Genomic DNA, 57,671 nt, shown 5'->3' on the forward strand with positions numbered 1-57,671 from the left:
GGTCAGGTACTGCCAGCGTTCACTGTGCGGACTGTCCCAGGCGTGTTGCGCCGACAGCGCCAGACCATTGGCCAGCAATACTGTATTGGCCGGCTGATTGAGCCAGCGGCGCAGGGTCGGGTCGTCATCGAGGCGATTTTGCTGGCGCAATGGGTGATCGCTGTCACGGGCGATGCGCAGGACCTGGACCAATTCGCGCTGCTCGCTCATCAACAGTCGATAACCCTGCTGCACCCAGATCGGCAGGCGCCAGATATCGGCCAGGGCCTGGCAGATGTCCAGCAGGCGTACACCGAACAACTGCTTTTCAACCTTGCGCGCGGATTCGCCTCTGTGGATCACCCGCAGTTCCCATTCCTGGAGCAGTTGCGGATGAGTCAACGCCATCGGCCAAAGTGGCGAGAGGAACAACAGGCTGCCCCAGTGGATGTCCTGCCACAGTCGCGCCAGGCGATGGGCAAAAAAACCGTTGGCCTGTTGTGTGGCGTGCTGGCTGATCATTTGCAGCTGGCGCAAGGCGACGGGAATTTCCGACAACGGGAGCGCGGGCAGGCGAGCGAGCAGTTCTTCGGTACGCTTCAAACCGAGGCGATTGATCGCCACCTCAAGGTTCTCCGCCGGTTCACTCAAACCGCCGTGCAGTTGCCGGTTGGCTTCGCGAATCACACTCAAGGCCAGGGCCGGACTGCCCTGCATCAATTCGGCAATGTCGCGCAACGAACTGCGGTTGTTGCGAATCGCGCTGCAAACGCGGTCATGACTGGCTTGCGGAACCGGCAGGCGAACGCCGTCGAGAAGCTTGATCCAGCCTTCGAGCGTGGAGGGTGTTGGTGTTGGAACGTTCGTTTCGTTAGCCATGGTTGGACGCAATCATCGTCTGCATTACCTACGCCCTGAATGGGTCAAAGTGGCTTTTCGCCTGAACGGCCTATAGTCTGGCGCAGTTTTGCCGATAAGTAGAAGAAGAGATTTTTTAACTTCCGAATATGACCTTGAACCCGACTCAGTAAGTGCTCTCCTACCTATGGCTAAAATAATCGGCATCATCGTCGTATTCGCGAGCGTGCTCGGCGGATACGTACTTTCCCACGGCAAAATTGCCGCCCTGATCCAGCCTTTCGAGGTATTGATCATTGGCGGTGCGGCCCTCGGCGCATTCCTGCAGGCCAACCCCGGCTATATGACCATGCACGTGCTCAAGAAATCCTTGAGCATGTTCGGGTCGCGCTTCACTCACGCCTTCTATCTCGAAGTGCTGGGCCTGATCTACGAGATCCTCAACAAGAGCCGCCGCGAAGGCATGATGGCGATTGAAGGTGACATCGAAGATGCCGCCGCGAGCCCGATTTTTGCCAAGTACCCGACGGTGCTCAAAGACGAGCGCATGACCGCTTTCATCTGCGACTACCTGCGCATCATGTCCTCCGGCAACATGGCACCCCACGAGCTGGAGGGTCTGTTCGATATGGAGCTCTACAGCCTCAAGGAAGACCTTGAGCATCCCTCCCATGCGGTCAACGGGATTGCCGACGCCATGCCCGGTTTCGGTATCGTCGCAGCGGTATTGGGGATCGTGGTGACGATGGCGTCCCTGGGCGAGGGAGACCAGAAAGCCATCGGCATGCACGTGGGCGCAGCATTGGTCGGTACCTTCTTCGGTATTCTCGCGGCGTACGGTTTCTTTGGTCCGCTGGCGCATTCCCTGGCTCACGATGCCAAGGAAGAGCTGAACGTCTACGAAGCCATCAAGGCCTCGCTAGTTGCATCCGCATCGGGCATGCCGCCGTCGCTGGCGGTGGAGTTCGGTCGCAAGGTTCTGTACCCGGCGCACCGTCCAAGTTTCTCCGAGTTGGAACAAGCGGTTCGCGGTCGCTAAATCATGGAAAATAACCAGCCGATCATCATAAAGCGCGTCAAGCGCATCGCTGCCGGGCATCATGGGGGCGCCTGGAAAATCGCTTTCGCCGACTTCGCGACGGCGATGATGGCGTTCTTCCTGGTGTTGTGGCTGCTGTCCACTGCGACGCCTGAACAGAAGATTGCCATTGCGGGCTACTTCAAGGACCCGATCGGTTTTTCCGAGAGCGGCACGCCCTACATTATTGATCTGGGTGGCACGCCTACCCTGGCGCCGGAAAACACCCTCAACCCTGAAGTGAAATCCCAGCCGCAGCCGGACAAGGTCACCATCGATACCGAACAAGTCGAAGGCATGGCCGAGCAGGTCGAGAAAGAACGCCTGGAACTGTTGCTGCAGGAACTGCAGAACAAGGTCGACGAAAACCCGCAGTTGCAGAAATTCAAGGATCAGATCCTGTTCGAGATCACGCCGAACGGCTTGCGCATCCAGATCATGGACGCGGAAAACCGGCCGATGTTCGACTCTGGCAGCGCCCGTCTGAAGCCGTACTTTGAAGACATCCTGCTGGCCATGGCCGATACCATCAAAGCGGTACCCAACAAGATCAGCATCAGCGGTCACACCGACGCCACGCCGTACACCGGCACAGGCGAGTTCGGTAACTGGGAACTGTCGACCAATCGTGCCAACGCCGCTCGCCGTGCGCTGGTCGCCGGGAGTTATCCGGAGTCTCAGGTGGCGCGCGTTGTCGGGTATGCCTCTTCGGCGCTGTTCGATCGGGAAAAACCGTTCAATCCGGTCAATCGTCGAATCGACATTGTCGTGCTGACGAAAAAGGCTCAGGCAGCGATTGAAGGCGCACAGGGGGCCGATCCTTCCGGTCAGCTGCCCCAAGGCCAGGGCGCTCCGGATGAAGTGCCGGCCGAACCGGTCGATCCGAATGCCCTGCCGGCTGACAAGCAGCCAGTGCCGGCGCATGAAATTCGAGAACGGTTGAATCTGTTCGAGGACGCCGCACCGAAACCCGGCGAGGCGCCGAAGCAGTAATCTACAAAAAAAGCCGACAGTGAATGTCGGCTTTTTTGTGGGCGCTGGCGCTTGTCTCAGACGCCGCGGCGGATTCGGTTTTTGAGATCAGTGTGGAAGCGGTCAGCATTGGTCTTGTTGTAGCTGCGCGTGGACTCGCTGCCCGTGATCGATTCCAGGGATGCGGAGCGCTTGAGGTTCACTTCGATTTTGTAGGCCTCGATGAAAAAATCGAGGTCCTTTGCACTGCTCAGTTTCGGCCACTTATCCAGGTACAGCGGCAACTCCGTCGGCCCGGTCCTGAAGGAGCAGATGCGGCGATTACTGATCGTCGCTTCGCCAATTTCGAACGGCACCCACCACGACAGTGCGGTTCTCTCCGAGACGACTGCCAGCAAGTGTGTGCATTCGCTGATGTTGCGAGTGATGACCTCGGTGATGTCATCGGTGGTCTGGGATTCCGGATCCAGCACGTCCAGGTAGGTTTTTATATTGGCTTGCATCAGACGACTGTTGATCTGCATCGCATGGGCGCGATCCATGTGGCGGTAGCTGATAAACACTGGCATCAGAAATGTCCCTTGATCGCGAGTTCACGGTAATAGGCGCCAAGCGCGGTGAGGCGGCAGCCAGTGGAGTTGAGCGCGGCGTAGTACATGTGTTCGGCGTCCACCGGTTCAATCAGGCTGTGGCGGTTGCACTTTTGCAACTGGGCGAAGACTTCGCCGTGAGCCGGTTCAAACCGGGCTTCGGTGGGTTCGTAGCTCGGGTCCAGCGCGAATATCGACTCGGCTTCGGCGAACCAGTCAGGCAGCTTGCGTAATATTTCTTTGGGGATTAACGGTGAGACTTCCCGCAACGAAATGAACTGCGAGACGTTGGTCTTGAACACCGGGCGCTGTTCCCAGGCGTCGAGCGCATTGTCGACAAACGAATAGAGGCTGCCGGGAGTGATTTTCCCAAGGATGTTCGCAGCACCACCGTGCAATGCCTGAAGCAGCAGTCCGGTGAAGACGCCATGGTTGGCGCCTTCCATGGCCGGTTCTTCTTTCTTGCAGGCCGTAAGAATGGTCATGCCTTCGCCAACCATGCTGCTTTCGCTACGCAAAGCGCGCACTTCGCCTGCCGAGCCGCCCTGGCAGCAGTCGAGAATGATGATCTTGTTCTTGATTTTTACGGCTTTGGACGCCCAATTAAGGATGTCGCTGATTCGGATCCCGTCCTTGCTGGACTTGTAATCCTGAGGCAACAGCATCCCTTCATCCGTATCCCCGTCGAAAGCGCCGTGGCCTGCGAAGTACAACAGGGCGACATTGCAGTCGCCTGAAAACAGTTCACGAATCTGATCTTCGATTTTTTCGCGGCTCAAATAATCTTCGGCGGAGGTCAGCACGATGTTCTTGAAATTCGGGTCGCCATTGGCATCAGTCTTGAGCACCGAAGCCATGGCCATCGCATCGTTGTTGCAGCCGTTCAGCTGGGAGAGATGGCGGTAGTTATTGATTCCGATAAACAGTCCTCTGCGCATGGTTCAGTCCGCCGCGTGAGTGCGAATGGCACTGATGATGCTGAGGGTGTTCCAGGCGCATTCCGCATGCGCGGCCCGGCGCACCACGGTGGAAATCCGCTCGGCCCCGAACGGTTTGATCGCGATGATGACCTTGCCCATGCGCTTGGCGATCGCGATCTCCTTGTTGATCCACTTGCTGTAGGTGGAATACATCCCGGCCATGATCAGCACGGCGGAACAGGGACGAATCTTGTTTTCGATGGCGATTTCAAGTTGCTGGTCGGTCAGGGCGCCGACAATCGGATTGTGCGGTGGTACTGAAAAGTTCTTGAAGGTGAATGTCGGGTGCGTAGAGAGCATTTCGACCAGCCTGTCGTGTTTGTCGGCGTAGTTCCACGAATGGCTGATGAACAGGTGGTAGGTTTGCATGGGGGTATCCCTCGATATCGCTGGTGCGAAGAGGGCTTGAATGTAGGTAACAGGCGGGCGCTAACAAGTGCCGAAAGGTAAAAGAGAAAAGTCCTACAAGTAGGCGTGCAGAAGCCCTTCAGAAATGTCTGACGTTTAAAAATGTGGATTTTGTTTAGGCAGACAACAGCAGCCCGCGACTCCTCGGGGTCGAGGAGGGCGGGCGCAGCTGTTTAGTAGGTGCTTTCCGGCAAACTGGCGATGATCGAGCGGTAGCTGTTCATCCGTTGCTGTTGCACGCGACCTTCTTCCAGCGCCTTGAGCAGCGCGCAGCCGGGTTCACGGTCATGCTTGCAGTCGCGGAAGCGACAGGTGCCGATCAAGTCATTGAACTCGATGAAGCCCGCTTCGACGTCGGCACGGCTGACATGGCCAAGACCGAATTCGCGGATACCCGGGGAGTCGATCAACTCACCGCCACCGGGGAAGTGGAACAAGCGCGCGGTGGTGGTGGTGTGGGTGCCCTGGCCAGACAGCTCGGAGAGCGGGCCGACGCGGGTTTCGACTTCTGGCAACAAGCTGTTGACCAGCGAGGACTTGCCGACGCCGGATTGGCCGACGAACACGCTGATGCGCCCGTCCAGCTGCTCTTGCAACTGTTCCATGCCATTGCCGTGGTGCGCCGATACTTCCAGCACCGGGTAGCCCAGCGTGCGGTAGACCGCCAGCAAAGCGTTGAGCGCCGGGGCGTTCTGCTCGTCGATCAGGTCGAATTTGTTGAGCAGCAGCAGCGGCCGGATACCGGCGTGCTCGGCGGCAACCAGGTAGCGGTCAATCAGGTTGGCGTGAGGCTCAGGCAGCGGTGCGAAGACAATGACGATCATGTCGACGTTGGCGGCTACAGGCTTGAGCTGGCCACGGCTGTCCGGACGGCAGAGTTCGGTTTTACGTGGCAGTTGCGCCACGATCACACCGATGCCCTGGTTGCCGGCGCGCCAGACGACCTGATCGCCGGTCACCAGCGCAGGCAGGTTGGCGCGCAAATGGCAGCGGAACACCTGGCCGGCCAAATCGCCATCAAGGGCTTCGACTTCGACCTGCACACCAAAGTGAGCAATCACCAGGCCGGTTTGTTCCGGGCCCAGGTCGCCACCTTCGAGGGCCTCGACAGCCGAGGACTCGCGTTTGGCGGCGCGGGCAGCGCGTTCGCCCTGAATCTTTTCGATGCGCCAGTTTTGACGACGATTGAGTTGGCGTTTGGCCATGGGTGTTCCGTATCAAGAATGCAGCGATTAGGTAAAACGGCCGCGAGTTTAGCACGCCCGGCCGCCTCCCTAGGCTAAACTGCGCAGCATTGCCTAGGAGCCGACACATGCAAAACCCGCAGAATCTGATCTGGATCGACCTGGAAATGACCGGTCTGAACCCTGATACCGATGTCATCATCGAAATGGCCACCATCGTCACCGACAGTGATCTGAACACCCTGGCCGAAGGGCCGGTGATCGCGATTCATCACAGCGATGAAATCCTGGCCGGCATGGACGAGTGGAATACCCGTCAACACGGCGGTTCCGGCCTGACCCAACGGGTCCGTGACAGCCGCATCAGCATGGCCGAAGCCGAAGCCGAGACCATCGCCTTCCTGGAAAAATGGGTGCCGAAGGGCAAGTCGCCGATCTGCGGCAACAGCATTTGCCAGGACCGTCGCTTTCTTTATACCCACATGAAATCCCTGGAAAGCTATTTCCACTACCGCAACCTCGACGTGTCGACGCTCAAAGAGCTGGCCGCACGCTGGGCACCGGACGTGCGTGACAGCTTCAAGAAGGGCAGCACGCATCTGGCCCTGGATGACATACGCGAATCCATCGCCGAGCTGCAGCACTACCGCAAGCATTTCATCAAGTTCTGATTACGAGCCTCGATTCCTGTGTAGGAGCTGCCGCAGGCTGCGATCTTTTGATCTTGCTGCTAAAGCAAAATCAAAAGATCGCAGCCTGCGGCAGATCCTACACAGGTGGTCGCGTTGCTCTTGCGCTCTTTTGGTGCCGCAACTAAATGGCTAGACTGCGCGCCTTCTTGCAAGGACCGCCACCATGTTGCTGATGCTCTACCTGATCGCCATCACCGCCGAAGCCATGACCGGTGCCCTTTCTGCTGGCCGGCGTGGCATGGACTGGTTTGGCGTGGTGCTGATCGCTTGCGTGACAGCACTGGGCGGCGGGTCGGTGCGCGACGTCTTGCTCGGGCATTACCCGCTCACATGGGTCAAACATCCGGAATACCTGGTGTTGACGTCCATTGCCGCGATGTTCACCGTTTTCGCGGCACGCTGGATGCGCCACCTGCGCTCACTGTTTCTGGTGCTCGATGCCGTGGGGCTGGTGGCATTCACCCTGATCGGCTGCATGACGGCACTGGAAATGGGGCATGGCATGTTGGTGGCGTCGGTCAGTGGCGTGATCACCGGGGTGTTTGGTGGCATCCTTCGAGACATCTTCTGCAACGACATCCCGCTGATCTTCCGCCGCGAGCTCTATGCCAGCGTGTCATTTGCTGCGGCCTGGTGCTACATGCTCTGCATCTATCTGCAGATGCCAGGCGAACAGGCGATTCTGGTGACGCTGTTCGGCGGGTTCCTGCTGCGCTTGCTGGCTATTCGTTTCCACTGGGAAATGCCCAAGTTCGTTTACAACGACGAAGCGTGATTCCGGCACGACCGGTGTAGCAGCTGCCGAAGGCTGCGTTCGGCTGCAAAGTAGGCGTGGAATTGTTAAGCGAGTCCTGTGGCCTCGAACGCAGCCTTCGGCAGCTGCTACAGGAGTCCATGCTGTTTCAACGCCCACTCGACGTGTTCTTGCACCAACTCGGACGGATAGTCCCGGCGCGCTTTCAACGCCTCCATCACCGGAATGCTCGACGGTGCATTTCCCAAACCTACCGCCAGATTGCGCAGCCAGCGCTCGTAACCTGCGCGACGCAACGGTGAGCCCTCGGTGTTGCTGAGAAACTTCGCCTCATCCCACATGAACAACTCCGCCAGTTCGGCATTGTCCAGATTGTGTCGCGGCTTGAAGTCGCTTTCCCCGGACGGACGGGCGAAGCGATTCCACGGGCAGACCATCTGGCAATCGTCGCAGCCGAACACACGGTTGCCGATCAGCGGTCGCAGCTCTTCCGGAATCGCGCTTTTGAGTTCGATGGTCAGGTAGGAAATGCAGCGCCGAGCGTCCAGAACATAAGGTCCGACGAAGGCGTTGGTGGGGCAGATGTCCAGGCAGGCGGTGCAGCGACCGCAATGCTCGGTCGCGTGGGGCGGATCTTCCGGCAGGGGCAGGTCGACGAACAATTCGCTGAGGAAGAAGTAACTGCCCGCCTTTCGATTCAATACCAGGGTGTTTTTGCCGATCCAGCCGAGGCCGGCTTTTTCGGCGATGGCCTTTTCCAGCACCGGGGCGCTGTCGACGAAGGCGCGATAACCGAACGGGCCGATGACCGCCTGAATTTTTTCTGCCAGTTGTTGCACACGTTTACGGATCAATTTGTGGTAATCGCGGCCCAAGGCATAACGCGAAACGTAAGCTTTTTCCGGTTCGGCCAGGCGTTTGGCCATTTCGGTGTCGCCTGGCAGGTAGTCCATGCGCAGTGAAACCACTCGAAGCGTGCCGGGTACCAGCTCTTCCGGGTGCGAGCGTTTGCTGCCGTGGGCGCCCATGTATTCCATTTCGCCGTGGTAGCCAGCTTCGAGCCAGCGTTCCAGGTGCTGCTCATGCTCAGCCAGGTCCAGACCGCTGATGCCGACTTGCTGGAAGCCCAGCTCGCGGCCCCAGTCCTTGATGGATTGGGCGAGGGCGGGCAGGTCTGTAGTAATAGCGGGCATGAGGCGAGAGAAACCGGAGCTGAGATGCGTATAATTCTGCCAGACATCGGAGCCTGAAGACGCATGCCGCACACTAAAGATGATTTACCCGACGCGCTGTACAGTGCCGCGCAAGTGCGAGGGCTCGATGCGAGCCTGATAGCGGCAGGCACATCGGGCTTCGAATTGATGCACCGGGCGGCGCGCGCGACCTGGCGTGCGCTGGTCCGACAATGGCCGACGGCGGACACGTTAAGCGTGCTGGCCGGGCACGGTAACAATGCGGGCGATGGTTATCTGGTCGCGGTACTTGCCCAGCGCGCCGGCTGGACAGTGCGGGTGTTGGCCGTCGGTGAACCCCAGCGTTTGCAGGGCGATGCAGCGTTGGCTCATGCCGAAGCCGTGTCCGATAACGTGACCATCGACGCTTGGAATCCGCATTTGCCTTTGCGCGGTGTTGTGCTGGATGCCTTGCTGGGCACCGGTCTGACAGGTGACGTGCGCGAACCCTACGCCAGCGCGATTGCCGCGATCAATGCCAGCGGTCTGCCGGTGGCGGCAGTGGATATCCCTTCGGGCCTTTGCGCCGATACCGGGCGCATGCTCGGTGATGCGGTGCGAGCCGACCTTACAGTGACGTTCATCGGTTTGAAACTCGGGTTGTTCACCGGTGACGCGGCGGATTGCGTAGGTGCGTTGGTGTTCAACGATCTGCAGGCTGATTCGCAGTTGATTAACCAGGCGGACGCCAGCGCTCGACGACTGACGACGGGTAATCTCCCGCGTCTGGCGGCCAGGGCGCCCACTTCGCACAAAGGTAAATTCGGTCATGTACTGCTGATCGGCGGTGATCATGGCTTCGGCGGGGCAATCCTGTTGAGCGCGCAAAGTGCGTTACGCAGCGGTGCGGGCATGGTCTCCGTGGCCACTCGCAGCGAGCACGTGCCTGCGGCGCTGGCCCGAATCCCCGAGGCCATGGTGCTGGGGACTTCCTCCGCCAATCAGCTGATGGGGTTGCTGCAGAAGGTTTCCGTGTTGGTCGTCGGGCCTGGTTTAGGGCAGGCTTCCTGGGGGCGCAGTCTTTTGTCAGCGGCCGCCAATGCGCCACTGCCGCAAGTCTGGGACGCTGATGCGCTGAACATGCTGGCTGAAGCACAGGTGAGTTTGCCCAAGGGGTGTGTGATCACGCCGCATCCGGGGGAAGCGGCGCGGTTGCTGGGTATCACGACTGCGCAGGTTCAGGCAGACCGCCCTGCGGCGGCCCATGCGTTGAGCAAAAAATATACAGCGGTAGTGGTGCTCAAGGGGGCCGGCAGCCTGATTGCCAGTCCCGATGGGCGATTGGCGCTGTGTCATCAGGGTCATCCGGCCATGGCCACTGCTGGACTGGGCGACGTGCTGGCGGGGCTGGTTGGCGCATTGCTTGCGCAAGGCATGGACACGTTCGACGCCGCTTGCCTGGGGGTGTGGCTACACGCCAATGCCGGCGCGCGAGAAGGGGAATTTGGCCGTGGGCTGGCGGCCAGTGATCTGATTCCAGCCATTCGTCAGTTGTTGGAGGAGCAAGCACCGTGTCTGAAGTAACCCTGTACCTGGCTGATGAAGAAGCAATGACCGCGTTTGGGGCGCGTATCGCACAAACCACTGAAGGGCATGGTCTGATTTTTCTCGAAGGCGATCTCGGCGCGGGCAAGACCACGCTGTCCCGGGGCATCATTCGGGGGCTGGGGCATGTGGGGGCGGTAAAAAGTCCGACGTTCACTTTGGTCGAGCCCTACGAGATCAGTGACATCCGGGCCTTCCATTTTGACCTGTATAGACTGGTCGATCCCGAAGAACTGGAATACCTCGGCATTCGTGACTACTTCGAAGATGATGCGTTGTGCCTGATTGAATGGCCCCGTAAAGGTGCAGGCTTTTTGCCAAAGCCCGACCTGACCATTACCATTAGCCCGCAAGACAGCGGGCGTTCGCTGCAAATAGTGTCCCAGAGCTCGCGTGGCGAGTTGTGGTGTGCCGCTTTGGCATTGGAATCCAATTAAATGATGGGGTCAGGTATGCGCTTTCGCGCGATGGTAGCTGCCGTAGGATTGTTGCTTTTGGCGGTAACCGTCAACGCTGTGGCCGAATCGAAGGTCAGTAGCGTGCGCCTGTGGCGGGCGCCGGATAACACACGGCTGGTGTTTGACCTGACCGGACCTGTCCAGCACAGCGTCTTCACCCTGACGGCACCTGATCGACTGGTCATTGATATCAATGGCGCATCGCTCGGCGCTCCGCTCAACGTCAATACGTCGAACACACCTATTACCGCCATGCGTTCGGCACAACGCACGCCGACGGACCTGCGGGTGGTCATCGACCTGAAAAAAGCCGTCACACCGAAAAGCTTCACGCTGGCGCCGAATGCCCAGTACGGCAATCGCCTGGTGGTCGACTTGTTTGATGACGCCGCCGACGCCGCGCCAATCCCTGCACCGACCAACGTGGCTACCGTGGCCCCGGTCCCGGTAACGCCGATCGATCCGCCGGTGAAACTGCCGCCTGCGCCTGCGGGCAAGCGCGACATCATTGTGGTGATCGATGCCGGTCACGGTGGCGAAGACCCGGGTGCGTCGGGTTCTCGGGGTCAGCGTGAAAAAGACGTCGTGCTGGCCATCGCACGTGAGCTGCAACGTCAGGTGAATGGCATGAAAGGTTTCCGCGCCGAACTGACCCGTACAGGCGACTACTTCATCCCACTGCGTGGCCGTACCGAGATTGCGCGCAAGAAAGGCGCCGATCTGTTCGTGTCTATCCATGCCGATGCCGCACCTTCTGCAGCGGCCTTCGGCGCCTCGGTGTTTGCCTTGTCTGATCGCGGCGCCACGTCCGAGACAGCGCGCTGGCTGGCCGACAGCGAAAACCGTTCCGACCTGATCGGTGGTGCCGGCAACGTCAGCCTCGACGACAAGGACCGCATGCTGGCGGGCGTATTGCTTGACCTGTCGATGACCGCGTCGCTGACCTCCAGCCTGAACGTCGGCCAAAAGGTCCTGACCAACATTGGCCGCGTCACGCCGTTGCACAAGCAGCGCGTGGAACAAGCCGGGTTCATGGTATTGAAATCCCCGGACATCCCGTCGATCCTCGTGGAAACCGGGTTTATCTCCAACGCCAACGAAGCCTCGAAACTCGCGGCAGCGAACCATCAGCAGGCGCTCGCGCGTTCCATCAGCAGCGGCGTGCGCCAGTTCTTCCAGCAGAATCCACCGCCGGGCACCTATATAGCCTGGCTGCGCGATTCCGGCGGGATTGCCCAAGGTCCTCGGGATCATCGGGTCAACCCTGGCGAGACGCTGGCGATGATTGCAGTGCGTTACCAGGTGTCCCCGGCGACCTTGCGCAGCGCCAACAACCTGAAGAGCGATGACTTGAAAGCGGGTCAGCACCTGACCATTCCTGGCACCGAACTGGCGGCCAAAGAATGAATCAGGTGGTGACGAACGGTGCTCGCATCGAGCTGCTGAGCCCTCGGCTGGCGAACCAGATTGCCGCTGGCGAGGTGGTCGAGCGTCCGGCTTCGGTGATCAAGGAGTTGCTGGAAAACAGTCTCGATTCTGGCGCCAAACGCATCGACGTCGACGTCGAGCTGGGTGGCGTCAAGCTGCTGCGGGTGCGCGACGATGGCAGCGGCATTTCGGCAGATGATCTGCCCTTGGCCCTGGCCCGTCATGCCACCAGCAAGATCCGCAACCTGGAGGATCTCGAGCAGGTCATGAGCCTCGGGTTTCGCGGTGAGGCCCTCGCGTCCATCAGTTCCGTGGCGCGCCTGACACTCACGTCCCGTACCAAAGATGCCGATCAGGCCTGGCAAGTCGAGACCGAAGGCCGGGATATGGCGCCTCGCGTGCAGCCGGCGGCTCACCCGGTGGGAACCTCGGTTGAAGTGCGTGACCTGTTTTTCAACACGCCGGCGCGTCGCAAGTTTCTCAAGACTGAAAAAACCGAATTCGATCATCTCCAAGAAGTGATCAAGCGCTTGGCGCTGGCGCGCTTCGACGTGGCGTTCCATCTGCGCCATAACGGCAAGACCATCCTCAGCCTGCACGAGGCTCACGATGATGCGGCCCGTGCCCGGCGGGTGGCTGCCATCTGCGGTGCGGGTTTCCTTGAGCAGGCACTGCCGATCGAAATCGAGCGCAATGGCCTGCATTTGTGGGGTTGGGTCGGGTTGCCGACGTTCAACCGCAGCCAGGCAGATTTGCAGTATTTCTTTGTGAACGGGCGCGCAGTGCGCGACAAACTGGTGGCGCATGCCGTGCGCCAGGCCTATCGCGATGTGCTGTTCAATGGTCGGCACCCGACGTTCGTGCTGTTTTTCGAAGTCGATCCGGCGGGCGTCGACGTCAACGTGCACCCGACCAAGCATGAAGTGCGCTTCCGTGACGGGCGCATGGTCCACGATTTCCTTTACGGCACCTTGCACCGCGCCCTGGGCGATGTGCGTCCGGAAGATCATCTGGCGGCCCCCGTTGCCACGGCTATTGTTCGACCGACCGGCATCGATGCCGGAGAATTCGGTCCCCAGGGCGAAATGCGCCTGGCAGCCAATGCGTTGCTGGAGCAACCCCAGGCTCAGCCGTCGTTAAATGCGCCTGCGGGCTCGGGCGCTGGAGCCGGTTACCAGTATCAATACACGCCGCGGACTCAATCCGCCGGCGTGCCCGTGGCCGAAGCCCAGGCGGCCTATCGTGAGTTTTTCGCGCCGCTGCCAGAAGCCAATGCCGCCGCGTTGCCGGCCGGACAGGATGATATTCCGCCGCTGGGTTATGCGCTTGCGCAGCTCAAAGGTATCTACATCCTTTCCGAGAACGCCCAAGGGCTGGTGCTGGTGGACATGCACGCCGCTCACGAGCGGATCATGTACGAGCGTCTGAAAATTGCCATGGCCAGTGAAGGCTTGAGTGGTCAGCCGCTGTTGGTGCCGGAGTCCCTGGCCGTCAGTCAGCGTGAAGCCGATTGCGCCGAAGAGCATGTCGACTGGTTCAAGCGCCTGGGTTTCGAACTGCAGCGCCTTGGTCCGGAAACGCTGGCCATTCGGCAGATTCCTGCCTTGCTCAAGCAAGCCGAAGCTAACCGTTTGGTCAGTGATGTACTGGCGGACCTGATGGATTACGGGACCAGTGACCGGATTCAGGCGCATTTGAACGAGTTGCTCGGGACGATGGCCTGTCACGGCGCAATTCGGGCGAATCGGCGTCTGGCCGTGCCGGAAATGAACGGTCTGTTGCGCGATATGGAAAACACCGAGCGCAGTGGTCAATGCAACCATGGCCGACCGACCTGGACCCAACTGGGACTGGACGATCTGGACAAACTGTTTCTGCGCGGTCGTTGATGAATCAGCTCCCTCCTGCGATTTTCCTGATGGGCCCGACTGCAGCGGGTAAGACCGATCTGGCCATCGAACTGACCAACGTTCTGCCCTGCGAGCTGATCAGTGTCGATTCGGCATTGGTTTATCGCGGTATGGATATCGGTACGGCCAAGCCTTCAAAAGAGACTCTGGCCGAATTTCCACATCGCCTGATCGATATTCTCGACCCGGCCGAAAGTTATTCTGCAGCGGATTTCCGTCGAGATGCCCTTGAGGCCATGGCCGATATCACCGCGCGCGGGAAAATTCCGCTGCTGGTGGGCGGCACGATGCTTTATTACAAGGCGTTGGTCGAAGGTCTGGCGGACATGCCCGCCGCCGATCCAGACGTTCGCGCGCAGATCGAAGAAGAAGCTGCACGGCTTGGCTGGCAGGCCCTGCACGATCAATTGGCGGTGATCGACCCGGAATCGGCTGCGCGTATTCATCCGAACGATCCGCAGCGCCTCAGTCGCGCGCTGGAAGTTTACAGAGTGAGCGGTCAAAGCATGACTGCGCTACGCTTGCAACAATCTGCGCAAAGTACTGAAGCAGCCGCTTCGGGGCGTCAACAATTGCCCTATACTGTCGCGAACTTGGCCATTGCTCCGGCAAATCGCCAAGTACTGCATGAGCGAATTAAACAAAGATTCACGTTAATGTTGGAACAGGGATTCATTGATGAGGTCGTAGCCCTGCGTAAGCGAAGTGACCTGCATTCCGGGTTGCCGTCTATACGTGCAGTTGGCTATCGACAAGTCTGGGACTACCTGGATGGCAAGCTGACGCAAGCCGAGATGCAGGAACGTGGAATCATTGCCACGCGCCAGTTGGCGAAGCGTCAGTTCACCTGGCTGCGCAGTTGGGCTGATCTACATTGGTTGGACAGCCTGGATTGCGACAATCTGCCGCGCGCCTTGAAATACTTGGGGACCATCTCCATATTGAGCTGAGTCCTTGCAATTGCCGTCTATCCTTGGGGGTGTGACGGCCACAAGCCATCTGTTTACCTATTTTTTTATATTGAATCCTTAAAGGAGTGCGGCACATGTCAAAAGGGCATTCGCTACAAGACCCTTACCTGAATACTTTACGTAAAGAGAAAGTTGGGGTTTCCATCTACCTGGTCAACGGGATCAAACTGCAAGGCACGATCGAGTCCTTCGACCAGTTCGTCATCCTGCTAAAAAACACCGTTAGCCAGATGGTTTATAAACACGCTATCTCTACAGTGGTACCTGTTCGTCCAATTCGTCTGCCTAGCGCAACCGAATCCGAAGCGGGTGACGCTGAGCCAGGTAACGCCTGATAGGAGTCTCCTTTGTTCTTTGAGCGCCACGGTGGTGGTGAGCGAGTAATCCTCGTTCACTTGGATGGACAGGACCCTGAGGCGCGCGAAGATCCGCAGGAGTTTCAGGAATTGGCTAATTCGGCCGGCGCCGAGACCGTTGCGTTTTTTAACGTACCGCGTCATCGGCCAACCGCCAAATTCCTCATCGGTAGCGGCAAGGTCGAGGAACTGCGTGACCTGGTTCACGCTAAAGAAGCCGACCTGGTGATCTTCAATCACACGCTAACGCCCAGTCAGGAACGTAACCTCGAACGTGTTTTCGAGTGTCGCGTGATTGACCGCACCGGTCTGATTCTCGATATTTTCGCCCAGCGCGCCCGTACCCATGAAGGCAAGCTCCAGGTTGAACTGGCTCAGCTTGACCACATGAGCACCCGGCTGGTTCGTGGCTGGACTCACCTTGAGCGTCAAGGTGGTGGTATCGGCATGCGTGGCCCGGGTGAAACACAGCTTGAAACCGACCGCCGTTTGCTACGGGTTCGCCTGCGACAAATCAAAGGCCGGCTGGAAAAAGTGCGCAGCCAGCGAGAGCAGTCGCGACGTGGCCGTTCCCGTGCGGATATTCCTACCGTGTCTTTGGTGGGGTACACCAACGCCGGCAAGTCCACGCTCTTCAATAACGTGACGAAATCCGACGTGTACGCGGCCGACCAGCTGTTTGCCACGCTGGATCCGACCTTGCGCCGTCTGGAACTGGACGACCTGGGGCCGATTGTCCTGGCCGACACCGTGGGTTTCATTCGCCACTTGCCCCACAAGCTGGTTGAGGCATTTCGGTCTACCCTCGAAGAGTCGAGCAATTCCGACCTGCTGTTGCACGTTATCGATGCGGCCGAACCGGATCGCATGTTGCAGATCGAGCAAGTGATGGTGGTGCTGGGCGAGATTGGTGCCCAGGACTTGCCGATCCTCGAGGTCTATAACAAACTCGATTTGCTCGAAGGCGTTGAGCCACAAATCCAGCGCGACGAAAACGGCAAGCCTCAACGGGTCTGGCTTTCGGCGCGTGATGGCAGTGGTCTGGAATTGCTTGAACAAGCTATTGCCGAGTTGCTGGGCAGTGAGTTATTCATCGGTACCTTGCGCTTGCCGCAACGATTCGCTCGACTGCGTGCGCAGTTCTTCGAACTCGGAGCGGTGCAGAAAGAAGAACACGACGAAGAAGGTGTCAGCTTGCTGGCCGTTCGATTGCCGCGCTCGGAGCTCAACCGGCTGGTTAGCCGTGAAGGCGTTGTACCGACAGAGTTCATCGAGGAACACACTTTGCAATAAAAGCCTGAGAAAGCGGTTGTGCCGCAGTGACAGGCATTCTGTAGCATTGGTCGGCGCGCCGTGGGTGCGTCTTTGCTTTATCAGATGGAGAGCGCTATGGCTTGGAATGAGCCGGGTGGCAACTCGAATAATCAGGATCCTTGGGGTGGCAAGCGTCGTAATAACGGCGACCGCAAGGGACCACCAGATCTCGACGAGGCCTTCCGAAAGCTGCAGGAAAGCCTGAATGGGTTGTTCGGTGGTGGTAAGAAACGTGGTGATGACGGCGGTGGTTCGGGCAAGGGTGGCGGCTTCGGCGGCATTCTTGGCGTCGTTCTCGTTGTGCTGGCGGCCGTGTGGCTGTACAGCGCGGTCTATGTCGTGGACGAGCAGGAGCAAGCCGTGGTGCTGCGCTTCGGCAAGTACTACGAGACCGTCGGCCCGGGTCTGAACATCTATTTCCCGCCGATCGATCGCAAGTATCTTGAAAACGTCACGCGTGAGCGTGCGTACACCAAGCAAGGTCAGATGCTGACTGAAGACGAGAACATCGTCGAAGTTCCGCTGACCGTGCAGTACAAGATCAGCAACCTGCAGGACTTCGTGCTGAGCGTTGATCAGCCGGAAATCAGCCTGCAACACGCGACTGAAAGCGCCTTGCGCCACGTGGTGGGATCCACCGCAATGGACCAGGTGCTGACCGAAGGTCGTGAATTGATGGCCAGCGAAATCAAGGAGCGTCTGCAACGCTTCATGGATACCTATCGCACCGGTATCACCGTGACGCAGGTCAACGTACAGAACGCAGCAGCACCGCGTGAAGTGCAGGAAGCCTTCGATGACGTGATTCGTGCCCGTGAAGACGAGCAGCGTTCGCGCAACCAGGCTGAGACCTATGCCAACGGCGTCGTGCCGGAAGCCCGTGGTCAGGCCCAGCGCATCCTCGAGGATGCCAATGGTTACCGTGACGAAACCGTCTCGCGTGCCAAGGGTGAGGCTGATCGCTTCACCAAACTGGTGAGTGAGTATCGCAAGGCACCTGAAGTGACTCGTGAGCGTCTGTACCTGGACACCATGCAGGAAGTCTTCACCAATACCAGCAAGGTTCTCGTGACCGGCAACAAGAATGGCCAGAGCAATCTGCTGTATTTGCCGCTGGACAAGATGATCGACAGTGGTCGCAGTACTACCAGCGCCCCGGTGACGGGTGCGGCAGCCACCAGCAACGAAGCGAATGCGCGTGCAGCAGCTGACCTGCAGCAACAGCAAGCACGTACCAGGGAGAGTCGCTGATGAGCAATAAATCGCTGATCGCCCTTATTATCGGCGTCGTCGTGGCGATCGCTGCCTGGAACTGCTTCTACATCGTGGCTCAGACCGAGCGTGCGGTGTTACTGCAGTTCGGTCGCGTGGTCCAGGCTGATGTACAACCGGGTCTGCACGTGAAAGTGCCTTACGTTAACCAGGTGCGTAAATTCGACGCACGCCTGATGACGCTGGACGCACCGACGCAACGCTTCCTGACGCTGGAAAAGAAAGCCGTCATGGTCGATGCCTACGCCAAATGGCGCGTGAAAGATGCCGAGCGCTTCTACACGGCAACGTCCGGCCTCAAGCAGATCGCCGATGAGCGTCTTTCACGTCGTCTGGAATCGGGCCTCCGTGACCAGTTCGGTAAGCGCACGCTGCACGAGGTTGTTTCGGGCGAGCGTGATGCATTGATGTCCGACATCACCGCCTCGTTGAATACGATGGCGGAGAAAGAGTTGGGTATTGAAGTGGTCGATGTTCGGGTCAAGGCTATCGATCTGCCGAAGGAAGTGAACCGCAGCGTGTTCGAGCGCATGAGTTCCGAGCGTGAGCGTGAAGCTCGCGAGCACCGCGCCAAGGGTAACGAGCTGGCAGAAGGCATTCGTGCCGACGCCGATCGTCAACGCCGCGTGCTGCTGGCTGAAGCCTATCGTGAATCTGAAGAGGTTCGCGGTGACGGTGATGCCCAGGCTGCTGCGATCTACTCCAAGGCCTACGGTCAGGATCAGGAGTTCTACGGTTTCTATCGTAGCCTGCGAGCCTACCGTGAAAGCTTCGCGAACAAATCCGACGTCATGGTCCTCGACCCAAGCAGCGACTTCTTCCGTTACCTGGAAAAAGCCAAACCTTGATGCACCGTTGACCTGATTCATCCCGCCGGGCGGCTAAAGCCTCTGGCGGGGTGATCCTTTGGGAAAACGTGTGTATGATGCGGCAGCCGGGAAATTCCCGGCTTTTTTGCGTCTGCATGTTTGATTGCTGTTTTTATGCAGGCGACCGAGTTGAATGACTCGAAAGATTTTTCGAGGAAAGTGATTGGCGAAGCCGGTTCAAGGCTTTTTGCCGCGTCGTTCATGCGCGAAGTTTGTGTGCATGGGCCAGGCACTTTCTGCTTCACTCAAGGCTCGCCCCAAGGCTGGCCGCCCGGATCATAGGGGAATGGCGTAATGGCAACGGTAGACCGCTGGCTGCTGCCAGATGGCATCGAAGAAGTACTGCCACCAGAAGCGGCGCGCATCGAAGTAGCGCGCCGTCAGGTGTTGGATCTGTTCCAGAGCTGGGGTTACGAGTTTGTCGTGACCCCCCATATCGAGTACCTGGAATCCCTGCTGACCGGCGCGGGCTCGGACCTTGATCTGCGTACCTTCAAGGTTATCGATCCGCAATCGGGTCGGCAGATGGGTTTCCGGGCGGACATCACGCCGCAGGTTGCGCGCATCGATGCGCACACCCTGCGACGCGAAGGCCCAAGCCGCCTGTGCTATGCAGGTAGCGTGCTGCATGCGCAGCCGCGCGCCTTGTCGTCCTCGCGCAGCCCGATTCAATTGGGTGCCGAGTTGTACGGCGATGGCAGCCCGAGCAGCGACGTGGAAGTCATCAGCCTGATGCTGGCCATGCTGCAACTGGCCGACGTGCCGGATGTGCACATGGACCTCGGTCATGTCGGTATCTACCGTGGCCTGGCCCGCGCTGCCGGTCTGTCCGGTGAAGTGGAACAGCAGCTGTTTGACGCATTGCAACGCAAGGCCATCGATGAGGTCATTACCTTGACCGAAGGCTTGCCTGCCGATCTGTCAGGCATGCTGCGAGCGTTGGTTGACCTGTGTGGCGGTCGTGAAGTGCTGGACGCTGCCCGTGAACGCCTGGCCAATGCACCGGTGCCTGTTCTGGCAGCGCTGGATGATTTGCTGGCCATTGCCGAGCGACTGTCCACGCGCTTCCCGCAATTACCGCTTTACTTCGACCTGGGCGAGTTGCGCGGCTACCACTACCACACCGGTGTGGTGTTCGCGGTGTTCGTGCCGGGTGTTGGCCAGTCCATTGCCCAGGGCGGTCGTTACGACGACATCGGCGCCGACTTCGGTCGCGCCCGTCCGGCAACCGGTTTCTCCACCGATTTGAAAACCCTGGTGACCCTGGGGCGTGCTGAGATCAAGTTACCGTCTGGCGGTATCTGGATGCCTGACAGTACGGATGCGGCACTCTGGCAGCAGGTTTGCCAGTTGCGCAGTGAGGGTCAGCGTGTCGTTCAGGCCTTGCCTGGGCAACCTTTGGCCGCCGCCCGTGAAGCGGACTGCGACCGGCAATTGATTCAGCAGAACGGGCTTTGGCAACTATCGCCACTGGCTTCTTGAGTTTTCCTGCCGGCCGCCGCCGGCACCAAGTTTGCGCGAATGAGGACAAGTGTTATGGGTAAGAATGTCGTAGTCCTGGGCACCCAATGGGGTGATGAGGGCAAAGGCAAGATCGTTGATCTGCTGACCGAACATGCTGCCGCCGTAGTGCGCTACCAAGGTGGCCACAACGCTGGTCACACCTTGGTGATCGACGGCGAGAAAACCGTTTTGCACCTGATCCCGTCGGGTGTGCTGCGCGAAGGCGTGCAATGCCTGATCGGCAACGGCGTGGTGGTTGCACCTGATGCCCTGCTGCGCGAGATCACCAAGCTGGAAGAGAAAGGCGTACCGGTGCGCGAGCGCCTGCGTATCAGCCCGTCCTGCCCGCTGATCCTGTCGTTCCACGTTGCGCTGGACCAGGCGCGTGAAAAGGCCCGTGGCGAGCTGAAGATCGGTACTACCGGTCGCGGTATCGGCCCGGCATACGAAGACAAGGTTGCGCGTCGTGGCCTGCGTGTTGGCGACCTGCTCAACATGCCGCGCTTTGAAGACAAGCTGCGTGAACTGGTGGATTACCACAACTTCATGCTGGTGGGTTACTACAAAGAGCCAGCCATTGAATTCGACAAGACCCTGGCCGAGTGCAAGGAATACGCTGAGCTGCTCAAGCCGCTGATGCTCGACGTGACTGCCGAGCTGCACGACCTGCGTCGCGCTGGCAAAGACATCATGTTCGAAGGCGCCCAGGGCTCGTTGCTGGACATCGACCACGGTACCTACCCGTACGTGACCAGCTCTAACACCACTGCTGGCGGGGTTGCTACCGGTTCGGGTGTGGGTCCTATGTTCCTGGACTACATTCTGGGCATCACCAAGGCTTACACCACGCGTGTAGGTTCGGGGCCGTTCCCGACTGAGCTGTTCGACGCAGTCGGTGCGCACCTGGCCAAGCAAGGTCACGAGTTCGGTGCGACTACCGGTCGTGCTCGTCGTTGTGGCTGGTTCGACGCCGTAATCCTGCGTCGCGCTATCGATGTGAACAGCATCTCGGGCATCTGCCTGACCAAGCTGGACGTACTCGACGGTCTGGAAACCATCAACATCTGTGTCGGCTACAAAGATGCAGAGGGTAAGGACATTGCTCCGACTGATGCTGACAGCTACGTAGGCCTGCAGCCTGTGTACGAAGAAGTGCCGGGCTGGACCGAATCGACCGTGGGTGCCAAAACCCTGGAAGAGCTGCCAGCCAACGCTCGTGCTTACATCAAACGCGTTGAAGAACTGATCGGCGCGCCGATCGACATTATTTCGACGGGCCCGGACCGCAACGAAACCATCGTTCTGCGTCATCCGTTCGCTTAATAAGTTATTGATGTAAAACACAAAGGCCCCTTAATTGGGGCCTTTGTCGTTTCTGCCCTCCGGGCGGCATGGCCTTTGCTGTGAATACCTTTTCTGGCGTGCCATCAATTTAATGGCGTCAATACAGAGGGCTTTCCTGTGTCAGCCGTTCTCTCACTGTTACAAAGCCGTTTGTTGCGGCCTGTGTTCGTTACCCTCGGTATCGCCCTTTTGGTGCAAGTGCTGGTTGCTGTTGCTCTGACGCGGAGCACGGTGACTGCGCTGGAAGCTGACCTGGGTGTACGCCTGGGGGCGGACAGTCAAAAACTGTCCGGCGAACTTGAGCAGGCCGGGCGTGAAGTCACGTCGAGTCTCGAAAGTTTGTCGACCAGTACGCGTCAGCGTCTGACGGCCGGATTGTCTTCGAAGCTGGAGGAAGAGCAGGCCCAACTGCGTGCGACGCTGGAAAAGGATTTGAAAGATTCGGCGAACGACATGGCGCAGTTGCTGGCCTCGGTAGCACCTCGTGCCATGTGGGACAGCGACGTTCCAACGCTCTCCGAATTTGCCCGTCGGGCTCAGCGTAATCCCAACGTGCTGTTCGTGGTCTACGACGACGCGACGGGTCAGCATTTGACGCGTTATCTGAACCGGGAAAATCCGATTAACAAGGCCCTTCTGGAAAAAGGTCAGGGCGAGCGGGCGCTGGACAAAGTGTTGGATGCGGCGAAGAACGACCCGTCGGTCTACTACCTCGAAGCCTCGATCAGCCCTAACGGCGTCGAGATCGGGAAAGTCTTGATGGGTGTCTCGACCGCCTCGGTGGAAACCGATCTGGCGGCCCTGGACAAGCGTTTCTCGGCCCTGATCGCCAGTAGCGATCAACTGGTCGCCGACAGTCTCAAGGGCGCAGCTGCTGACAGCGCAACGGCAATGCGTGCGCGTCTGCAGTCGGCGCAATCCACTGCATCAGACATGAAAGCCAACACCACCAACACCGTGCAAGAGGCTGCGTCGACATTGCGTTGGCGCATCGGCATGAGCCTGGCGGTGGTTGGTTTTGGTGTGTTGCTGTTGCTTGCGGTCGTTCTGGGTCGTCGCGTGGTCAATCGCTTGAAGCTGTTGATTGCTGCCATGGATGACCTCGCGGCAGGTGAGGGTGATCTGACCAAACGTGTGCAAATCAACAGCAAGGACGAGATCGGCGACATGGCTTCGGCGGTCAATCGCTTTGTGGATAAGTTGCAGCCGATTGTGCGCGAAGCAGGCGACGTGGCGCAGCGTACCGGTGTGGAGATCGGCGCGATGACCTTACGCAACGCCGGTGCGGATGCGGCGGCGGGCATGCAGCGTGATGAGGTGGCTGAGAGCCTGCGTGCGCTGTCGCAGATGGCCGACGATGCCCAGTCTGAAAGTCATGCCATGCAGGCTGCCTTGCAGCAGGTGGTGGACATTCGTTCGGCGACGGATGAAAACACCCGGACTTCGGCGAAAGTCGGCGGTCTGATCGAGGCGTTGGCGGGGCAGGTCGATACCGGTGCGAAAGTCATCGAGCGACTGGCGCAACAAAGCGAACAAATTGAAGTGGTGCTGACGGTCATTCATGGGATCGCCGAGCAGACCAACCTCCTGGCGTTGAACGCGGCCATCGAGGCGGCGCGCGCGGGTGAAACCGGTCGCGGATTTGCGGTGGTGGCTGACGAAGTGCGCGCACTGGCGAGCAAGACGCAGAGCTCCACGGGGGATATCCAGGCGCACATCGTAGCCTTGCAGCAAGGTGCGCGTGAGGCGGTCGCAGCGATCGGCCAGGCCGGGCGTCAGGCCAATGAAGGGTTGCTGGTGCTGCGTGACAGTGCGCGCTTGCAGCAGTCGGTGCAGACGTCGGTCGAGCAAGTGCATGCGGCGATTGGCCTGGCGACACAAGCAGCAGCGCATCAGGCGCAAGGTGCTCAGGCTGTGCGCGGACGTGTCGAGACCATTCATGCGCAGGCTGAGAAGGCGGCGCAGGCGGTGGTGGAAACCACGGCCAGCGGCAAGGTGCTGGATGGGTTGGCGGCGCAGCTGAAGGCGAGCCTGGGGCAGTTCAGGGCTTAAGAACAAAAGAGCGTCCGAACGCGGCCCGAGCTTGCGGCAGCTCCTACAGGGTGAGCATCAATCCCATGTAGGAGCTGCCGCAAGCTCGGGCCGCGTTCGGACGATCTTTTAGCGGCTCAAATACATCCGCGTCGTCAGCAGATAAACCGGTAGTCCGGAAACCAGAATCAACAACGCCGCATACGGCGCCGCCGCCGCGAACTCCACATTGGCCGTATGCGCCCAGACTTCCGTCGCCAGCGTATTAAGGCCGGTAGGACTTAAAAGCAGCGTCGCCGTCAGTTCCTTCATCGCATCCAGAAACACCAAGGCAAACGCCGCGCCCAGTGCCGGGAAAATAATGGGCAAGGTCACCCGGCAGAATGCACTGAAAGATGACGCCCCAAGCGTGCGGGCGGCCTCCTCCAACTGTGGTGCTGCCTTGTTCAGTGCCGTGCGAATCGGCGCCTGCGCCAGAGGCAGGAACAGCAGCGCATAGGCGATCAGCAACAGTGCCGACGTTTGATACAGAACTGGCACATAGTGCAGGGCGAAATACACCAGCGTCAGGGCAATCACCAGGCCAGGCAGGGCATGCAGCAAGTACGGCAGCCGTTCGGCCCAAATCGCCAGTTGGCCTTTATAGCGCACTACCAATAGCCCCACAGGCACCGCGAGCACGAGGCACAACGCTGCACCACCCAACGAGAGTGCCAGTGACGACAGCAATGCTTCACTGATCGCAGCCACCGGGAAGGCTGCTGAAGAACCTACCGCCAGCCAATACGCGAGCATTCCCAGCGGGATGCCGCTGCCGATGATTGCCAATGCCAGGCAATAAGCCTGGCCCCCCAGCGCCCAAGGTCCCAGGCGTACCTGCTCAGCACGTCGCGCGGCGCCTTGGCCGGTACGCACATGCCGGCCTTTGCCGCGTACCCGAAGTTCCAGCCACAGCAGGATCAGGCATAGCGCCAGCAGCACTGCAGAGAGCATGGCGGCATTGGCGTTGCTGAATTCCAGTTCGAATTGCTGGTAGATCGCGGTAGTGAACGTTTGCAGGCCGATGATCGACAGAGCGCCGAACTCGACCAGCATGTGTAATGCGATCAGCAGCGAGCCGGCCAGCAAGGACGGCCAAAGCAGTGGCAGGGTCACCCGGAAAAATACACCCCAACGGTTCTGGCCCAGCGTGCGTGCGGACTCTTCCAGAGAAGGGTCCAGATTTCGCAGGGTTGCAGCGACCGGCAGAAATATCAGCGGGTACTTGGACAGCGTCATCACCAGGATTGCCCCGCCCAACCCTTCGAAGTTGGCGCTCAGGGATACCCAGGTAAAACTGCTGACAAACGCCGGTACCGCGAACGGCAAACACAGGATGACTCCCCAAACTCGCCGTCCACGAAGATCGCTGCGCTCCAGCAGCCATGCCAATGACAGGCCGATGACGCCGCAGGCGAAAGTAACGCCGATCATCAGCGCCAGCGTATTGCGCAACAGGCCAAACACATAGGGCCGCCACAGCAGATGCAGCGCTTCTGCCCAGCCCGCCTGCCAGGTCTTGAGTGCGACATAGGCAAGCGGCAGCAGGCTGAGAACCACCAATAGCAAAACCGGCAGCAACAGCCAGATCGACGGACGCTTGCGTCGCGGCACGTAACCCCCGCGCGAGGCGGGGGCGGATAACGATGCGCTCATCAGTTCAAGCCAACGTCACGTTCCAGGTCCAGAGCTTCTTCAGCGTTGCCGAGGTCGGCGGGGGTGACTTTAGGTGCTTCCAGTTCACTGAACGGCTTGAGGCCGCGATCCGATTCCATGCCTTTGTGCAGCGGATACTCGGCAGTTGTTTGAGTGATCACGCGCTGCCCTTCTTCGCTGGCCATGTAGGCGAGCAATTGCTGGGCTTCTTTTGGATGTTTGCTGGACTTCAATACCGCGGCGCTGGAAACAGTGATCAGGCCGCCGACGTCGCCGCCGGTGAAATAATGCAGTTTCGAATCGAGCTGACCTTTTTCGCGTTGCAGGGCGAACCAGTAGTAGTTGTTCACCAGTACCGTGGCGACTTCGCCATTCTCGACGGCCTTGAGTGCGACCATGTTGTTGCTGTAGGTCTTGCCGAACGCACGCAGCCCCGTCAGCCATTCCTCGGCCGCATCCATGCCGTGCACTTTGATGATTGCTACCGCTTGTTCCTGGAACGCGCCGCTGGTGGGCACGAAACCGACCTTGCCTTGCCATTTCGGATCGGAAAACTCCATGACCGATTTCGGCAGGTCTTTTTCATCGATCAGCTTGGGGTTGTACGCGACGACGCGGACGCGGGCGGTAACACCAATCCAGGTGCCATTGGCGGCGACATAATCTTTGGGCAGGACGGCGAGGGTAGCGGCATCGGTCTGGGCCAATACGCCTTGTTCGCCAAGTTTATTCAGGGGTGGGGATTCTTCGGTGTAGATCACGTCGGCAGGGGAGCGATCACCTTCCTCGACAACCTGGCTGGCGAGCTGGTTGCTGCTGCCCTTACGCACGTTGACGTGAATGCCGGTCTTGGCCTCAAAGGCTTTGGCAACGGCATCGCCAACTTCCTTGTGTTGTCCGTTGTAGAGCGTCAGGGAAACCGGATCAGCTGCCTGGGTGAAGGGAGTGGCGATTGCCAGGCCGAGCAGGGTGATGGTCAAGCCGCGGCGCAGGGTATTTCGAAACATCATTCGCAGGGTTCCTCACTGTCGCATTGCAAAAACTTGTAACAATGATAAACGATATTGTTTCTCAAGTGCGCCTTGCGGGGCCGAGAAGTCTTTGCTAAAGCACCCGGTACAGCACCTGTAGCAGCTGCTACAGGTCGTGTGTTTGTTAAGAGGGGGATTGATTTTTGAAAGCCAGAAACGCAAAAACCCGCTTTCGCGGGTTTCTGTGAAATCCAAGGCCGTAACCTTGAATTTGAATTGGTGCCCAGAAGAAGACTCGAACTTCCACGACCTTGCGGTCACCAGCACCTGAAGCTGGCGTGTCTACCAATTTCACCATCTGGGCATAATCTTCAGCGTTACCGCTGTTGATGTGGCGCACTATACGGAGAGCTTTTTGATCTGTAAACCCCTGATTTAGTTTTAATAAATCAGGGGCTTGGAATGCAAAAAACCCGCTTTCGCGGGTTTTTGTGCGAGCCTTGAAATTGATCTAATCTCAAGCTCAAAATTGGTGCCCAGAAGAAGACTCGAACTTCCACGACCTTGCGGTCACCAGCACCTGAAGCTGGCGTGTCTACCAATTTCACCATCTGGGCAGTATCGGCAACGTCTCCGTCGTCGATGGCGCGCACTATACGGAGCGTCTTTTTAACTGTAAACCCCTGGCAGCAAAAAAACCTGCAAAATATTACCAGCGGCATTCAAATCAGTTTTGGAGTGTCGATATAGGGCTTTAGACAGGCTGTCATAGCCTGAAATTTCCCGTTTCATTACGCCTATGCCAAACTAACCCGTATATAGACAAGGTGAAAACTCTCTAATGGCCGATTGGCAGTCCCTCGATCCCGAGGCCGCTCGTGAAGCGGAAAAATATGAAAACCCTATTCCTAGCCGCGAACTGATCCTTCAGCACCTTGCTGATCGGGGTTCGCCTGCTAACCGCGAGCAACTGGTCGAAGAGTTTGGTCTGACCACAGAAGACCAGATCGAAGCCCTGCGCCGCCGCCTGCGCGCCATGGAGCGCGACGCTCAACTCATCTATACCCGTCGCGGCACGTATGCGCCTGTGGACAAGCTCGACCTGATCCTGGGCCGCATCAGCGGTCACCGTGACGGATTCGGCTTCCTGGTTCCGGACGACGGCAGTGACGACCTGTTCATGAGCCCGGCGCAGATGCGTCTGGTATTCGACGGTGATCGCGCGCTGGCCCGTGTTTCCGGTCTCGACCGTCGCGGTCGTCGCGAAGGCATGATCGTCGAAGTGGTGTCCCGTGCTCACGAAACCATCGTGGGTCGTTACTTCGAAGAGGGCGGTATCGGCTTTGTGGTTGCGGACAATCCGAAGATCCAGCAGGAAGTGCTGGTAACGCCGGGTCGCAACGCCAATGCCAATATTGGTCAATTCGTCGAAGTGAAGATCACTCACTGGCCGACGCCGCGCTTCCAGCCGCAAGGCGACGTGGTCGAAGTCGTGGGCAACTACATGGCGCCGGGCATGGAAATCGATGTCGCCCTGCGCGCGTACGATATCCCGCACGTCTGGCCTGAAGCGGTGTTGAAAGAAGCCGCCAAGCTCAAGCCTGAAGTCGAAGAGAAAGACAAAGAGAAGCGCGTAGACCTGCGCCATCTGCCGTTCGTGACCATCGATGGTGAAGATGCTCGCGACTTCGATGACGCGGTGTATTGCGAAGCCAAGCCAGGCAAATTGCGCCTGTTCTCCGGTGGCTGGAAGTTGTACGTGGCGATTGCCGACGTCTCCAGCTACGTGAAAATCGGTTCGGCGCTGGACAACGAATCCCAGGTTCGCGGCAACTCGGTGTACTTCCCCGAGCGCGTAGTGCCTATGCTGCCTGAGCAGCTGTCCAACGGCCTTTGCTCGCTGAATCCACACGTTGATCGGTTGGCCATGGTTTGCGAGATGACCATCTCCAAATCCGGTGAAATGACCGACTACTGCTTCTACGAAGCCGTGATCCATTCCCATGCTCGCCTGACCTACAACAAAGTCAGCGCGATGCTGGAAACGCCGAAACTCACCGAGGCGCGTCAGCTGCGCGGCGAGTACAACGATGTTCTGCCGCACCTCAAGCAACTGTACTCGCTGTACAAGGTGTTGCTGGCCGCTCGTCACGTGCGTGGCGCGATCGATTTCGAAACGCAGGAAACCCGGATCATTTTCGGCACCGAGCGCAAGATTGCCGAAATTCGTCCGACCGTGCGTAACGATGCGCACAAACTGATCGAGGAATGCATGCTGGCGGCCAACGTGGCCACCGCTGAATTCCTGAAGAAACACGAAATCCCTGCGCTGTACCGCGTGCACAACGGCCCGCCACCGGAGCGTCTGGAAAAACTTCGCGCCTTCCTGGGCGAGCTCGGCCTGTCCCTGCATAAAGGCAAGGACGGCCCGTCGCCAAAGGATTACCAGGCACTGCTGGCGAGCATCAAGGACCGTCCGGATTTCCATCTGATCCAGACTGTGATGCTGCGCTCGTTGAGTCAGGCGGTGTACAGCGCTGATAACCAGGGCCACTTCGGCCTGAATTACGAAGCCTATACCCACTTCACTTCGCCGATCCGCCGCTACCCGGACTTGCTCACGCATCGGGCGATTCGCAGCGTCATTCATTCGAAAATGGACACCCCGCACGTTCGTCGTGCTGGCGCCATGACCATTCCGAAAGCGCGCATCTACCCGTACGACGAAGCGGCTCTGGAGCAGCTAGGCGAGCAGTGCTCGATGAGCGAGCGCCGTGCCGACGAAGCCACTCGTGACGTGGTGAACTGGCTCAAGTGCGAGTTCATGAAAGACCGTGTAGGCGAGTCGTTCCCGGGTGTGATTACTGCGGTGACCGGTTTTGGCCTGTTCGTCGAGCTGACCGACATCTACGTCGAAGGCCTGGTACACGTCACGGCGCTGCCGGGTGATTACTACCACTTCGACCCAGTACATCACCGCCTGGCCGGTGAGCGTACCGGCCGCAGCTTCCGCCTTGGCGACACCGTTGAAGTGCGCGTGATGCGCGTTGACCTCGACGAGCGCAAGATCGACTTCGAGATGGCTGAAAAAACCATCAGCGCGCCGATTGGCCGCAAGAAGCGCGGGACCGAAACCACTGCGCCTGCGGCTAAAACCGCCGCTGCGGCAGAGCCGGCGCCGGCGAAATCCGGTCGTCGCCCTGCCAAGGAAAAAGCTGCCGAAGCCTATCGCCCGAGCGATGCAGCGGCGAAAAACGCCGAGCTGCGCAAGAGCCGGGAAATGAAGCAGGCGTTGCTGTCTGAAGCGAAAAGCGGCGGTAAAGCGGCGTCTGGGGGAAAGACCGGGCGGTCGGCGCCTGACAAGGCTCCCGGCGGCAAGCCAGCAAAACCGAGCAAACACCGTAAGGGCCCGCCAAAAGCGGGTTCCGCTCCAGCAGCCAAAAGCGGCGGGGCGCGTAAACCTAAGGCCAAGTCATGAGTAATCTGGAAAAAATCTACGGCGTGCATGCCGTAGAAGCGTTGCTGCGTCACCACCCGAAACGCGTCAAGCAGATCTGGCTGGCGGAAGGCCGCAGTGATCCGCGCGTTCAGACGCTGATCGAACTGGCGAACGAAAATCGCGTGGCAGTCGGCAATGCCGAGCGTCGCGAGCTGGATGCCTGGGTTGAAGGCGTGCACCAGGGTGTGGTGGCGGACGTGAGTCCGAGTCAGGTCTGGGGCGAAGCGATGCTCGACGAACTGCTCGATCGCACCGAAGGCGCACCGTTGCTGCTGGTGCTTGATGGTGTGACTGATCCGCACAACCTTGGCGCCTGCCTGCGTTCGGCCGATGCGGCCGGTGCACTGGCAGTGATCGTTCCGAAGGACAAGTCGGCCACGCTGACCCCAACGGTACGAAAAGTTGCCTGTGGCGCGGCGGAAGTGATTCCGTTGGTTGCTGTGACCAACCTGGCGCGCACCCTTGAAAAACTCAAGCAGCGCGGCTTGTGGGTTGTCGGAACGGCGGGCGAAGCTGAGCAGAGTCTGTACCAGCACGACATGACCGGTCCAACCATCCTGATCATGGGTGCCGAGGGCAGCGGCATGCGTCGCCTGACCCGCGATCTCTGTGATTATCTGGTGCACCTGCCGATGGCTGGCAGTGTCAGCAGTCTGAACGTGTCCGTGGCGACTGGCGTGTGCCTGTTCGAAGCTCAGCGTCAGCGTGGCGTCAAAGCTGCCGGAACCGGTAAAAAGTCCTAAGTCATTTGTAGTCCCTGTGGGAGCGAGCCTGCTCGCGATACCGGAGTAACATTCAGCATCAATGTTGAATGTTATGCCCTCATCGCGAGCAAGCTCGCTCCCGCAGTGGTTTGTGGTGAGGCAAAAATGGGTGGGCGAACGAACTGTTCAAATAATCACCAATTGCCTTGCACCTCTCCTGTCCCTTCTCTACAATTGCGCCCCTTGCTGTGACGGCAGGCACGCATGTGTCTACTGCAAGCAAGTCCATAAGTGTCATTCACTCCTTGTCTGACCGCTTTTGAGCGGCAGGCTACAACCCGTAAGGAGCATTCATGCGTCATTACGAAATCATCTTTTTGGTCCACCCGGATCAAAGCGAGCAAGTCGGCGGCATGGTAGAGCGTTACACCAAGCTGATCGAAGAAGACGGCGGCAAAATCCACCGTCTGGAAGATTGGGGTCGTCGTCAACTGGCCTACGCAATCAACAATGTTCACAAGGCTCACTACGTGATGCTGAACGTTGAATGCACTGGCAAGGCCCTGGCCGAGCTGGAAGACAACTTCCGCTACAACGATGCAGTGATCCGTAACCTGGTCATCCGTCGCGAAGAAGCCGTTACCGGCCAATCCGAGATGCTCAAGGCTGAAGAAAACCGCAGTGAGCGCCGTGAGCGTCGCGACCGTCCTGAGCACGAAGGCGCTGAAAGCGCTGATAGTGATGACAGCGACAACAGCGATAACGCTGACGAGTAATCCACGGACCTTTTGAGGAGCCTATTACATGGCACGTTTCTTCCGTCGTCGTAAATTCTGCCGCTTCACCGCTGAAGACGTGAAAGAGATCGATTACAAAGATCTCAACACTCTGAAAGCCTACGTATCCGAGACCGGCAAAATCGTTCCAAGCCGTATCACCGGTACCAAAGCACGTTATCAGCGTCAGCTGGCCACCGCTATCAAGCGCGCCCGCTTCCTGGCCCTGCTGGCCTACACCGACAGCCACGGCCGCTGAGACCGGGCAGTCGACACGTAGCAAAGGATTGAATGCATGCGTGCCATAGCTGAGTTCATCATGCGCGGCCGTATGCAGGCCACTCTCGTAGTGGCTGGATGCGCGGCATTGCCGTTGTTGTATTGGTTGGGTGCTGCCGCGGGATGCTTCGTGCTCCTGCGGCGCGGATTGAAGGATGCGTCAAGCGTCCTTGCTCTGGGATTGCTACCGGCATTGATCTGGTGGCTTTACGCCGATGACCCACGCTCACTTCTGGTGCTGCTGGGGTCTTGGAGCCTTGCGTTGGTTTTGCGCGCAAGTGAGTCCTGGAACCGCGTGCTGCTGGTCAGCATAGCGATGGGAGTGGTGTTTTCAGTGGTGCTGGGGATAGCTTTTGGTCCCCAGATCGAGATGTTGGCGCAGGCTTTGATAAAAGTCATGCCGTCGCTACTCGGCGATGTCTACCAGAAGTTGTCGGTAGACGAGCAGGCGCATTTTGCGTCCCTGATTGCACCGGTCCTGACCGGCCTGATTGCGGCCTTGTTGCAAATCGTCAGTGTGCTGAGCCTGATTGTCGGGCGCTACTGGCAGGCGTTGTTGTACAACCCGGGTGGTTTTGGTCGCGAGTTTCGCGCTATCCGCTTCCCGCTTCTACCAGCGATGTTGCTGCTGGCGTGCATGCTTCTGGGACCGAATATCGGTCCACAGATGGCCATGTTGACGCCGTTGTGCAGCGTACCGCTGGTGTTCGCCGGGCTGGCCCTGATTCACGGGCTGGTGGCGCAAAAGCGACTGGCCAGGTTCTGGCTGGTGGGGTTGTACGTCACGCTGTTGCTGTTTATGCAGCTGATCTATCCGTTGCTGGTGGTCTTGGCCATCGTCGACAGCCTGATTGATTTTCGCGGTCGTCTGGCGCCGAAAGACGCCGATAACGCGAACGGTGAAGGTTAAAAGTTAAGAGGATTTTCACATGCAACTGATCCTTCTGGAAAAAGTCACCAACCTGGGCAACCTGGGTGACAAAGTGAACGTTAAGGCTGGTTACGGTCGTAACTACCTGCTGCCTTACGGCAAAGCTACCGCTGCGACCGCTGCCAACCTGGCTGCGTTCGAAGAGCGTCGCGCTGAGCTGGAAAAAGCCGCAGCAGACCGTAAAACTTCGGCTGAAAGCCGTGCCGCCCAACTGGCTGAGCTGGAAGTGACTATCACTGCCACCGCTGGTGACGAAGGCAAGCTGTTCGGTTCGATCGGCACCCACGACATCGCTGATGCACTGACCGCCTCTGGCGTTGAAGTTGCTAAAAGCGAAGTTCGTCTGCCGAACGGCACCATCCGCAACGTAGGCGAATTCGACGTAGCCGTGCACCTGCACGCCGAAGTTGAAGCCACCGTACGCGTTGTCGTGGTAGCAGCTTAAGCAGCACTTGATCGACTGGTACCCTCGGGTGCTTGTCGGTAACATCGGGCACGATCCTGTTTACAGGTCGTGCCCTTTGTCTTTCTGCAGTTCCTGAATTTCACACTAATCATTCAAGTGGCCATGAACGATATCTCCGCTCCCGAGCAATATGATCTGCAAACTGCTTCCCTGAAGGTGCCTCCGCATTCCATCGAGGCCGAGCAGGCCGTGCTCGGTGGTCTGATGCTGGATAACAACGCTTGGGAACGCGTGCTGGATCAAGTCTCCGACGGCGATTTCTATCGACATGACCACCGCCTGATCTTCCGTGCCATCGCCAAACTGGCGGACATGAACTCGCCAATCGACGTCGTGACCCTGGCCGAGCAATTGGACAAGGAAGGGCAGACCTCGCAAGTCGGAGGCCTCGGGTACCTCGGAGAACTGGCAAAAAACACGCCGTCTGTCGCTAACATCAAGGCGTATGCGCAGATCGTCCGTGCACGGGCGACGTTGCGCCAGCTGATCGGTATTGCCAGCGAAATTGCCGACAGTGCGTTCAACCCTGAAGGACGTACTGCTGAAGAGATTCTCGACGAGGCCGAACGGCAGATCTTCCAGATTGCTGAGGCCCGGCCAAAAACCGGCGGCCCGGTGAGCGTGAACGACCTGCTGACCAAGGCCATCGACCGCATCGACACCCTGTTCAACACCGACAACGCCATCACTGGCCTGTCGACCGGTTACACCGACCTCGACGAAATGACCAGTGGGCTGCAACCGTCCGACCTGATCATCGTCGCTGGCCGTCCATCCATGGGTAAAACCACCTTTGCGATGAACCTGGTTGAAAACGCCGTGTTGCGCAGTGACAAGTGTGTTCTCGTTTACTCGCTGGAGATGCCAGGCGAATCGCTGATCATGCGTATGTTGTCGTCCCTCGGCCGTATCGACCAGACCAAGGTCCGTGCCGGTCGCCTGGACGACGATGATTGGCCGCGCCTCACGTCGGCGGTCAATCTGCTCAACGATCGCAAGTTGTTTATCGATGACACGGCCGGTATCAGCCCGTCAGAGATGCGCGCGCGGACCCGGCGTCTGGTCCGTGAACACGGCGATGTCGCCCTGATCATGATCGACTACCTGCAGCTGATGCAGATTCCAGGTTCCGGCGGCGACAACCGGACCAACGAGATTTCCGAAATCTCCCGTTCCTTGAAAGCCCTCGCCAAGGAATTCAACTGTCCGGTAGTGGCGTTGTCCCAGCTCAACCGCTCCCTCGAACAACGACCGAACAAGCGCCCGATCAACTCCGACCTCCGGGAATCCGGAGCGATCGAGCAGGATGCTGACGTGATCATGTTCGTGTACCGGGACGAGGTTTACCACCCGGAAACCGAGCACAAAGGCATCGCCGAAATCATCATCGGCAAGCAGCGGAACGGTCCGATCGGCACGTCACGACTGGCGTTCATCGGTAAGTACACCCGCTTCGAAAACCTGGCGCCGGGCAGCTATAACTTCGACGACGAGTAACCCGGCAAAAAACTGTGGCAAGAAGCTTTTGTGGCGAGGGAGCTTGCTCCCGCTTGAGTGCGCAGCGTTCACGATTTTGGGGCCGCTTCGCACCCCAGCGGGAGCAAGCTCCCTTGCCACAGGGTAGATGCAAGACCTTCGGGGCTGTGCACAAACCAGCCACAGACATTTCCGACCATTACCGTCGGAATTGGTTATTTTTTGTGCTATATTCCGCGCCCGCGATTTTTCATCTCAACACCGGTCATCGTCATGCAAACAGCCAAGCCGTTATTTGACTATCCCAAGTACTGGGCCGAATGCTTCGGTCCAGCGCCATTCCTGCCGATGAGCAGGGAGGAGATGGATCAGCTTGGCTGGGATTCATGCGACATCATCATCGTCACCGGTGATGCGTACGTGGACCATCCGTCTTTCGGCATGGCGATTATCGGCCGGCTGCTGGAGTCCCAGGGCTTCCGCGTCGGGATCATTGCGCAGCCAAACTGGCAGTCCAAAGACGACTTCATGAAGCTCGGCGAGCCGAACCTGTTCTTCGGTGTCGCGGCCGGGAACATGGACTCGATGATCAACCGCTACACCGCCGACAAGAAAATCCGCTCCGATGACGCCTACACCCCCGGTGGCCTGGCGGGCAAACGTCCCGACCGCGCGAGCCTGGTTTACAGCCAGCGCTGCAAGGAAGCCTACAATCATGTGCCGATCGTGCTGGGTGGCATCGAAGCCTCCCTGCGCCGCATTGCTCACTACGATTACTGGCAGGACCGGGTGCGTAACTCGATCCTGATCGACGCCTGCGCCGACATCCTGCTCTACGGCAACGCCGAGCGTGCGATCGTCGAAGTCGCCCAGCGTCTGTCCTACGGTCACAAGATCGAAGACATCACCGACGTGCGCGGCACCGCATTCATCCGTCGCGATACGCCGAAAGACTGGTATGAAGTCGATTCCACGCGCATCGACCGTCCGGGCAAGGTCGACAAGATCATCAACCCGTACGTGAACACCCAGGACACCCAAGCCTGCGCCATTGAGCAGGAAAAAGGTCCGGTTGAGGATCCGAGCGAAGCCAAGGTCGTGCAGATCCTGGCCAGCCCGCGCATGACTCGCGACAAGACCGTGATCCGTTTGCCGTCGGTAGAGAAAGTCCGTGGCGACGCGGTGCTCTACGCTCACGCCAACCGGGTGCTTCACCTGGAAACCAACCCGGGCAACGCCCGCGCGCTGGTGCAGAAGCACGGCGAAGTCGACGTCTGGTTCAACCCGCCGCCGATTCCGATGACCACTGAAGAAATGGACTACGTGTTTGGTATGCCCTATGCGCGCATTCCGCACCCGGCGTACGGGAAGGAAAAGATCCCGGCCTACGACATGATCCGCTTCTCGGTGAACATCATGCGTGGCTGCTTCGGCGGCTGCACCTTCTGCTCGATCACCGAGCACGAAGGCCGGATCATCCAGAACCGTTCCGAAGAGTCGATCATTCGTGAAATCGAAGAGATCCGCGATAAGGTGCCAGGCTTCACCGGCGTCATTTCCGACCTCGGTGGCCCGACCGCGAACATGTATCGCATCGCCTGCAAGAGCCCGGAAATCGAATCCGCGTGCCGCAAGCCATCGTGCGTGTTCCCGGGCATCTGCCCGAACCTGAACACTGACCACTCGTCGCTGATCCAGCTGTATCGCAGCGCTCGCGCGTTGCCGGGTGTGAAGAAGATCCTGATCGCTTCCGGCCTGCGTTACGACCTCGCGGTCGAGTCGCCGGAATACGTTAAAGAGCTGGTGACTCACCACGTCGGTGGTTACCTGAAGATCGCCCCGGAACACACCGAGGAAGGTCCGCTCAACCAGATGATGAAGCCGGGCATTGGCAGCTATGACAAGTTCAAGCGCATGTTCGAGAAGTACTCCAAGGAAGCCGGGAAAGAGCAGTACCTGATTCCGTACTTCATCGCCGCTCACCCGGGCACCACCGACGAAGACATGATGAACCTGGCCCTGTGGCTCAAGGGCAACGGCTTCCGTGCCGACCAGGTGCAGGCGTTCTACCCGTCGCCTATGGCCACCGCCACCGCGATGTACCACTCGGGCAAGAACCCGCTGCGCAAGGTCACTTACAAGAGCGACGCCGTGACCATCGTCAAGAGCGAAGAGCAGCGTCGTCTGCACAAGGCGTTCTTGCGTTATCACGATCCGAAAGGCTGGCCGATGCTGCGTGAAGCGCTGACCCGCATGGGCCGCGCCGACCTGATCGGGCCGGGTAAAAACCAGCTGATCCCGCTGCATCAGCCGGCGACCGACAGCTACCAGAGCGCCCGTCGCAAGAACTCGACGCCAGCAGGCAGCCATAAAGTCGCGGGTGAAAAAACCACCAAGATCCTCACCCAGCACACAGGCCTGCCACCGCGCGCCAGTGACGGTGGTAATCCGTGGGACAAGCGTGAACAGGCCAAGGCTGCGGCGTTTGCCCGTAACCAGCAGGCCGCCAAGGAGCGTAAGGATGCCGCGAAAGGCAAGGGCCCTAAACCTGCCCGCAAGCCGGTCGTACCGCGCTAAACGCTGACAGCGGATAACAAGACGCCAACCTTCGGGTTGGCGTTTTGCATTTGCGGGTCGATCAAAAATCGTGGCGAGGGGATTTATCCCCGTTGGGTTGCGAAGCAACCCCAAGGCCAGCAGCCACGGTGTTCAGGTACACCGCGTCTACCGTTTCTGCGTCTGCTTCGCAACCCAACGGGGCGGTGCGACGTTTCGCTAATCCCCTCGCCACTGGTTTTGTGTTCGCTGTCCCTCCATTTACTGACTGTTGTTACAGCTTCGCCACATTTGCGTGCAACTGCGCCAAACCAATTTCCCGCATCGCCCGATTTTGGTGCTGTACTGCCTCAAGCAAACGCAGAAAGCGCCGGTGCCGCTGCATGGCATAAGTCTTGCGCGCTTTCCCATACGCTTAGGGCTCGCAGGAGGCACGCCGTGTCGATACATGTCGCATTGCATCACGTAACGCATTACCGCTACGACCGCGCCGTCGAGCTCGGGCCTCAGATAGTTCGCCTGCGCCCGGCCGCCCACAGTCGCACGCGGATACTGTCCTATGCGCTGAAAGTCTCGCCCGAGCAGCACTTCATAAACTGGCAGCAAGACCCCCAGGGTAATTACCTGGCGCGGTTAGTGTTTCCTGAGAAAACCGATGAACTGCGGATCGAAGTGGATCTGCTCGCCGAGATGGCGGTGTTCAATCCATTCGACTTCTTCCTGGAGCCGTATGCGGAGAAAATCCCGTTCGTTTACGCCACCGATGAGCGCAAGGAGCTGGCGCCGTACCTGGAAACCCTGCCGCTGACGCCGAAGTTCAAAGCCTACCTGGACGGTATCGACCGCACCCCGTTGCCTGCCGTGGATTTCCTCGTGGCGCTCAACCAGCGTCTGAGTGAAGACATCGGCTACCTGATCCGCATGGAACCAGGCGTCCAGACACCCGAACACACGCTGGAACACGCTTCTGGATCTTGCCGCGATTCGGCGTGGTTGCTCGTGCAATTGCTGCGCAACCTGGGCCTGGCCGCGCGGTTTGTCTCCGGTTACCTGATTCAGCTGACGGCCGATGTCAAAAGCCTCGACGGGCCCTCGGGTACCGAAGTGGATTTCACCGACCTGCATGCCTGGTGCGAAGTGTATTTGCCCGGCGCCGGCTGGATCGGCCTGGACGCGACGTCAGGGCTGTTTGCTGGTGAAGGACATATTCCGTTGGCCTGTAGTCCCGATCCGGGCTCTGCGGCACCGATCAGCGGCTTGGTGGAGCCCTGCGAGTGTGAGTTCACCCACGAAATGTCGGTGGAGCGGATCTGGGAAGCACCGCGAGTCACCAAGCCCTACACCGACGATCAATGGCTGGCGATCCAGGCATTGGGCCGGCAGATCGATGCGGACCTTCTCGAGGGTGACGTGCGCCTGACCATGGGCGGTGAACCGACTTTCGTGTCCATCGATGACCCGGACGGTGCCGAGTGGAACACCGCAGCGCTCGGACCGGAAAAGCGTCGCCTGTCTGCCGAACTGTTCCAGCGCATGCGCAAGCGCTATGCCCCCAATGGCCTGGTGCATTTCGGCCAGGGCAAGTGGTACCCGGGCGAACAGCTGCCGCGATGGTCCCTGAACTGCTACTGGCGCCGCGACGGTGTGCCGATCTGGCGCAACAACGCGCTGATCGCCGATGAGCAAGAAGACTACGGCGCTAACGGCGAACTGGCCGGGCGGTTTTTGGCGAGTGTCGCCGAACGCCTGAAAATTCCGACACGCTTCGTGTTTCCGGCCTACGAAGACAACTTCTACTACCTCTGGCGCGAAGGCACGTTGCCGCAGAATGTCAGCGCCGAAGACTCACGTCTTGAAGAGCTCCTTGAGCGTGCGCGTCTGCGTAAAGTCTTCAGCCAGGGACTGGACACGGTGATCGGCCAGGTGCTGCCACTGGCGCGTACCGCCAAGGGTGACCAGTGGCAAAGCGGTCGCTGGTACCTGCGTGATGAGCACTGCCGCCTGGTGCCGGGTGATTCCGCGCTGGGTTATCGCTTGCCGCTCGGCTCACAACCTTGGGTCAAAGCGGCGGAGTATCCGTTTATCCATCCAAGGGATCCGAATCAGGATTTCCCGCCGCTGCCCGACCTTGCTCAGTTGCAAAGCCAGGGCGAGCCTGCGGTTGCGCAAGACCGTGCGCCGAAGATCGACGAGTCCGCGGACTGGCTGACCCGGACCGCCTTCTGCGCGGAGGCGAGGGAAGGCCGGCTGTACCTGTTCATGCCGCCACTGGAGCAGGTCGAGGATTATCTGGAACTGGTCGCCGCCATCGAAGCCACCGCTGAAGAACTGCATTGCCCGGTGCTGCTGGAGGGCTATGAACCCCCGAGTGACCTGCGTTTGAGCAACTTTCGTGTCACCCCTGATCCGGGTGTGATCGAAGTCAATGTGCAGCCGTCGGCGACCTGGGATGAGCTGGTCGATCGCACCGAGTTCTTGTACGAGGAAGCCCGCCAGACCCGCCTGACCACCGAGAAATTCATGATCGACGGCCGTCACACCGGCACCGGTGGCGGCAACCATTTCGTCCTGGGTGGCGCCACGCCGGCGGACTCTCCGTTTCTGCGTCGTCCCGACCTGCTGCGCAGCCTGATCAGCTACTGGCATAACCATCCTTCCTTGTCGTATCTGTTCTCCGGGTTGTTCATCGGCCCGACGTCCCAGGCGCCCCGTGTCGATGAGGCGCGCAATGACTCGCTGTATGAGCTGGAAATCGCGTTTTCACAGATGCCTGAACCTGGCGAAGAGTGCGCGCCGTGGTTAGTAGATCGACTGCTGCGAAACCTGCTGATCGACGTCACCGGCAACACGCACCGGGCAGAGTTCTGCATCGATAAACTGTATTCGCCGGATGGCGCTACAGGGCGTCTCGGGTTACTGGAACTGCGGGCCTTTGAAATGCCACCTCATGCGCGCATGAGCCTGGCTCAACAGCTGTTGCTGCGGGCGCTGGTCGCGCGGTTCTGGCGCGAACCTTATGCGCCGCCCAAACTGGCTCGTTGGGGTACCGAATTGCATGACCGATTCATGTTGCCGCACTTTATCGAACAGGATTTCGCTGACGTCATCGTCGACCTCAATGCGGCGGGTTATCCCGTGCGCGCCGAGTGGTTTGCCGCGCACCTGGAATTCCGGTTTCCCAAGGTGGGTGATTACGCGGTCAGTGGCATCGAGCTGGAGGTGCGTCAGGCGCTGGAGCCTTGGCACGTTTTGGGCGAGGAGGGCGCGCCCGGCGGAACGGTGCGTTATGTGGATTCGTCCCTTGAGCGCCTGCAGGTCAAACTCACTGGCCTGTCGCCCCAGCGTTACTTGCTGACGTGCAACGGCGTTCCGGTGCCATTGCAGCCCACCGGGCGCGTCGGCGAATTCGTCGCTGGCGTGCGTTTCCGCGCCTGGCAACCGTCCAATTGCCTGCAACCGACCATCCCGGTGCATGCGCCTTTGGTCTTCGATGTGCTCGACACCTGGATGCAGCGCTCGCTGGGTGGCTGTCAGTACCACGTCGCCCATCCGGGCGGTCGGAACTACGACAGTCTGCCGGTCAACGCCAATGAGGCGGAGAGCCGGCGGATGGCGCGGTTTTTCCGGATCGGACACAGTCCCGGAAAACTGCCGGTCCCGAGTGTCAACATCAACGACGAGTTGCCGATGACACTCGATTTACGACGCTTTTGAACCGTACGCGACGCCCGGATTTTTCGTCTATCCGGGTGTCATGAGCCTGCGTTAGTCTGACCGAACTTTGCTGTCTGCCGAGCTTTCCATGCCTGACCTGCTTGACCGCTACCCGCTCACGGCGGGCACTTACCACGAACTGCTCGACGACAGTGGGGCCGTTCGCCCGCACTGGCGACGGCTGCTCGACCAATTGCAACGCAGCACGCCAGCGCAATTGGTGCAGCGTCAGGCACTGCTGACGCGGCAAATCCAGGAAAACGGCGTGACTTACAACGTCTACGCCGATCCCAAGGGCGCCGACAGGCCGTGGGAACTGGACCTGCTGCCCCATGTGATTGCGGCTGATGAATGGCAGCACTTATCCGCCGGCATCGCCCAGCGGGCACGGTTGCTCAATGCGGTGCTGGAAGACCTCTACGGCCCGCAGCGCCTCATCGCTGAAGGCTTGCTGCCCGCAGAACTGGTCTTCGGTCACAACAACTTCCTCTGGCCCTGTCAGGGCATCAAGCCGCCAGACGGAGCATTTCTGCATCTGTATGCCGTGGACCTGGCGCGCACGCCTGATGGCCGCTGGTGGGTGACGGCCGATCGAACGCAGGCGCCGTCCGGTGCCGGCTATGCGCTGGAAAACCGCACCATCGTTTCCCGCGCCTTTCCAGAGCTTTATCGCGACCTCAAAGTGCAGCACCTGGCCGGCTTCTTCCGCACGCTCCAGGAAACCCTGGCCCGTCAGGCGCCAAGCGACGACGAAGCGCCCCTGATCGTGTTGCTGACGCCGGGTCGGTTCAACGAAAGCTATTTCGAACATCTGTATCTGGCGCGCCAGCTGGGTTACCCGCTGGTGGAGGGCGGCGACCTGACAGTGCGCGACGCCACCGTCTACCTGAAAACCTTGAGCGGCCTGCGCCGGGTGCACGCGATCATGCGTCGGCTCGACGACGACTTCTGCGACCCGCTGGAATTGCGCACCGACTCAGCCCTTGGCGTGCCGGGGTTGCTGGAGGCGGTGCGGCAGGGCCGGGTGCTGGTAGCCAATGCGTTGGGCAGTGGGGTGTTGGAGTCTCCCGGGTTGTTGGGTTTTCTGCCGAAGATCAACCAGTTCCTGTTTGGCGAAGAACTGATCCTGCCGTCCATCGCCACCTGGTGGTGCGGCGAAGCGCCGGTGCTGGCCCAGGCGTTGGAAAAACTGCCTGAGTTGTTGATCAAGCCCGCTTTTCCGTCACAGAGTTTTGCTCCGGTCTTCGGTCGGGATTTGAGTGAAAAACAGCGCCAGGTGCTCGCTGAGCGCATGCAGGCGCGGCCTTACGCTTATGTAGCGCAAGAATTGGCGCAGCTTTCCCAGGCGCCGGTCTGGCAGGCAGAAGATGGACTGTTGCAACCCCGCGCTATCGGCATGCGCGTGTATGCCGTGGCCAGCCGCGACGGTTATCGGGTTTTACCGGGCGGGTTGACCCGCGTGGCCGCCGAGGCAGACGCCGAAGTGGTATCGATGCAACGTGGCGGCGCGAGCAAGGACACCTGGGTTCTGGGTGACCGTCCTCCGAGCGGCGAGCAATGGAAAACCCAGCGCACCATTGGCGTTCATGACCTGGTACGGCGTGATCCGTATTTGCCGTCACGTGTGGTGGAGAACCTGTTCTGGTTTGGCCGTTACTGTGAGCGTTGCGATGACAGCGCGCGGTTGTTGCGAATCATGCTGGCGCGCTATGTCGATGGCGACGATCCCCAGGCCTTGCAGGCGGCAGTCGATCTCGGTGAGCGGTTGATGCTGCTACCCGATGAGGGTGAATTGCCCGAGCGCTTACTCGCCGCGTTGCTGGGAGATGACTGGTCGTTCAGCCTGCGCTCCAACCTGCAACGCTTGCAGTGGGCCGCCTCTCAGGTACGCGGAAAACTCTCTCGGGAAAACTGGCAAGCGCTGGTGGAGCTGCAACGGGAAGCCATGGAACTTGAATCCGAAGAACCGGATTTTGGTGAGTTGCTGGACTTCCTGAACCGGTTGGTGATGTCCCTGGCGGCTCTGTCGGGTTTTGCCCTCGACGACATGACCCGGGATGAAGGCTGGCGTTTCCTGATGATTGGACGGCGGATCGAACGACTGCAGTTTCTCAGCGCCAGCCTCGCGGCTTTCCTGCGTGGCGCCGATGCGTTCGAGCAGGCAAGGCTGGAGTGGTTGCTGGAGCTGGGTAACAGCAGCATCACCTACCGTTCGCGGTATCTGGCGGTAGCGCAATTGATCCCGGTGTTGGACCTGTTACTGCTCGACGAGCAAAACCCTCACGCCGTGCTGTTCCAGTTGAAACTGGTGACGCGCACCCTCAAACGCCTGAACGACGACTTTGGCGCACCGCGCGAAACAGGTTTGCCGCACCTGGTGGAGCGTTTGGCGCGGTTCGATCTGGGCTGCCTGGAAAATGCCCTGTTCGGTGAAGCCAGCGTCCGCGCCGCCATCGACGGGCTGGCGGATTTGCTCCAGGAGATCGCTGAAGCCAGCGGGCAAGTGTCGGATCGCCTGGCGCTGCGTCATTTTGCCCACGTCGACGATGTCAGCCAGCGCACGGTGTCCGTCTGATGAACGCCCATTACCAGATCTTTCACGACACCCATTATCACTACGACAGTCCGGTGTCCCTCGCCCAACAGCTGGCCCATTTGTGGCCTAGGCCCTGTGCCTGGCAGCGATGCACCGATCAGCAATTGCTAATCAGTCCTGACCCGACTTCGCGTCGCGATGAGCTGGATGTTTTTGGCAACCCGCTGACGCGCCTGGCGTTCGAGCGGCCCCACGACGAATTGCTGGTCAACGCCAGCCTCACGATTGAAGTGTTGCCCCGGCCTGTACTGGACTTCACCCGGTCTCGCGCGTGGGAAGACACCCGCAATGCGTTGACGTACAGCAGCCAGCCGCTGTCACCCCAAGTGCTCGAGGCCTGTCGTTACCGGTTCGAATCGCCCTACGTGCATTTGAAACGCAACTTCGTCGAGTTTTCTGAAAGCTGTTTCCCCGCAGGTCGACCGTTGCTGCTCGGGGTTCAGGCGCTGATGGAGAAGATCTTCAGCGAATTCACCTTCGATGCCGAAGCGACCCAGGTGGCGACGCCTTTGGTGGAAGTGCTGGAGCGTCGCCGGGGGGTATGCCAGGACTTCGCGCACCTGATGCTGGCCTGCGTGCGTTCCCGCGGGCTGGCTGCGCGCTACATCAGCGGCTATCTGTTGACCCAGCCACCACCGGGCCAGCCGCGCTTGATCGGTGCCGATGCGTCACACGCCTGGGTGTCGGTGTTTTGCCCGGTGCTGGGATGGGTGGATTTTGATCCGACCAACAACGTGCAACCGGCGCTGGAGCACATCACCCTGGCCTGGGGCCGGGATTTCTCCGATGTATCACCGTTGCGCGGGGTGATTCTGGGGGGGGGGAATCATGACCCGGAAGTGCGCGTCACGGTGATGCCATTGCACTGACCACGTCCAACTGTAGGAGCGAGCTTGCTCGCGATGAACCTGAGTGCACCGGGGGGGCGATCAGGCTTATAGCGTTATCGTTAACGACCATCGCGAGCAAGCTCGCTCCTACACAGGACACAGATCCGGTGGGCCTGATCAGATCATCGGGCCCTGAGGGTCTCAGGCGTCGGGCGCCTGATCTTTCGGTGCTTCAACATCACTTTCTGCGGCCACTTCACCCTCTGCTTCCGGGTTCAGTGCGGCGGCTTCTTCTTCAGCTGTAGCTTTCTTGCGCTGAAGCTTTTCCTCTTTCTTCTGCTCCTTGGCCAAGTCTCTCTGACGTTTGGCGAAGGAATAATTGGGTTTAGCCATGGGCGATCCTCTGGGGTCGAAGGTGAGGTTGAGCGGCGCATATTCTGCCCTGTATCGGTGCCGAGCCGTTAGCTGGGTTTTTGCTCGGCCCATTTTGGCGTGACCACCGGTTGCCAGGCGTCCAGTGCATCGAGCAGGATTTGCGGCGATTCGCTCGTTTGCAGCATGTCACGGTGTGCTTCGCGAACGAAGCCTTCGCCGACGATATGATCAAGAAATCCGGTCAATTTGCTGTAGAAACCGTTCACTTCCAGCAAACCGAGCGGTTTGCCGTGGTAGCCGAGTTGGCCCCAGGTCCAGACTTCGAACAATTCTTCCAGCGTGCCCAGGCCGCCGGGCAGGGCGATGAAAGCGTCGCTGAGTTCCGCCATCCTCGCCTTGCGGGCATGCATGCCGTCGACCACTTCCAGCCGCGTCAGGCCGCTGTGACCGATTTCCTTGTCCTTGAGGCTTTGCGGGATGATCCCGATGACTTCTCCGCCAGCGGCCAGTGCTGCATCCGCCACGATTCCCATCAAACCGACGGCGCCACCGCCATACACCAGGGTCAATTTACGTTCGGCGAGCGCACGCCCGAGGGCGACTGCCGCTTCACGATAAGCGGGGTTGGTGCCGGTGCTGGCACCGCAGAATACACAGACGGATGCTAAAGACATGCCTTACTCCAGGGTCGGGATGGCCACAGAGTAAAGGCAGGGCAGCAGCGCTCCAAGGGTTAAACGTCGCGTTCAGGCGTTTCATAGGAGCCGCTGGCGCCACAGGCGTAGGCGGCAAGCAGACTGCACAAAAGGCTATTCAGGGACATGTGACGAGCTCCGGCTATTGGCGATGGCTCGATAATAAGGCCGCGCCAGACGCCTGGCTGGTAGATTGTTTCGATGAGTGTCATAGCCCGAAAGTTGTATACAATTTTTGATTCAGGTCATAGGAACTTGCGAAGTTTTCAGGCAGTCTTCTGTTCATTCGCACTTTTTGTTAACCCTGCCTTGGAGATTCACCATGTTTGCCAAACTTGTTGCGGTATCCCTGCTGACACTGGCCAGCAGCCAGCTGATGGCCGCTGAATGCAAGGTCACTGTCGACTCCACTGACCAGATGTCCTTCGATACCAAGGACGTCAGCATCGACAAAAGCTGCAAGACCTTTACCGTTGAGCTGAAACACTCCGGTAGCCTGCCGAAAAACGTCATGGGCCATAACTGGGTATTGAGCAAAACGGCTGATATGCAGCCAATCGCTACCGACGGCCTGGCGGCTGGCATTGACAAGAACTACCTGAAAGACGGCGATACACGCATCATCGCGCACACCAAGATCATCGGTGCCGGCGAGACCGATTCCGTGACCTTTGACGTGTCGAAGCTGGCGGCTGGCGAAAGCTACGGCTTCTTCTGCTCGTTCCCGGGCCACATCTCGATGATGAAAGGCACGGTTACCCTGAAGTAATCGAATCGCGGTCATAAAAAAGCGTCCACTTGGGACGCTTTTTTTATATCTGTCGTTTGACCGCGTCATCGTTATTCGCATGGCTTGCCCGCGAAGGCGCCCGAACAGGCGCCGAAAATCTTACGGCGCGAAAGGCATCACACGCTTGTGATGAGTCTTCCTGTACGTCTCGCAAATGATCCTGAACGCTTCCTCACGCACGGGCTCGCCATGCAGGAACGCGTCAATCTCCGCATAGGTCACGCCATGGGACGCTTCGTCCGGTTTGCCGGGCGACAGGTCTTCCAGATCCGCTGTCGGCACTTTTTCAACCAATGACTCGGGGGCTCCGAAGCTGCGGGCGATGTTGCGTACCTGGTTTTTCACCAGGCCGCTCAGCGGTGCCAGGTCGCACGCGCCGTCACCGAACTTGGTGAAGAACCCCATCACGGCTTCTGCTGCATGATCTGTCCCGATGACCAGCCCCTGGGCTGCACCGGCGATGGTGTACTGGGCAACCATGCGCATCCGCGCCTTGGTGTTGCCGAGTACGAAATCCACCGACACGGCGTGTTTGCCTTCGAACGCTGCGACTTCATTGGCCAGGGATTTAACCGCCGGGCCAATGTTTACCGTGTGGCGTTCATCCGGATTGATGAAATCTACCGAGGCTTGGGCGTCGTGTTCGTCGAACTGGGTTTCGTAGGGCAGGCGCACAGCGATGAACTTGTAGTTGTCATCACCGGTGCGAGTGCGCAATTCGCGCATGGCACGCTGGGCCAGCAGCCCGGCCGTCAGCGAGTCAACACCACCGCTGATGCCGAGCACGAGGGTCTTGAGCCCGGAGTTGACCAGGCAATCCTGAATGAACGTTATCCGACGGGCGATTTCCGCCTCAAGGGCGGCGTTGTCGGCGAACGGCGGTTGAACCTTGAGCTGCTCAGCAATCTCACGCTGTACGGCTTGCATGAATTCACTCCTTGCTAGATGTGCTGGTTGGGGCGGCAGGAACTTTGAAAACGTGTCGCAAATAGGCGACAAAATTCGGGTCTTTGCAGTGAGTCTTGCCGGGCTCATCGGAAATTTTCGCCACTGGCTGACCGTTGCAGGCGGTCATTTTAAGCACGATGCTCATCGGTTCGACACCCGGAATATCACATGTCAGGTTGGTGCCGATGCCGAAGCTCACGTTGATCCTACCGCGCAGTGCCCGGAATATTTCCAGGGACTTAGGCAGCGTCAGGCTGTCGGAGAACACCAGCGTCTTGCTCATCGGGTCGATGCCGAGCTTGTGGTAGTGGGCGATGGCCTTTTCCGCCCAGATCACAGGGTCCCCGGAGTCATGGCGCAGGCCGTCGAAGAGCTTGGCAAAGTACAGATCGAAATCGTTGAGGAAGGCATCGGTCGTGATGCAGTCTGTCAGGGCGATCCCCAGCAGGCCACGATACTCGCGGACCCAGCAGTCGAGGGCGGCGATCTGGCTGTCGATCAGCCGCGGACCCAGTTGCTGGTGCGCCATGATCCATTCGTGGGCCATGGTGCCCAACGGCTTCATGTCCAGTTCACGGGACAGGTGGACGTTGCTGGTGCCGACGAAACGCCCTGGGAAATCGTGCTTGAGCACGTTGACCACTTCTTCCTGCACGCGGTACGAGAAGCGACGGCGGGTGCCGAAATCAGCTACCTGCAACTCAGATAATTCCTCGCGGCTGGCATGGGCGGTCAGCCAGTCGAACTTGCGGTAAAGCTGCTCGCGAGCCTGTTCCAGCACGACTTCCCGGTAGCGATAGCGATTACGCACTTCGCTGACGATAGACAGCAGTGGCACTTCAAACAGGATGACATGCAGCCACGGTCCGCGCAGACGGATGAACAACTCGCCGTTTTCTATGCCGGTGTGCACGTAGCGCAGATTGAAGCGGAACAATCCGAGAAAGCGCAGGAAGTCCGGCTTCATGAAGCTGATACGTTCCATGAAGCCCAGCTGATCGGCTGTCAGGCTCAATTCGGCCAGGCGTTCGATCTGAAAACGGATCTCCGCCAGATAAGGCCGCAGGTCTTCGCTATTACGGCAACGAAACTCCCATTCCACTTCTACGTTGGGGTAGTTGTGCAGCACCGCCTGCATCATCGTCAGTTTGTAGAAGTCGGTGTCGAGCAGGTTCTGCACGATGCGATCGCCAAACACGCTCTCGCTCATAACGGGGTTCTCCAGGCTGGCCGCGGCTGATGTCACGACATTGCAGCTGTTTCATTGAATGGGGCTAGTGGCGCATATCAACGCCGGGAATTGCCAGCAATTTTTTAGACGCTGGAAATCTCTGTGGCGAGGGAGCTTGCTCCCGCTCGGTTGCGCAGCAACCGCAAGACGGTAAACGCAGCTTTTCAGATTGAACGTAGCGTCTGTACGGGGGGCGCTTCGCACCCCTGCGGGAGCAAGCTCCCTCGCCACAGTTTGTGTTTTGCCACAGATCTTGGTGAGGCATTAAATGTGCGGTATTTCCGGGTTATCAATTTGCTCCAGCATCCACTTCACAAAGTCTCGGACTTTCGGCACTTCCGCCGAATGCTCCGGATAAGCCAGGTAATAGGCGTCGGAGCTGGGCATCGCGTGCTGCCAGGGTATGACCAGTTTGCCGTCGGCCAATTCCTCTTCGACCAGAAACTTCGGCAACAGCGCCACGCCACAGCCCACCTGAGCGGCGCGGATGCACATGTAAAAGGTTTCGAAGCGCGGGCCGTGGTAGCTGTGCTCGGTGTGGTAACCCTGGCTGTCGAACCAGTCGTGCCAAGCCTGTGGGCGAGAAGCGTTTTGCAGCAGGACGAGGTCGGTGAGTTGCGTAGGATCGGTGAACGGCGTGGCGGGCAGGCTGCCGGGCGCACACACCGGGACCAGCTCTTCGCTGAACAGCTTCAGGCATTCGGTGCCGGGTCGCGAGCCTTGGCCAAAGTAGAACGCCAGGTCGCTGCGACCCTGCAGCAAATCGTCGGCTTCCTGTTCGCTGCACAGGTCCAGGTGGATCGACGGATGACGCAATCGCCAGCCTTTCAAGCGCGGCACCAGCCAGCGCGCGCCGAAGGTGGGAGGCGTGGACACGCGCAGGACTTCGGTCTCTCCGCCGTAGGAACGCAGGTAATGGGTCGACATCTCCACCTGCGTGAGGATTTTTCTTACCTCCACAAGATACAAATCGCCGGCCGGCGTCATTTGCAGGCGTCGGCGTACCCGCCGGAACAGCAAGTGCTGCAGCAACTCTTCGAGTTGCGCGACCTGTTTACTGACGGCGCTCTGCGTCAGGTTCAGCTCTTCGGCGGCCCGGGTGAAGCTCAAGTGCCGGGTGACAGCCTCGAAACACTGCAACGCGGTAATCGACGGCAGATAGCGTTTGTTCAGCATGAGCGATCCTTTCTTCTTGTTTCTTTATTGCCAGCAATGCACAGCATGAATAAACGGAATGATATCTCTCTTAAAGGTCGTTTGTTGAGTAACCTCCAGAGCGCTAAAACTACAGGTCTGATCAGCCGAGATTTTCCGGCTGCACACGTTCTGTCTTTTGCTTGAGGAGTAACCCATGGTTGCCGCATTGCTTGATCGTCTAGGTGTAAACCCGGCCCTGTACCAGAACGGCAAAGTGCCGGTGCATTCGCCGATCGATGGCAGCCAGATCGCTTCAGTGAACTGGGAAGGTGCCGCTGAAGTCGAGCAGCACATCAGTCGTGCAGATCATGCGTTTGAATTGTGGCGCAAGGTCCCGGCCCCGCGCCGTGGCGAACTGGTGCGTCAACTGGGCGACATTCTGCGCGAATACAAGGCTGACCTTGGCGAGCTGGTGTCCTGGGAAGCGGGCAAGATCACTCAGGAAGGCCTGGGTGAAGTTCAGGAAATGATCGACATCTGCGATTTCGCCGTCGGCTTGTCCCGTCAGCTGTACGGCCTGACCATCGCCTCCGAGCGTCCTGGCCACCACATGCGCGAAACCTGGCACCCGCTGGGCATCGTCGGTGTGATCAGCGCCTTCAACTTCCCCGTTGCGGTCTGGGCCTGGAACACCACACTGGCGCTGGTTTGCGGCAACCCGGTGATCTGGAAACCGTCCGAGAAAACCCCACTCACAGCACTGGCTTGTCAGGCACTGTTTGACCGCGTACTGAAGAATTTCAGCGATGCGCCGCCGCACCTGAGCCAAGTGATCATTGGCGGTCGCGATGCTGGCGAAGCGTTGGTCGATGACCCGCGTGTTGCGCTGATCAGCGCTACTGGCAGCACCCGCATGGGCCGCGAAGTGGCGCCGAAAATCGCCGCGCGTTTTGCTCGCAGCATTCTGGAGCTGGGCGGCAATAACGCCATGATCCTCGGCCCAAGTGCCGACCTGGACATGGCCGTTCGCGCGATCCTGTTCAGCGCCGTCGGTACTGCCGGCCAGCGCTGCACCACCTTGCGTCGCCTGATTGCCCACGAGTCGGTCAAAGAAGAAATCGTCACCCGCCTGAAGGCCGCTTACTCCAAGGTCCGCATCGGCAATCCGCTGGAAGGCAACCTGATCGGTCCGCTGATCGACAAACACAGTTTCGACAACATGCAGGACGCGCTTGAGCAAGCCTTGAGCGAAGGCGGCCGGGTGTTTGGTGGCAAACGCCAACTGGAAGACAAATTCCCGAACGCTTACTACGTCGCACCCGCCATCGTTGAAATGCCGGAGCAGAGTGACGTGGTTTGCCACGAAACCTTCGCGCCGATTCTTTACGTGGTTGGCTACAAGGACTTCGACGAGGCCCTGCGCCTGAACAACGCGGTACCGCAGGGCCTGTCGTCCTGCATCTTTACCACCGACGTGCGTGAAGCCGAGCAGTTCATGTCGGCGGTGGGCAGTGATTGCGGTATCGCCAACGTCAACATCGGGCCGAGCGGCGCGGAAATCGGCGGCGCATTTGGTGGTGAAAAAGAAACCGGCGGTGGTCGTGAATCCGGTTCCGATGCATGGCGCGGCTACATGCGCCGTCAGACCAACACCGTGAACTATTCGCTGGAGTTGCCGTTGGCTCAGGGCATCACGTTCGACTAACCGGTTATTCCTGAGCGAGCTTTTGTGGCGAGGGGATTCATCTCCGTTGGCTGCGCAGCGGCCCCGAATATGGGACTGCTACGCAGCCAACGGGGATAAATCCCCTCACCACATAGCTCATCCAAAATGAACTGTGTGTTGGTTAGGTTTCTGTTGGAGTCTGGCAATGCCGTTACGCGAAGAGTGTCTGTGGGAAAAACTGACGCCGCAAAGGCCTGACAACGCCGCCCTCAAGGGCGAAGTGACGGCAGATGTTTGCGTCATCGGTGCAGGTTTTACCGGGCTGTCGGCGGCGGTGCATCTGCTGGAACAAGGCAAGACAGTGTGTGTGCTGGAAGCTCATCGTGCCGGTCAGGGCGGGTCAGGGCGCAACGTCGGGCTGGTCAACGCCGGGATGTGGATCCCACCGGACGAGATCGAAGCCGGGTTCGGCGAGGCGGTGGGCAGTCAGCTCAATCGCATGCTCGGGGCGGCGCCATCGCTGGTGTTCAGCCTGGTCGACAAATACAACATCGATTGCCAGTTACGCCGCGAAGGTACGTTGCACATGGCGCACAACGCCCGTGGCGAAGCGGATCTGCGCAGTCGCGAAGAACAATGGAAACGTCGCGGCGCCCCCGTCGAATTGTTGACCGGCCAGGCCTGCGAGCAAGCGACGGGTACCAAGAAGATTGCCGCCGCGCTGCTTGATCGGCGTGCCGGCACGCTTAATCCGATGGCTTACACCACAGGGCTGGCCAAAGCGGCCATCGGCCTGGGCGGTCGACTGTTCGATCACTCTGCTGTCACGCGACTTGAGCGTCAGGGCCAGAAATGGTCGGTGCAGACCGCGCAGGGTTCGGTGCTCGCTGAACAGGTGGTCATCGCTTCCAACGCCTACACCGAAGGCGACTGGACCGAGCTGCGACGCAATTTCTTCCCCGGTTATTACTATCAAGTGGCGTCGGTCCCGCTGACGGACGAGGCCGCACAGCAAATTCTTCCTGGTGGCCAGGGCTCATGGGACACCCGTCAGGTGCTGAGCAGTATTCGTCGAGACAAGGACGGTCGACTGCTGCTGGGCAGTCTGGGAAACGGCAATCAGAAACCGACCTGGTTTCTCAAAGCGTGGGCGGATCGAGTCCAGCAGCACTATTTCCCGTACCTCAAACCTGTTGAGTGGGAGTGCACCTGGACCGGTTGCATTGCCTTCACCCCGGACCACCTGATGCGCCTTTTTGAGCCGGCGCCGGGGATAGTGGCAGTCACTGGTTACAACGGTCGGGGCGTTACAACAGGAACCGTGGTCGGCAAAGCCTTTGCCGATTATTTGTGTAACGGAAATCCTCAGGCTTTGCCGATTCCGTTCGCGCCCATGCAGCCCCTGGCGGGAGTAGGTTTGAGAAGCTGTTTGTATGAAGCGGGTTTCTCGCTGTATCACGCAGGCCAGTGCTTGCGCATCGTCATTTGATTGTTGAAATTTGTGTCCGAAACACGGCGCTTTTTCGAGCAGCGACTAGCCTGTAATGGTGCGGGTTGTAGCAGTACCGCACCAGCGGTGTGCACTTCGGTGACGCACGATGTTACAGGCTGGTTGCACGTCGTTTGGCGCCGCGGTTGCAATGATGGCGCACTCGGGTTGCGCCTTTAAAAATAAACAGTTTCACCTTCCGCGGTTTAGACGGTTGCACGCCCAATGAAAATGGGCTCGAAACAGTCGAAATAACAATAAAGCAGCGACTTTTTTCAGAATAAAAAACCGATGGCACGGCCCTTGCTCTGAGCATTCAGTGAAGTCGCAGTGCCAACTAAAAAAAAACCTTGGAGCACCACCTCATGTCCCAGACGTTTTACAAGAAAGGCTTTCTGGCCCTCGCAGTGGCAACTGCGTTGGGTGTTTCTGCGTTTGCACAAGCTGATGTGAAAATCGGTGTGGCAGGTCCAATGACTGGCGCCAACGCAGCATTTGGCGAGCAGTACATGAAGGGTGCACAGGCAGCAGCCGACGCAATCAACGCGACGGGCGGCGTCAACGGGGAAAAAATCGTACTGGTGAAGGGCGATGACGCCTGCGAACCGAAACAGGCTGTGACGGTCGCCAAGGACCTGACCAACCAGAAAGTGGCGGGCGTGGTAGGTCACTTCTGCTCCTCGTCGACCATCCCGGCTTCCGAGATCTACGACGAAGCAGGCATCATCGCAATTACGCCTGGCTCGACCAACCCACAGGTGACCGAGCGCGGCCTGAGCGCCATGTTCCGTATGTGCGGGCGTGACGACCAGCAGGGCATCGTTGCCGGCGACTACATCGTCGACGTGCTAAAAGGCAAGAAAGTGGCCGTGCTCCACGACAAAGACACCTACGGCCAAGGTCTGGCGGACGCCACCAAGGCGCAGTTGGTCAAGCGCGGCGTTACGCCGGTGCTGTATGAAGGCCTGACTCGCGGCGAGAAAGATTTCAGTGCCGTCGTGACCAAGATTCGCGCAGCCGGTGCCGACGTTGTCTACTTCGGCGGCCTGCACCCGGAAGCCGGTCCACTGGTTAAACAACTGCGTACCGAAGGCCTGAAAGACGTGAAATTCATGTCCGATGACGGCATCGTGACCGACGAACTGGTGACCACCGCTGGCGGCCCGCAATACGTCGACGGCGTGCTGATGACCTTCGGCGCCGACCCACGCATGCTGCCAGACAGCAAAACCGTGGTAGACGAGTTCCGCAAGAAAGGCACCGAGCCTGAAGGCTACACCCTGTACGCCTACGCTTCGGTCCAGACCCTGGCAGCGGCCTTTAACGGTGCCAAGTCCAACAAAGGCGAAGAAGCCGCCAAGTGGCTGAAAGCCAACACCGTCAAAACCGTGATGGGCGACAAATCCTGGGACTCCAAGGGTGACCTCAAGGTTTCCGACTACGTGGTGTACCAGTGGGACAAGGACGGCAAATACCACCAGCTGGAAAAACAGAAGTAAGGGCTGACTCGATCACCTGAACCCCCACAGATTCCTTGTGGGAGCGGGCTTGCCCGCGATGGCGGACTTGCAGGAGACAACTATGTCGAATGTTCAACCGCTATCGCTGGCAAGCCAGCTCCCACAGGGGACGGTGTGGGCCGGGTTGACCGTGGCTGACATTACTCCGACGTAAATCTGTATTTTCCTTAGAAGAACCGCACACCCACAGGTGTGCAGGTTCTCATTGCGTGAGATTGCGTTATGGATGGTATTTTCCTGCAGCAACTGGTCAATGGCCTGACCCTCGGGTCGGTCTATGGCCTGATCGCCATCGGCTACACAATGGTCTATGGCATCATCGGCATGATCAACTTCGCCCACGGCGAGGTTTACATGATTTCCGCTTACCTCGCGGCAATCAGTCTGGCTCTGCTGGCATACTTCGGTATCGAATCCTTCCCTCTGCTGATGCTCGGCACACTGGTCTTCACCATCGTAGTCACGGCGGTCTATGGCTGGGTCATCGAGCGCGTCGCCTACAAACCACTGCGAAACTCTACCCGACTGGCACCGCTGATCAGCGCCATCGGTATCTCCCTGATCCTGCAAAACTATGCACAGATCGCCCAGGGCGCCCGTCAACAGGGGGTTCCTACATTGCTGACAGGTGCGTGGCGAGTTGAAGTTGGCACCGGTTTCGTCCAGCTCACCTACACCAAGATCTTCATTCTGGTCGCAGCGTTTGCCGGGATGGCCCTGCTGACCTACGTCATCAAGTACACCAAGCTCGGCCGCATGTGCCGCGCGACACAGCAAGACCGCAAGATGGCTTCGATCCTCGGGATCAACACCGATCGGGTGATCTCCTACGTGTTCATCATCGGTGCAGCGATGGCGGCCCTGGCCGGCGTGCTGATCACCATGAACTACGGCACGTTCGACTTCTACGCAGGCTTCGTCATCGGTATCAAGGCGTTCACCGCGGCGGTACTCGGCGGGATTGGCTCGCTGCCTGGCGCGATGCTCGGCGGGATCATCCTCGGGATCTCCGAGTCGCTGTTCGCGGGTCTGGTCAACTCCGATTACAAAGACGTTTTCAGCTTCTCGCTGCTCGTTCTCGTTCTGGTCTTTCGGCCCCAAGGCCTGCTCGGCCGTCCTCTTGTGTCGAAGGTGTAAGCGATGTCTTCAACCACTAAAAAAACCATTGATCTCAAAAGAAGCCTGGTTGACGCGATTCTTGCCGGCCTTGTAGCCCTGATTGTGTTCGGTCCGATTGTCGGCGTGGTCCTCGACGGCTACGGCTTCAACCTCCAACCGACGCGCGTGGCGTGGATTGTCGCGATCGTCATGGCCGGCCGATTTGCCCTTAGCCTGTTCCTGCAAACCCCCAAGGGCCTGAGAATCCTCGAAGGCTTTGAAAGCACCGGCTCCGGGGTTCATGTATTGCCGCCTGATTACAAATCACGGCTGCGCTGGATCATCCCGCTGATGATCGTCATTGCCGTGGTTTTCCCGTTCTTCTCCAACTCCTACCTGCTCGGGGTGGTCATCCTCGGGCTGATCTACGTCTTGCTCGGCCTTGGCCTTAACATCGTGGTAGGCCTGGCGGGCCTGCTCGACCTGGGTTACGTGGCGTTCTACGCCATCGGTGCTTACGGGCTGGCGCTGGGTTATCAATACCTTGGGCTCGGCTTCTGGACGGTGCTGCCATTGGCGGCGATCACGGCGGGGCTGGCGGGTTGCATCCTCGGCTTCCCGGTCTTGCGATTGCACGGTGACTACCTGGCGATCGTGACCCTGGGCTTCGGCGAAATCATCCGTTTGGTCCTCAATAACTGGCTCTCGCTGACCGGCGGCCCAAACGGCATGCCCGCACCGCTGCCAACGTTCTTCGGCCTCGAGTTCGGCAAACGGGCGAAGGATGGCGGTGTTCCGTTTCATGAGTTTTTCGGCATCGCCTACAACCCGGACGTGAAGTACTACTTCATCTACGCGGTGTTGTTCCTGGTGGTACTGGCCGTGCTGTACATCAAGCATCGTCTGGTCAAGATGCCGGTCGGTCGCGCCTGGGAAGCCCTGCGGGAAGATGAGATCGCCTGCCGTTCCATGGGCCTGAACCACGTATTGGTCAAGCTCTCCGCGTTCACCATCGGTGCATCGACTGCGGGCCTGGCCGGGGTGTTCTTCGCCACGTACCAAGGTTTCGTTAACCCGACCTCCTTTACCTTCTTCGAGTCGGCCTTGATCCTCGCCATCGTAGTGCTGGGCGGCATGGGCTCGACCATCGGCGTGGTGATCGCTGCATTCGTGCTCACCGTGGCACCAGAGCTTCTGCGCGGGTTTGCCGAGTATCGCGTGCTGCTGTTCGGCGTGTTGATGGTGTTGATGATGATCTGGCGACCGCGCGGCCTGATAAGGATCAGCCGTACCGGTGTGACCCCGCGTAAAGGAGTAGCGCCATGAGCGAAGTCGTACTCTCGGTCGAGAAGCTGATGATGCACTTCGGCGGCATCAAGGCGTTGAGTGATGTGAGCCTGAAGGTTCACCGCAATTCGATCTTCGCCCTGATCGGTCCCAATGGCGCGGGCAAGACCACGGTGTTCAACTGCCTGACCGGCTTCTACAAGGCCTCGGGTGGCAAGATCGAACTCAGCGTGCGTGGCGAGCGAACCAACGTCATCCAGCTGCTGGGCGAATCGTTCAAGGCGACCGATTTCGTCTCGCCGAAATCTTTCCTCAGTCGGCTGTACTACAAGATGTTCGGCGGCACTCACCTGGTGAACCGCGCGGGTCTGGCACGGACTTTCCAGAACATTCGGCTATTCAAGGAAATGTCGGTACTGGAAAACCTGCTGGTAGCCCAGCACATGTGGGTCAATCGCAACATGCTGGCCGGCATCCTCAACACCAAGGGCTATCGCAAGGCCGAAAGCGATGCGTTGGACCATGCGTTCTACTGGCTGGAAGTCGTCGACCTGGTGGACTGCGCCAACCGTTTGGCCGGTGAACTGTCCTACGGTCAGCAACGTCGTCTGGAGATCGCCCGGGCCATGTGCACCCGGCCGCAGATCATCTGCCTCGACGAACCGGCCGCTGGCCTTAACCCTCAGGAAACCGAAGCGCTGAGTGCGATGATCCGTCTGCTGCGTGACGAGCATGATCTGACCGTGGTGCTGATCGAACACGACATGGGCATGGTAATGAGCATTTCCGACCACATCGTGGTGCTGGACCACGGCATCGTGATCGCCGAGGGCGGGCCTGATGCTATTCGCAACGATCCGAAAGTGATTGCGGCCTACCTGGGCGCTGATGAAGAGGAAGTGGTGCTATGAGCCAACCCATCCTCGAACTCAAGGAACTGGATGTGTTTTACGGGCCGATCCAGGCCCTGAAGAAAGTTTCGCTGCACATCAATGAAGGTGAAACCGTGAGCCTGATCGGCTCCAACGGTGCGGGCAAGTCGACGCTGTTGATGTCGATCTTCGGTCAGCCGCGCGCAGCGGATGGCCAGATCATTTATCAGGGCGTCGATATCACCCACAAGTCATCCCATTACATCGCCTCCAACGGCATCGCTCAGTCGCCGGAAGGACGGCGTGTCTTCCCTGACATGACGGTCGAGGAAAACCTGTTGA

48 protein-coding genes and 2 tRNA genes (2 of these 50 cut by a window edge) are annotated in these 57,671 nt (G+C 59.2%); 35 read left to right on the top strand and 15 right to left on the bottom strand.

Translation table 11 applies throughout. The annotated features are described in order from the left end of the window. On the bottom strand, nucleotides 1–858 hold the 5' portion of the coding sequence (locus GBC55_RS08880) for an HDOD domain-containing protein (protein WP_162437124.1). 681 nt of this gene lie to the left of the window's left edge; the window shows 858 of its 1,539 coding nt (coding positions 1–858); the start codon lies at nucleotides 856–858; its stop codon lies off the left edge, out of view. 166 nt (nucleotides 859–1,024) lie between these two features. Here GBC55_RS08880 and motA point away from each other — a divergent pair, with 166 nt between their 5' ends. After that, on the top strand, nucleotides 1,025–1,876 hold the full coding sequence (gene motA, locus GBC55_RS08885) for a flagellar motor stator protein MotA (RefSeq protein WP_162437123.1): 852 nt from the start codon (nucleotides 1,025–1,027) through the stop codon (nucleotides 1,874–1,876). A 3-nt stretch (nucleotides 1,877–1,879) separates the two neighbouring features. Next, nucleotides 1,880–2,908 (top strand): flagellar motor protein MotB, encoded by a 1,029-nt coding sequence (gene motB, locus GBC55_RS08890; RefSeq protein WP_162437122.1) that lies wholly within the window; start codon nucleotides 1,880–1,882, stop codon nucleotides 2,906–2,908. A 56-nt stretch (nucleotides 2,909–2,964) separates the two neighbouring features. Here the strand turns inward: motB and GBC55_RS08895 are convergent, their stop codons facing one another. The 4 genes from GBC55_RS08895 to rsgA all read right to left on the bottom strand — a co-directional run bounded on the left by GBC55_RS08895 (nucleotide 2,965) and on the right by rsgA (nucleotide 6,070). Beyond that, the gene (locus GBC55_RS08895) at nucleotides 2,965–3,456 is read right to left on the bottom strand and encodes a TIR domain-containing protein (protein WP_162437121.1); all 492 of its coding nucleotides are present in this window, start codon (nucleotides 3,454–3,456) and stop codon (nucleotides 2,965–2,967) included. Continuing rightward, nucleotides 3,456–4,415, bottom strand: coding sequence for a caspase family protein (locus GBC55_RS08900; protein ID WP_162437120.1), 960 nt, complete (start codon nucleotides 4,413–4,415; stop codon nucleotides 3,456–3,458). The genes GBC55_RS08895 and GBC55_RS08900 overlap by 1 nt, the downstream gene beginning before the upstream one ends. A 3-nt stretch (nucleotides 4,416–4,418) precedes the next feature. Continuing rightward, complete coding sequence (locus GBC55_RS08905; RefSeq protein ID WP_162437119.1) at nucleotides 4,419–4,826, bottom strand: TIR domain-containing protein; 408 nt, start codon at nucleotides 4,824–4,826, stop codon at nucleotides 4,419–4,421. A gap of 212 nt (nucleotides 4,827–5,038) precedes the next feature. After that, nucleotides 5,039–6,070, bottom strand: coding sequence for a small ribosomal subunit biogenesis GTPase RsgA (gene rsgA, locus GBC55_RS08910; protein ID WP_162437118.1), 1,032 nt, complete (start codon nucleotides 6,068–6,070; stop codon nucleotides 5,039–5,041). Nucleotides 6,071–6,177: 107 nt separating this feature from the next. Here rsgA and orn point away from each other — a divergent pair, with 107 nt between their 5' ends. Together orn and GBC55_RS08920 are read left to right on the top strand one after the other, a co-directional pair. Then, nucleotides 6,178–6,720 carry an oligoribonuclease gene (gene orn, locus GBC55_RS08915; protein ID WP_007995036.1) on the top strand — a complete coding sequence of 181 codons (543 nt, stop codon included), beginning with the start codon at nucleotides 6,178–6,180 and terminating at the stop codon, nucleotides 6,718–6,720. 184 nt (nucleotides 6,721–6,904) lie between these two features. Continuing rightward, the gene (locus GBC55_RS08920; protein ID WP_162437117.1) at nucleotides 6,905–7,516 is read left to right on the top strand and encodes a trimeric intracellular cation channel family protein; all 612 of its coding nucleotides are present in this window, start codon (nucleotides 6,905–6,907) and stop codon (nucleotides 7,514–7,516) included. A 107-nt stretch (nucleotides 7,517–7,623) separates the two neighbouring features. On the opposite strand, the gene queG is transcribed toward GBC55_RS08920, so the two are convergent. Next, nucleotides 7,624–8,688 (bottom strand): tRNA epoxyqueuosine(34) reductase QueG, encoded by a 1,065-nt coding sequence (gene queG / locus GBC55_RS08925; protein WP_162437116.1) that lies wholly within the window; start codon nucleotides 8,686–8,688, stop codon nucleotides 7,624–7,626. 63 nt (nucleotides 8,689–8,751) lie between these two features. Here queG and GBC55_RS08930 point away from each other — a divergent pair, with 63 nt between their 5' ends. The 12 genes from GBC55_RS08930 to GBC55_RS08985 all read left to right on the top strand — a co-directional run bounded on the left by GBC55_RS08930 (nucleotide 8,752) and on the right by GBC55_RS08985 (nucleotide 23,749). Next, a complete protein-coding gene (locus GBC55_RS08930; RefSeq protein ID WP_162437115.1) occupies nucleotides 8,752–10,251 on the top strand; it encodes an NAD(P)H-hydrate dehydratase in 1,500 nt (499 codons plus the stop codon). After that, nucleotides 10,239–10,709, top strand: a complete 471-nt coding sequence (tsaE, locus tag GBC55_RS08935) for a tRNA (adenosine(37)-N6)-threonylcarbamoyltransferase complex ATPase subunit type 1 TsaE (protein WP_162437114.1) — start codon at nucleotides 10,239–10,241, stop codon at nucleotides 10,707–10,709. The genes GBC55_RS08930 and tsaE overlap by 13 nt, the downstream gene beginning before the upstream one ends. Further along, on the top strand, nucleotides 10,710–12,137 hold the full coding sequence (locus GBC55_RS08940; RefSeq protein WP_162437113.1) for an N-acetylmuramoyl-L-alanine amidase: 1,428 nt from the start codon (nucleotides 10,710–10,712) through the stop codon (nucleotides 12,135–12,137). A gap of 8 nt (nucleotides 12,138–12,145) precedes the next feature. Continuing rightward, entirely contained in the window at nucleotides 12,146–14,047 is a 1,902-nt protein-coding gene (mutL, locus tag GBC55_RS08945; protein ID WP_178114287.1) for a DNA mismatch repair endonuclease MutL, read from the top strand. Next, entirely contained in the window at nucleotides 14,047–15,018 is a 972-nt protein-coding gene (gene miaA / locus GBC55_RS08950) for a tRNA (adenosine(37)-N6)-dimethylallyltransferase MiaA (protein WP_162437170.1), read from the top strand. Before mutL ends, miaA begins: the two co-directional genes overlap by 1 nt. 95 nt (nucleotides 15,019–15,113) lie before the next feature. Next, complete coding sequence (hfq, locus tag GBC55_RS08955; RefSeq protein ID WP_007902656.1) at nucleotides 15,114–15,374, top strand: RNA chaperone Hfq; 261 nt, start codon at nucleotides 15,114–15,116, stop codon at nucleotides 15,372–15,374. 12 nt (nucleotides 15,375–15,386) lie between these two features. After that, nucleotides 15,387–16,688 carry a ribosome rescue GTPase HflX gene (gene hflX / locus GBC55_RS08960; RefSeq protein ID WP_162437111.1) on the top strand — a complete coding sequence of 434 codons (1,302 nt, stop codon included), beginning with the start codon at nucleotides 15,387–15,389 and terminating at the stop codon, nucleotides 16,686–16,688. Between the two features lie 96 nt (nucleotides 16,689–16,784). Then, entirely contained in the window at nucleotides 16,785–17,960 is a 1,176-nt protein-coding gene (hflK, locus tag GBC55_RS08965; RefSeq protein ID WP_162437110.1) for an FtsH protease activity modulator HflK, read from the top strand. Continuing rightward, nucleotides 17,960–18,829, top strand: a complete 870-nt coding sequence (gene hflC, locus GBC55_RS08970) for a protease modulator HflC (protein WP_162437109.1) — start codon at nucleotides 17,960–17,962, stop codon at nucleotides 18,827–18,829. Before hflK ends, hflC begins: the two co-directional genes overlap by 1 nt. A gap of 315 nt (nucleotides 18,830–19,144) precedes the next feature. Next, entirely contained in the window at nucleotides 19,145–20,332 is a 1,188-nt protein-coding gene (locus GBC55_RS08975; RefSeq protein WP_162437108.1) for an ATP phosphoribosyltransferase regulatory subunit, read from the top strand. A 54-nt stretch (nucleotides 20,333–20,386) separates the two neighbouring features. After that, entirely contained in the window at nucleotides 20,387–21,676 is a 1,290-nt protein-coding gene (locus GBC55_RS08980) for an adenylosuccinate synthase (protein ID WP_162437107.1), read from the top strand. A 138-nt stretch (nucleotides 21,677–21,814) separates the two neighbouring features. Continuing rightward, nucleotides 21,815–23,749: a methyl-accepting chemotaxis protein gene (locus GBC55_RS08985; RefSeq protein ID WP_162437106.1), complete on the top strand. Its 1,935-nt coding sequence runs from the start codon at nucleotides 21,815–21,817 to the stop codon at nucleotides 23,747–23,749. Between the two features lie 108 nt (nucleotides 23,750–23,857). Here GBC55_RS08985 and GBC55_RS08990 read toward each other — a convergent pair whose 3' ends face one another. The 4 genes from GBC55_RS08990 to GBC55_RS09005 form a co-directional block, all read right to left on the bottom strand. Continuing rightward, nucleotides 23,858–25,423, bottom strand: coding sequence for an iron ABC transporter permease (locus GBC55_RS08990; RefSeq protein WP_162437105.1), 1,566 nt, complete (start codon nucleotides 25,421–25,423; stop codon nucleotides 23,858–23,860). After that, on the bottom strand, nucleotides 25,423–26,433 hold the full coding sequence (locus tag GBC55_RS08995; RefSeq protein WP_162437104.1) for an extracellular solute-binding protein: 1,011 nt from the start codon (nucleotides 26,431–26,433) through the stop codon (nucleotides 25,423–25,425). Before GBC55_RS08995 ends, GBC55_RS08990 begins: the two co-directional genes overlap by 1 nt. Nucleotides 26,434–26,671: 238 nt before the next feature. After that, nucleotides 26,672–26,758, bottom strand: a tRNA-Leu gene (locus GBC55_RS09000). Between the two features lie 166 nt (nucleotides 26,759–26,924). Continuing rightward, nucleotides 26,925–27,011 (bottom strand) — tRNA-Leu (locus tag GBC55_RS09005). A 224-nt stretch (nucleotides 27,012–27,235) separates the two neighbouring features. Between GBC55_RS09005 and rnr the strand changes: the two genes are divergently transcribed. The 11 genes from rnr to GBC55_RS09060 all read left to right on the top strand — a co-directional run bounded on the left by rnr (nucleotide 27,236) and on the right by GBC55_RS09060 (nucleotide 44,260). Then, nucleotides 27,236–29,872: a ribonuclease R gene (gene rnr / locus GBC55_RS09010; RefSeq protein ID WP_162437103.1), complete on the top strand. Its 2,637-nt coding sequence runs from the start codon at nucleotides 27,236–27,238 to the stop codon at nucleotides 29,870–29,872. After that, nucleotides 29,869–30,636, top strand: a complete 768-nt coding sequence (gene rlmB, locus GBC55_RS09015) for a 23S rRNA (guanosine(2251)-2'-O)-methyltransferase RlmB (protein ID WP_162437102.1) — start codon at nucleotides 29,869–29,871, stop codon at nucleotides 30,634–30,636. The genes rnr and rlmB overlap by 4 nt, the downstream gene beginning before the upstream one ends. Nucleotides 30,637–30,950: 314 nt before the next feature. Further along, on the top strand, nucleotides 30,951–31,373 hold the full coding sequence (gene rpsF / locus GBC55_RS09020; RefSeq protein ID WP_003217491.1) for a 30S ribosomal protein S6: 423 nt from the start codon (nucleotides 30,951–30,953) through the stop codon (nucleotides 31,371–31,373). A 28-nt stretch (nucleotides 31,374–31,401) separates the two neighbouring features. Continuing rightward, the gene (gene rpsR / locus GBC55_RS09025) at nucleotides 31,402–31,632 is read left to right on the top strand and encodes a 30S ribosomal protein S18 (RefSeq protein WP_002551829.1); all 231 of its coding nucleotides are present in this window, start codon (nucleotides 31,402–31,404) and stop codon (nucleotides 31,630–31,632) included. A gap of 36 nt (nucleotides 31,633–31,668) precedes the next feature. Continuing rightward, nucleotides 31,669–32,562 (top strand): hypothetical protein, encoded by an 894-nt coding sequence (locus GBC55_RS09030; RefSeq protein WP_162437101.1) that lies wholly within the window; start codon nucleotides 31,669–31,671, stop codon nucleotides 32,560–32,562. Nucleotides 32,563–32,581: 19 nt separating this feature from the next. Beyond that, nucleotides 32,582–33,028, top strand: coding sequence for a 50S ribosomal protein L9 (rplI, locus tag GBC55_RS09035; protein WP_003197251.1), 447 nt, complete (start codon nucleotides 32,582–32,584; stop codon nucleotides 33,026–33,028). Nucleotides 33,029–33,151: 123 nt separating this feature from the next. After that, the gene (gene dnaB, locus GBC55_RS09040) at nucleotides 33,152–34,546 is read left to right on the top strand and encodes a replicative DNA helicase (protein WP_162437100.1); all 1,395 of its coding nucleotides are present in this window, start codon (nucleotides 33,152–33,154) and stop codon (nucleotides 34,544–34,546) included. Between the two features lie 252 nt (nucleotides 34,547–34,798). Continuing rightward, entirely contained in the window at nucleotides 34,799–37,102 is a 2,304-nt protein-coding gene (locus GBC55_RS09045) for a YgiQ family radical SAM protein (RefSeq protein ID WP_162437099.1), read from the top strand. A gap of 417 nt (nucleotides 37,103–37,519) precedes the next feature. Beyond that, on the top strand, nucleotides 37,520–40,795 hold the full coding sequence (locus tag GBC55_RS09050) for a transglutaminase family protein (protein ID WP_162437098.1): 3,276 nt from the start codon (nucleotides 37,520–37,522) through the stop codon (nucleotides 40,793–40,795). A gap of 88 nt (nucleotides 40,796–40,883) precedes the next feature. Then, on the top strand, nucleotides 40,884–43,370 hold the full coding sequence (locus GBC55_RS09055; RefSeq protein ID WP_162437097.1) for a circularly permuted type 2 ATP-grasp protein: 2,487 nt from the start codon (nucleotides 40,884–40,886) through the stop codon (nucleotides 43,368–43,370). Next, nucleotides 43,370–44,260: a transglutaminase family protein gene (locus GBC55_RS09060; RefSeq protein ID WP_162437096.1), complete on the top strand. Its 891-nt coding sequence runs from the start codon at nucleotides 43,370–43,372 to the stop codon at nucleotides 44,258–44,260. Before GBC55_RS09055 ends, GBC55_RS09060 begins: the two co-directional genes overlap by 1 nt. A gap of 162 nt (nucleotides 44,261–44,422) precedes the next feature. Here GBC55_RS09060 and GBC55_RS09065 read toward each other — a convergent pair whose 3' ends face one another. Together GBC55_RS09065 and GBC55_RS09070 are read right to left on the bottom strand one after the other, a co-directional pair. After that, the gene (locus GBC55_RS09065; RefSeq protein WP_110660080.1) at nucleotides 44,423–44,614 is read right to left on the bottom strand and encodes a hypothetical protein; all 192 of its coding nucleotides are present in this window, start codon (nucleotides 44,612–44,614) and stop codon (nucleotides 44,423–44,425) included. A 68-nt stretch (nucleotides 44,615–44,682) separates the two neighbouring features. Next, on the bottom strand, nucleotides 44,683–45,270 hold the full coding sequence (locus GBC55_RS09070; RefSeq protein WP_162437095.1) for a TIGR00730 family Rossman fold protein: 588 nt from the start codon (nucleotides 45,268–45,270) through the stop codon (nucleotides 44,683–44,685). Between the two features lie 343 nt (nucleotides 45,271–45,613). Here GBC55_RS09070 and azu point away from each other — a divergent pair, with 343 nt between their 5' ends. After that, entirely contained in the window at nucleotides 45,614–46,060 is a 447-nt protein-coding gene (gene azu, locus GBC55_RS09075) for an azurin (protein WP_162437094.1), read from the top strand. A gap of 120 nt (nucleotides 46,061–46,180) precedes the next feature. Here the strand turns inward: azu and nadE are convergent, their stop codons facing one another. The 3 genes from nadE to GBC55_RS09090 all read right to left on the bottom strand — a co-directional run bounded on the left by nadE (nucleotide 46,181) and on the right by GBC55_RS09090 (nucleotide 49,436). Further along, nucleotides 46,181–47,008 carry an ammonia-dependent NAD(+) synthetase gene (nadE, locus tag GBC55_RS09080; protein ID WP_162437093.1) on the bottom strand — a complete coding sequence of 276 codons (828 nt, stop codon included), beginning with the start codon at nucleotides 47,006–47,008 and terminating at the stop codon, nucleotides 46,181–46,183. A gap of 4 nt (nucleotides 47,009–47,012) precedes the next feature. Then, nucleotides 47,013–48,239 carry a nicotinate phosphoribosyltransferase gene (gene pncB / locus GBC55_RS09085; RefSeq protein WP_162437092.1) on the bottom strand — a complete coding sequence of 409 codons (1,227 nt, stop codon included), beginning with the start codon at nucleotides 48,237–48,239 and terminating at the stop codon, nucleotides 47,013–47,015. A gap of 285 nt (nucleotides 48,240–48,524) precedes the next feature. Next, complete coding sequence (locus GBC55_RS09090; protein WP_162437091.1) at nucleotides 48,525–49,436, bottom strand: LysR family transcriptional regulator; 912 nt, start codon at nucleotides 49,434–49,436, stop codon at nucleotides 48,525–48,527. A gap of 175 nt (nucleotides 49,437–49,611) precedes the next feature. Here GBC55_RS09090 and GBC55_RS09095 point away from each other — a divergent pair, with 175 nt between their 5' ends. From GBC55_RS09095 to GBC55_RS09125, 7 genes are all read left to right on the top strand, one after another. Next, on the top strand, nucleotides 49,612–51,102 hold the full coding sequence (locus tag GBC55_RS09095) for an aldehyde dehydrogenase family protein (RefSeq protein WP_162437090.1): 1,491 nt from the start codon (nucleotides 49,612–49,614) through the stop codon (nucleotides 51,100–51,102). Between the two features lie 166 nt (nucleotides 51,103–51,268). Further along, entirely contained in the window at nucleotides 51,269–52,552 is a 1,284-nt protein-coding gene (locus GBC55_RS09100; protein ID WP_162437089.1) for an FAD-binding oxidoreductase, read from the top strand. Between the two features lie 365 nt (nucleotides 52,553–52,917). Further along, nucleotides 52,918–54,051, top strand: coding sequence for an ABC transporter substrate-binding protein (locus GBC55_RS09105; protein ID WP_162437088.1), 1,134 nt, complete (start codon nucleotides 52,918–52,920; stop codon nucleotides 54,049–54,051). Nucleotides 54,052–54,294: 243 nt separating this feature from the next. Next, on the top strand, nucleotides 54,295–55,209 hold the full coding sequence (locus GBC55_RS09110) for a branched-chain amino acid ABC transporter permease LivH (protein ID WP_162437087.1): 915 nt from the start codon (nucleotides 54,295–54,297) through the stop codon (nucleotides 55,207–55,209). A 3-nt stretch (nucleotides 55,210–55,212) separates the two neighbouring features. Continuing rightward, nucleotides 55,213–56,496, top strand: coding sequence for a high-affinity branched-chain amino acid ABC transporter permease LivM (gene livM / locus GBC55_RS09115; protein WP_162437086.1), 1,284 nt, complete (start codon nucleotides 55,213–55,215; stop codon nucleotides 56,494–56,496). Further along, nucleotides 56,493–57,368 (top strand): ATP-binding cassette domain-containing protein, encoded by an 876-nt coding sequence (locus tag GBC55_RS09120; protein ID WP_162437085.1) that lies wholly within the window; start codon nucleotides 56,493–56,495, stop codon nucleotides 57,366–57,368. Before livM ends, GBC55_RS09120 begins: the two co-directional genes overlap by 4 nt. Further along, nucleotides 57,365–57,671: the beginning of an ABC transporter ATP-binding protein gene (locus GBC55_RS09125; protein ID WP_162437084.1), read on the top strand. 410 nt of this gene lie beyond the right edge of the window; 307 of the gene's 717 nt are visible here — the first part of the coding sequence; it begins with the start codon at nucleotides 57,365–57,367; the stop codon falls past the right edge of the window. Before GBC55_RS09120 ends, GBC55_RS09125 begins: the two co-directional genes overlap by 4 nt.

The sequence above is a fragment of the Pseudomonas sp. TNT3 genome, from assembly GCF_010095445.2.
Lineage (GTDB): Bacteria > Pseudomonadota > Gammaproteobacteria > Pseudomonadales > Pseudomonadaceae > Aquipseudomonas.

Excerpts from the sequence above, each read along its gene's own strand:
- GBC55_RS08920 (WP_162437117.1), top strand. The coding sequence starts at position 6,905 with ATGTTGCTGATGCTCTACCTGATCGCCATCACCGCCGAAGCCATGACC.
- GBC55_RS08895 (WP_162437121.1), bottom strand. The coding sequence starts at position 3,456 with ATGCCAGTGTTTATCAGCTACCGCCACATGGATCGCGCCCATGCGATG.
- rsgA (WP_162437118.1), bottom strand. The coding sequence starts at position 6,070 with ATGGCCAAACGCCAACTCAATCGTCGTCAAAACTGGCGCATCGAAAAG.
- hflC (WP_162437109.1), top strand. The coding sequence starts at position 17,960 with ATGAGCAATAAATCGCTGATCGCCCTTATTATCGGCGTCGTCGTGGCG.
- GBC55_RS09105 (WP_162437088.1), top strand. The coding sequence starts at position 52,918 with ATGTCCCAGACGTTTTACAAGAAAGGCTTTCTGGCCCTCGCAGTGGCA.
- rpsR (WP_002551829.1), top strand. The coding sequence starts at position 31,402 with ATGGCACGTTTCTTCCGTCGTCGTAAATTCTGCCGCTTCACCGCTGAA.
- GBC55_RS08940 (WP_162437113.1), top strand. The coding sequence starts at position 10,710 with ATGATGGGGTCAGGTATGCGCTTTCGCGCGATGGTAGCTGCCGTAGGA.
- livM (WP_162437086.1), top strand. The coding sequence starts at position 55,213 with ATGTCTTCAACCACTAAAAAAACCATTGATCTCAAAAGAAGCCTGGTT.
- miaA (WP_162437170.1), top strand. The coding sequence starts at position 14,047 with ATGAATCAGCTCCCTCCTGCGATTTTCCTGATGGGCCCGACTGCAGCG.
- GBC55_RS08980 (WP_162437107.1), top strand. The coding sequence starts at position 20,387 with ATGGGTAAGAATGTCGTAGTCCTGGGCACCCAATGGGGTGATGAGGGC.
- rpsF (WP_003217491.1), top strand. The coding sequence starts at position 30,951 with ATGCGTCATTACGAAATCATCTTTTTGGTCCACCCGGATCAAAGCGAG.
- motB (WP_162437122.1), top strand. The coding sequence starts at position 1,880 with ATGGAAAATAACCAGCCGATCATCATAAAGCGCGTCAAGCGCATCGCT.
- dnaB (WP_162437100.1), top strand. The coding sequence starts at position 33,152 with ATGAACGATATCTCCGCTCCCGAGCAATATGATCTGCAAACTGCTTCC.
- motA (WP_162437123.1), top strand. The coding sequence starts at position 1,025 with ATGGCTAAAATAATCGGCATCATCGTCGTATTCGCGAGCGTGCTCGGC.
- GBC55_RS09055 (WP_162437097.1), top strand. The coding sequence starts at position 40,884 with ATGCCTGACCTGCTTGACCGCTACCCGCTCACGGCGGGCACTTACCAC.
- hflK (WP_162437110.1), top strand. The coding sequence starts at position 16,785 with ATGGCTTGGAATGAGCCGGGTGGCAACTCGAATAATCAGGATCCTTGG.
- queG (WP_162437116.1), bottom strand. The coding sequence starts at position 8,688 with ATGCCCGCTATTACTACAGACCTGCCCGCCCTCGCCCAATCCATCAAG.
- GBC55_RS09060 (WP_162437096.1), top strand. The coding sequence starts at position 43,370 with ATGAACGCCCATTACCAGATCTTTCACGACACCCATTATCACTACGAC.
- GBC55_RS08900 (WP_162437120.1), bottom strand. The coding sequence starts at position 4,415 with ATGCGCAGAGGACTGTTTATCGGAATCAATAACTACCGCCATCTCTCC.
- rlmB (WP_162437102.1), top strand. The coding sequence starts at position 29,869 with ATGAGTAATCTGGAAAAAATCTACGGCGTGCATGCCGTAGAAGCGTTG.
- GBC55_RS08975 (WP_162437108.1), top strand. The coding sequence starts at position 19,145 with ATGGCAACGGTAGACCGCTGGCTGCTGCCAGATGGCATCGAAGAAGTA.
- rnr (WP_162437103.1), top strand. The coding sequence starts at position 27,236 with ATGGCCGATTGGCAGTCCCTCGATCCCGAGGCCGCTCGTGAAGCGGAA.
- GBC55_RS09090 (WP_162437091.1), bottom strand. The coding sequence starts at position 49,436 with ATGCTGAACAAACGCTATCTGCCGTCGATTACCGCGTTGCAGTGTTTC.
- GBC55_RS09045 (WP_162437099.1), top strand. The coding sequence starts at position 34,799 with ATGCAAACAGCCAAGCCGTTATTTGACTATCCCAAGTACTGGGCCGAA.
- hfq (WP_007902656.1), top strand. The coding sequence starts at position 15,114 with ATGTCAAAAGGGCATTCGCTACAAGACCCTTACCTGAATACTTTACGT.
- GBC55_RS08995 (WP_162437104.1), bottom strand. The coding sequence starts at position 26,433 with ATGATGTTTCGAAATACCCTGCGCCGCGGCTTGACCATCACCCTGCTC.
- azu (WP_162437094.1), top strand. The coding sequence starts at position 45,614 with ATGTTTGCCAAACTTGTTGCGGTATCCCTGCTGACACTGGCCAGCAGC.
- rplI (WP_003197251.1), top strand. The coding sequence starts at position 32,582 with ATGCAACTGATCCTTCTGGAAAAAGTCACCAACCTGGGCAACCTGGGT.
- orn (WP_007995036.1), top strand. The coding sequence starts at position 6,178 with ATGCAAAACCCGCAGAATCTGATCTGGATCGACCTGGAAATGACCGGT.
- GBC55_RS09110 (WP_162437087.1), top strand. The coding sequence starts at position 54,295 with ATGGATGGTATTTTCCTGCAGCAACTGGTCAATGGCCTGACCCTCGGG.
- GBC55_RS09065 (WP_110660080.1), bottom strand. The coding sequence starts at position 44,614 with ATGGCTAAACCCAATTATTCCTTCGCCAAACGTCAGAGAGACTTGGCC.
- nadE (WP_162437093.1), bottom strand. The coding sequence starts at position 47,008 with ATGCAAGCCGTACAGCGTGAGATTGCTGAGCAGCTCAAGGTTCAACCG.
- GBC55_RS09120 (WP_162437085.1), top strand. The coding sequence starts at position 56,493 with ATGAGCGAAGTCGTACTCTCGGTCGAGAAGCTGATGATGCACTTCGGC.
- GBC55_RS09100 (WP_162437089.1), top strand. The coding sequence starts at position 51,269 with ATGCCGTTACGCGAAGAGTGTCTGTGGGAAAAACTGACGCCGCAAAGG.
- GBC55_RS08905 (WP_162437119.1), bottom strand. The coding sequence starts at position 4,826 with ATGCAAACCTACCACCTGTTCATCAGCCATTCGTGGAACTACGCCGAC.
- GBC55_RS09070 (WP_162437095.1), bottom strand. The coding sequence starts at position 45,270 with ATGTCTTTAGCATCCGTCTGTGTATTCTGCGGTGCCAGCACCGGCACC.
- GBC55_RS09030 (WP_162437101.1), top strand. The coding sequence starts at position 31,669 with ATGCGTGCCATAGCTGAGTTCATCATGCGCGGCCGTATGCAGGCCACT.
- GBC55_RS08930 (WP_162437115.1), top strand. The coding sequence starts at position 8,752 with ATGCCGCACACTAAAGATGATTTACCCGACGCGCTGTACAGTGCCGCG.
- pncB (WP_162437092.1), bottom strand. The coding sequence starts at position 48,239 with ATGAGCGAGAGCGTGTTTGGCGATCGCATCGTGCAGAACCTGCTCGAC.
- GBC55_RS09095 (WP_162437090.1), top strand. The coding sequence starts at position 49,612 with ATGGTTGCCGCATTGCTTGATCGTCTAGGTGTAAACCCGGCCCTGTAC.
- GBC55_RS08990 (WP_162437105.1), bottom strand. The coding sequence starts at position 25,423 with ATGAGCGCATCGTTATCCGCCCCCGCCTCGCGCGGGGGTTACGTGCCG.